At 71.5% G+C, this 53214-nt stretch carries 57 protein-coding genes, 1 pseudogene and 1 riboswitch (1 of these 59 only partly in view); of the genes and pseudogenes, 24 read left to right on the top strand and 34 right to left on the bottom strand.

All coding sequences use genetic code 11. The features are described from left to right. Positions 1-396 carry the 5' end (the start) of a BtrH N-terminal domain-containing protein gene (locus AB0447_RS27070; RefSeq protein ID WP_366479402.1) on the bottom strand. 621 nt of this gene lie to the left of the window's left edge, so 396 of the gene's 1017 nt are visible here — the first part of the coding sequence; the start codon lies at positions 394-396; the stop codon falls past the left edge of the window. A 222-nt stretch (positions 397-618) separates the two neighbouring features. Between AB0447_RS27070 and AB0447_RS27065 the strand changes: the two genes are divergently transcribed. Continuing rightward, a complete protein-coding gene (locus AB0447_RS27065) occupies positions 619-1464 on the top strand; it encodes an alpha/beta hydrolase (RefSeq protein WP_366479401.1) in 846 nt (281 codons plus the stop codon). 44 nt (positions 1465-1508) lie between these two features. Here the strand turns inward: AB0447_RS27065 and AB0447_RS27060 are convergent, their stop codons facing one another. The 4 genes from AB0447_RS27060 to AB0447_RS27045 all read right to left on the bottom strand — a co-directional run bounded on the left by AB0447_RS27060 (position 1509) and on the right by AB0447_RS27045 (position 5154). Then, positions 1509-1745 carry a hypothetical protein gene (locus AB0447_RS27060; RefSeq protein WP_366479399.1) on the bottom strand — a complete coding sequence of 79 codons (237 nt, stop codon included), beginning with the start codon at positions 1743-1745 and terminating at the stop codon, positions 1509-1511. Positions 1746-1888: 143 nt separating this feature from the next. Beyond that, positions 1889-4318, bottom strand: a complete 2430-nt coding sequence (locus AB0447_RS27055; protein ID WP_366479398.1) for a SpoIIE family protein phosphatase — start codon at positions 4316-4318, stop codon at positions 1889-1891. A gap of 55 nt (positions 4319-4373) precedes the next feature. Then, positions 4374-4886 (bottom strand): DUF5709 domain-containing protein, encoded by a 513-nt coding sequence (locus tag AB0447_RS27050; protein WP_366479397.1) that lies wholly within the window; start codon positions 4884-4886, stop codon positions 4374-4376. 28 nt (positions 4887-4914) lie between these two features. Continuing rightward, entirely contained in the window at positions 4915-5154 is a 240-nt protein-coding gene (locus tag AB0447_RS27045; RefSeq protein WP_366479396.1) for a DUF6480 family protein, read from the bottom strand. A gap of 195 nt (positions 5155-5349) precedes the next feature. Between AB0447_RS27045 and AB0447_RS27040 the strand changes: the two genes are divergently transcribed. Together AB0447_RS27040 and AB0447_RS27035 are read left to right on the top strand one after the other, a co-directional pair. Beyond that, positions 5350-5763 carry a CBS domain-containing protein gene (locus tag AB0447_RS27040; protein WP_366479395.1) on the top strand — a complete coding sequence of 138 codons (414 nt, stop codon included), beginning with the start codon at positions 5350-5352 and terminating at the stop codon, positions 5761-5763. Between the two features lie 111 nt (positions 5764-5874). After that, entirely contained in the window at positions 5875-7341 is a 1467-nt protein-coding gene (locus AB0447_RS27035) for an ornithine decarboxylase (protein ID WP_366479394.1), read from the top strand. 152 nt (positions 7342-7493) lie between these two features. On the opposite strand, the pseudogene AB0447_RS27030 reads toward AB0447_RS27035, so the two are convergent. Both AB0447_RS27030 and AB0447_RS27025 read right to left on the bottom strand, forming a co-directional pair. Continuing rightward, a pseudogene (locus tag AB0447_RS27030) lies at positions 7494-7604 on the bottom strand (IS982 family transposase); the annotation flags it as partial. A 266-nt stretch (positions 7605-7870) separates the two neighbouring features. Continuing rightward, on the bottom strand, positions 7871-8851 hold the full coding sequence (locus AB0447_RS27025; protein ID WP_366479393.1) for a YncE family protein: 981 nt from the start codon (positions 8849-8851) through the stop codon (positions 7871-7873). A gap of 497 nt (positions 8852-9348) precedes the next feature. On the opposite strand from AB0447_RS27025, the gene AB0447_RS27020 reads away from it, so the two are divergent. Further along, the gene (locus AB0447_RS27020; RefSeq protein WP_366479392.1) at positions 9349-9783 is read left to right on the top strand and encodes a transposase; all 435 of its coding nucleotides are present in this window, start codon (positions 9349-9351) and stop codon (positions 9781-9783) included. On the opposite strand, the gene AB0447_RS27015 is transcribed toward AB0447_RS27020, so the two are convergent. Next, positions 9780-10016, bottom strand: coding sequence for a hypothetical protein (locus AB0447_RS27015; RefSeq protein WP_366479391.1), 237 nt, complete (start codon positions 10014-10016; stop codon positions 9780-9782). The genes AB0447_RS27020 and AB0447_RS27015 overlap by 4 nt on opposite strands. 79 nt (positions 10017-10095) lie before the next feature. Then, a complete protein-coding gene (locus AB0447_RS27010; RefSeq protein ID WP_366479390.1) occupies positions 10096-10677 on the bottom strand; it encodes a hemerythrin domain-containing protein in 582 nt (193 codons plus the stop codon). A gap of 174 nt (positions 10678-10851) precedes the next feature. Between AB0447_RS27010 and AB0447_RS27005 the strand changes: the two genes are divergently transcribed. After that, positions 10852-11694 (top strand): alpha/beta fold hydrolase, encoded by an 843-nt coding sequence (locus AB0447_RS27005; protein ID WP_366479389.1) that lies wholly within the window; start codon positions 10852-10854, stop codon positions 11692-11694. A 133-nt stretch (positions 11695-11827) separates the two neighbouring features. On the opposite strand, the gene AB0447_RS27000 is transcribed toward AB0447_RS27005, so the two are convergent. Beyond that, positions 11828-12628 (bottom strand): SDR family NAD(P)-dependent oxidoreductase, encoded by an 801-nt coding sequence (locus AB0447_RS27000; protein ID WP_366479387.1) that lies wholly within the window; start codon positions 12626-12628, stop codon positions 11828-11830. A gap of 206 nt (positions 12629-12834) precedes the next feature. Continuing rightward, complete coding sequence (locus AB0447_RS26995) at positions 12835-13110, bottom strand: isoamylase early set domain-containing protein (RefSeq protein WP_366479386.1); 276 nt, start codon at positions 13108-13110, stop codon at positions 12835-12837. A gap of 394 nt (positions 13111-13504) precedes the next feature. Here AB0447_RS26995 and AB0447_RS26990 point away from each other — a divergent pair, with 394 nt between their 5' ends. Together AB0447_RS26990 and AB0447_RS26985 are read left to right on the top strand one after the other, a co-directional pair. Beyond that, a complete protein-coding gene (locus AB0447_RS26990; protein WP_366479385.1) occupies positions 13505-13828 on the top strand; it encodes a plasmid stabilization protein in 324 nt (107 codons plus the stop codon). Positions 13829-13878: 50 nt separating this feature from the next. Further along, positions 13879-14268, top strand: a complete 390-nt coding sequence (locus tag AB0447_RS26985; protein WP_366479384.1) for a hypothetical protein — start codon at positions 13879-13881, stop codon at positions 14266-14268. Between the two features lie 30 nt (positions 14269-14298). Here the strand turns inward: AB0447_RS26985 and AB0447_RS26980 are convergent, their stop codons facing one another. Beyond that, entirely contained in the window at positions 14299-14982 is a 684-nt protein-coding gene (locus AB0447_RS26980; protein WP_366479383.1) for a UdgX family uracil-DNA binding protein, read from the bottom strand. A gap of 238 nt (positions 14983-15220) precedes the next feature. Between AB0447_RS26980 and AB0447_RS26975 the strand changes: the two genes are divergently transcribed. The 3 genes from AB0447_RS26975 (at position 15221) to AB0447_RS26965 (ending at position 17045) form a co-directional block, all read left to right on the top strand. Beyond that, complete coding sequence (locus AB0447_RS26975) at positions 15221-15799, top strand: DinB family protein (RefSeq protein WP_366479382.1); 579 nt, start codon at positions 15221-15223, stop codon at positions 15797-15799. A gap of 102 nt (positions 15800-15901) precedes the next feature. After that, positions 15902-16558 (top strand): DUF5701 family protein, encoded by a 657-nt coding sequence (locus tag AB0447_RS26970; RefSeq protein ID WP_366479381.1) that lies wholly within the window; start codon positions 15902-15904, stop codon positions 16556-16558. Between the two features lie 124 nt (positions 16559-16682). Next, entirely contained in the window at positions 16683-17045 is a 363-nt protein-coding gene (locus AB0447_RS26965; RefSeq protein WP_366479380.1) for a hypothetical protein, read from the top strand. Between the two features lie 137 nt (positions 17046-17182). Here the strand turns inward: AB0447_RS26965 and AB0447_RS26960 are convergent, their stop codons facing one another. The 6 genes from AB0447_RS26960 to AB0447_RS26935 are packed head-to-tail and all read right to left on the bottom strand — an operon-like array spanning position 17183 to position 23491. Then, positions 17183-18094, bottom strand: coding sequence for an SDR family oxidoreductase (locus AB0447_RS26960; protein ID WP_366479379.1), 912 nt, complete (start codon positions 18092-18094; stop codon positions 17183-17185). Beyond that, on the bottom strand, positions 18084-18782 hold the full coding sequence (locus tag AB0447_RS26955) for a helix-turn-helix domain-containing protein (protein WP_366479378.1): 699 nt from the start codon (positions 18780-18782) through the stop codon (positions 18084-18086). The genes AB0447_RS26960 and AB0447_RS26955 overlap by 11 nt, the downstream gene beginning before the upstream one ends. Before the next feature lie 24 nt (positions 18783-18806). After that, on the bottom strand, positions 18807-19271 hold the full coding sequence (locus tag AB0447_RS26950) for a VOC family protein (protein WP_366479377.1): 465 nt from the start codon (positions 19269-19271) through the stop codon (positions 18807-18809). Then, a complete protein-coding gene (locus tag AB0447_RS26945) occupies positions 19268-19855 on the bottom strand; it encodes a DinB family protein (protein WP_366479376.1) in 588 nt (195 codons plus the stop codon). Before AB0447_RS26945 ends, AB0447_RS26950 begins: the two co-directional genes overlap by 4 nt. 49 nt (positions 19856-19904) lie before the next feature. After that, positions 19905-21620, bottom strand: a complete 1716-nt coding sequence (locus tag AB0447_RS26940; RefSeq protein WP_366479375.1) for an ABC transporter ATP-binding protein — start codon at positions 21618-21620, stop codon at positions 19905-19907. Next, positions 21617-23491, bottom strand: coding sequence for an ABC transporter ATP-binding protein (locus AB0447_RS26935; protein WP_366479374.1), 1875 nt, complete (start codon positions 23489-23491; stop codon positions 21617-21619). The genes AB0447_RS26940 and AB0447_RS26935 overlap by 4 nt, the downstream gene beginning before the upstream one ends. Before the next feature lie 165 nt (positions 23492-23656). On the opposite strand from AB0447_RS26935, the gene AB0447_RS26930 reads away from it, so the two are divergent. Next, the gene (locus AB0447_RS26930) at positions 23657-24337 is read left to right on the top strand and encodes a TetR/AcrR family transcriptional regulator (protein WP_366479373.1); all 681 of its coding nucleotides are present in this window, start codon (positions 23657-23659) and stop codon (positions 24335-24337) included. Between the two features lie 123 nt (positions 24338-24460). On the opposite strand, the gene AB0447_RS26925 is transcribed toward AB0447_RS26930, so the two are convergent. Beyond that, positions 24461-25195, bottom strand: a complete 735-nt coding sequence (locus tag AB0447_RS26925) for an SOS response-associated peptidase (protein WP_366479372.1) — start codon at positions 25193-25195, stop codon at positions 24461-24463. A gap of 254 nt (positions 25196-25449) precedes the next feature. Between AB0447_RS26925 and AB0447_RS26920 the strand changes: the two genes are divergently transcribed. Next, positions 25450-26190 (top strand): class I SAM-dependent methyltransferase, encoded by a 741-nt coding sequence (locus AB0447_RS26920; protein WP_366479434.1) that lies wholly within the window; start codon positions 25450-25452, stop codon positions 26188-26190. Between the two features lie 127 nt (positions 26191-26317). Here the strand turns inward: AB0447_RS26920 and AB0447_RS26915 are convergent, their stop codons facing one another. Further along, positions 26318-27868, bottom strand: coding sequence for an alpha/beta hydrolase (locus AB0447_RS26915; protein WP_366479433.1), 1551 nt, complete (start codon positions 27866-27868; stop codon positions 26318-26320). 449 nt (positions 27869-28317) lie between these two features. Here AB0447_RS26915 and thpR point away from each other — a divergent pair, with 449 nt between their 5' ends. Continuing rightward, positions 28318-28902, top strand: coding sequence for an RNA 2',3'-cyclic phosphodiesterase (gene thpR, locus AB0447_RS26910; protein WP_366479371.1), 585 nt, complete (start codon positions 28318-28320; stop codon positions 28900-28902). Between the two features lie 113 nt (positions 28903-29015). Next, positions 29016-29633, top strand: a complete 618-nt coding sequence (locus AB0447_RS26905) for a GNAT family N-acetyltransferase (protein ID WP_366479370.1) — start codon at positions 29016-29018, stop codon at positions 29631-29633. 146 nt (positions 29634-29779) lie between these two features. Here the strand turns inward: AB0447_RS26905 and AB0447_RS26900 are convergent, their stop codons facing one another. The 6 genes from AB0447_RS26900 to AB0447_RS26875 all read right to left on the bottom strand — a co-directional run bounded on the left by AB0447_RS26900 (position 29780) and on the right by AB0447_RS26875 (position 37853). Continuing rightward, the gene (locus tag AB0447_RS26900; RefSeq protein WP_366479368.1) at positions 29780-30421 is read right to left on the bottom strand and encodes a class I SAM-dependent methyltransferase; all 642 of its coding nucleotides are present in this window, start codon (positions 30419-30421) and stop codon (positions 29780-29782) included. 62 nt (positions 30422-30483) lie between these two features. Beyond that, positions 30484-30849, bottom strand: a complete 366-nt coding sequence (locus tag AB0447_RS26895) for an isomerase (protein ID WP_366479367.1) — start codon at positions 30847-30849, stop codon at positions 30484-30486. An 89-nt stretch (positions 30850-30938) separates the two neighbouring features. Then, a complete protein-coding gene (locus AB0447_RS26890) occupies positions 30939-34337 on the bottom strand; it encodes a hypothetical protein (protein WP_366479366.1) in 3399 nt (1132 codons plus the stop codon). 188 nt (positions 34338-34525) lie between these two features. Further along, the gene (locus AB0447_RS26885; RefSeq protein ID WP_366479365.1) at positions 34526-35956 is read right to left on the bottom strand and encodes an amidohydrolase family protein; all 1431 of its coding nucleotides are present in this window, start codon (positions 35954-35956) and stop codon (positions 34526-34528) included. Between the two features lie 232 nt (positions 35957-36188). After that, positions 36189-37241, bottom strand: a complete 1053-nt coding sequence (locus AB0447_RS26880; RefSeq protein ID WP_366479364.1) for a serine hydrolase domain-containing protein — start codon at positions 37239-37241, stop codon at positions 36189-36191. A 108-nt stretch (positions 37242-37349) separates the two neighbouring features. Then, positions 37350-37853 (bottom strand): hypothetical protein, encoded by a 504-nt coding sequence (locus AB0447_RS26875; RefSeq protein ID WP_366479363.1) that lies wholly within the window; start codon positions 37851-37853, stop codon positions 37350-37352. Positions 37854-37934: 81 nt separating this feature from the next. Next, a riboswitch (guanidine-III (ykkC-III) riboswitch) is annotated at positions 37935-37995 on the top strand. A gap of 77 nt (positions 37996-38072) precedes the next feature. Here AB0447_RS26875 and AB0447_RS26870 point away from each other — a divergent pair. Together AB0447_RS26870 and AB0447_RS26865 are read left to right on the top strand one after the other, a co-directional pair. Beyond that, a complete protein-coding gene (locus tag AB0447_RS26870; RefSeq protein WP_366479362.1) occupies positions 38073-38516 on the top strand; it encodes an Ohr family peroxiredoxin in 444 nt (147 codons plus the stop codon). Positions 38517-38581: 65 nt separating this feature from the next. Beyond that, positions 38582-38920, top strand: a complete 339-nt coding sequence (locus tag AB0447_RS26865) for a hypothetical protein (RefSeq protein WP_366479361.1) — start codon at positions 38582-38584, stop codon at positions 38918-38920. Between the two features lie 42 nt (positions 38921-38962). On the opposite strand, the gene AB0447_RS26860 is transcribed toward AB0447_RS26865, so the two are convergent. Next, the gene (locus AB0447_RS26860; RefSeq protein WP_366479360.1) at positions 38963-40321 is read right to left on the bottom strand and encodes a helix-turn-helix transcriptional regulator; all 1359 of its coding nucleotides are present in this window, start codon (positions 40319-40321) and stop codon (positions 38963-38965) included. A 138-nt stretch (positions 40322-40459) separates the two neighbouring features. On the opposite strand from AB0447_RS26860, the gene AB0447_RS26855 reads away from it, so the two are divergent. Together AB0447_RS26855 and AB0447_RS26850 are read left to right on the top strand one after the other, a co-directional pair. Continuing rightward, complete coding sequence (locus tag AB0447_RS26855) at positions 40460-41824, top strand: M64 family metallopeptidase (protein ID WP_366479359.1); 1365 nt, start codon at positions 40460-40462, stop codon at positions 41822-41824. Between the two features lie 229 nt (positions 41825-42053). Continuing rightward, positions 42054-42695, top strand: a complete 642-nt coding sequence (locus AB0447_RS26850; RefSeq protein ID WP_366479358.1) for a DUF4232 domain-containing protein — start codon at positions 42054-42056, stop codon at positions 42693-42695. A gap of 21 nt (positions 42696-42716) precedes the next feature. Here AB0447_RS26850 and AB0447_RS26845 read toward each other — a convergent pair whose 3' ends face one another. Beyond that, on the bottom strand, positions 42717-43076 hold the full coding sequence (locus tag AB0447_RS26845) for a DUF6223 family protein (protein WP_366479357.1): 360 nt from the start codon (positions 43074-43076) through the stop codon (positions 42717-42719). A 246-nt stretch (positions 43077-43322) separates the two neighbouring features. On the opposite strand from AB0447_RS26845, the gene AB0447_RS26840 reads away from it, so the two are divergent. From AB0447_RS26840 to AB0447_RS26820, 5 genes are all read left to right on the top strand, one after another. Next, positions 43323-44456 (top strand): histidine kinase, encoded by a 1134-nt coding sequence (locus AB0447_RS26840; RefSeq protein ID WP_366479356.1) that lies wholly within the window; start codon positions 43323-43325, stop codon positions 44454-44456. Then, the gene (locus AB0447_RS26835) at positions 44453-45124 is read left to right on the top strand and encodes a response regulator transcription factor (protein ID WP_366479355.1); all 672 of its coding nucleotides are present in this window, start codon (positions 44453-44455) and stop codon (positions 45122-45124) included. Before AB0447_RS26840 ends, AB0447_RS26835 begins: the two co-directional genes overlap by 4 nt. A gap of 134 nt (positions 45125-45258) precedes the next feature. Further along, positions 45259-45993, top strand: a complete 735-nt coding sequence (locus tag AB0447_RS26830; RefSeq protein ID WP_366479354.1) for a WHG domain-containing protein — start codon at positions 45259-45261, stop codon at positions 45991-45993. Positions 45994-46324: 331 nt separating this feature from the next. Further along, complete coding sequence (locus tag AB0447_RS26825) at positions 46325-46765, top strand: helix-turn-helix domain-containing protein (RefSeq protein ID WP_366479353.1); 441 nt, start codon at positions 46325-46327, stop codon at positions 46763-46765. Beyond that, positions 46762-47334 carry a toxin gene (locus AB0447_RS26820; RefSeq protein WP_366479352.1) on the top strand — a complete coding sequence of 191 codons (573 nt, stop codon included), beginning with the start codon at positions 46762-46764 and terminating at the stop codon, positions 47332-47334. The genes AB0447_RS26825 and AB0447_RS26820 overlap by 4 nt, the downstream gene beginning before the upstream one ends. 192 nt (positions 47335-47526) lie before the next feature. Here the strand turns inward: AB0447_RS26820 and AB0447_RS26815 are convergent, their stop codons facing one another. After that, positions 47527-48468: an NAD-dependent epimerase/dehydratase family protein gene (locus AB0447_RS26815; RefSeq protein WP_366479351.1), complete on the bottom strand. Its 942-nt coding sequence runs from the start codon at positions 48466-48468 to the stop codon at positions 47527-47529. 427 nt (positions 48469-48895) lie between these two features. Here AB0447_RS26815 and AB0447_RS26810 point away from each other — a divergent pair, with 427 nt between their 5' ends. Further along, positions 48896-49246, top strand: coding sequence for a hypothetical protein (locus AB0447_RS26810; protein ID WP_366479350.1), 351 nt, complete (start codon positions 48896-48898; stop codon positions 49244-49246). 31 nt (positions 49247-49277) lie between these two features. Here the strand turns inward: AB0447_RS26810 and AB0447_RS26805 are convergent, their stop codons facing one another. The 5 genes from AB0447_RS26805 to AB0447_RS26785 form a co-directional block, all read right to left on the bottom strand. Continuing rightward, complete coding sequence (locus AB0447_RS26805) at positions 49278-49718, bottom strand: GNAT family N-acetyltransferase (protein ID WP_366479348.1); 441 nt, start codon at positions 49716-49718, stop codon at positions 49278-49280. A gap of 237 nt (positions 49719-49955) precedes the next feature. Continuing rightward, entirely contained in the window at positions 49956-50267 is a 312-nt protein-coding gene (locus AB0447_RS26800) for an NIPSNAP family protein (RefSeq protein WP_366479347.1), read from the bottom strand. A 70-nt stretch (positions 50268-50337) separates the two neighbouring features. Continuing rightward, entirely contained in the window at positions 50338-50952 is a 615-nt protein-coding gene (locus AB0447_RS26795; RefSeq protein ID WP_366479346.1) for an NAD(P)H-dependent oxidoreductase, read from the bottom strand. A 164-nt stretch (positions 50953-51116) separates the two neighbouring features. Further along, the gene (locus AB0447_RS26790; protein WP_366479345.1) at positions 51117-52271 is read right to left on the bottom strand and encodes an oxygenase MpaB family protein; all 1155 of its coding nucleotides are present in this window, start codon (positions 52269-52271) and stop codon (positions 51117-51119) included. A gap of 334 nt (positions 52272-52605) precedes the next feature. Beyond that, positions 52606-53010, bottom strand: coding sequence for a RidA family protein (locus tag AB0447_RS26785; RefSeq protein ID WP_366479344.1), 405 nt, complete (start codon positions 53008-53010; stop codon positions 52606-52608). Between the last annotated feature and the right edge of the window lie 204 nt (positions 53011-53214).

The following is a 53214-nucleotide window of genomic DNA, read 5'->3' as shown; positions in this document are numbered from 1 at the left end:
GATGACGACGGTGTAGGCGTCGGTGCCCGTCATCTCGGCGTCCGGGTCGGCCTCGTGCCAGGGCAGGGAGGAGCGGTCGACCACGCAGAAGGCGGGCTGCCCCTCGTCGAGCGCGGCACGGACCCTGCCCCAGCGGGGCTTCATCGCGCGGGTGGCTTCGTACGGAATCCCCAGGCGGCCGAGCGCGACCTGCACCCAGGGCTCCGGGTGGGCCTGCGCGACGATCGTGACGATGGGCAGCCGGCCCTCGTACTCGAAGACGAAGTACATGAAGCCGATCCCCCCGGCCAGGCCGGCAACCAGCTCCTCGTCGTGGACGCTGCCCAGAGCATGCCGGATCAGGGAGGCCTCGCGGTGGCGTCCGGTGCCGAAGTCTTCGTACACGAGCACAGTCATGCGGTCACCCTATCCGCGGAAGCGGCGGGAACTGCGCGGCCTCCGTCAGCCGCTCCGCCGCTCCGCCGTCCACGCACACACGGGCGACGCGGCAGCGGACCGGTTGCCAAATGATCTTGACGACGGGTAGGTTTCTGCCACTTGATCTCCATCGGTGGGCGTTCGACGCTCCGCACCGCTTCAACTCCACGATGACATCGCACACTTGTTGGGATCACAACCATGCCTACTCTTACTGCGCCTGACGGCACCGAGCTTGCCTACCGTGTCCTCGGGGACGGCACCGGCGCCCCGGTGGTCTGCCTGCCGGGCGGACCGATGCGGGATTCCGTCTACCTCGGCGACCTCGGTGGACTCGCCGCGCGCCGCCGGCTGATCGTGGCCGACCAGCGGGGCGCCGGACTGTCCGCGACGCCGGAGGACCCCGCCTCCTACCGCTGCGACCGCCTGGTCGGCGATGTCGAGGCGCTGCGCGAACACCTCGGCCTCGACCGCATGGACCTGCTCGCGCACTCCGCCGCCGCCAACCTGGCGGTGCGGTACGCGGAGCAGTACCCGCACCGCGTCGGCCGACTCGCCCTCATCACGCCCGGCACCGACGCCGTCGGTCTGACCGTCACCGGTGAGGACCGGCGCGAGGTCGGGCGGCTCCGCAAGGGCGAGCCCTGGTACGCGGCGGCGTCGGCGGCCTTCGACGCCATCGACGCCGGCGAAGCCGCGGCCGAGGACTGGGTGACCATCGCACCGTTCCTCTACGGCCGTTGGAACGAGACGGCGCAGGCCCACCGGGCGGCCGAGGGGACGCAGTGGAACTCGGCGGCGGCCGAAGTCTTCGGATCCGAGGGAGCCTTCGACCCGGGTGCCACCCGGGCGAGGATCTCCACGCTCGACACGCGGGTCCTGGTCCTCGCCGGGGAGTTCGACCTGGCCTCGCCCCCGCACGTACTGGCCCGCTTCGCCGACCTGTTCCCGCGCGCCGAGTTCGTCGTGCAATCCGGCGCGGGCCACTACCCGTGGCTGGATGACGCGGACCGGTTCGTGTCGACCACCGTGGGGTTCCTGAACTGACAGCTCGCGCACCCGGTCCGCGTCGCGGCGATCAGGCCGGTTGCTCAGTCGCCGTGAGGGCTCTCCCACACCGTACGGTCCTTGCGGGGGTTGTCCGGGTCCTGCGGCCGGTCGAGACGGCTCGCCTCGTCCGTGTCCGCGGCCGGGGTGACCTGATCCTTCTCGTGCCGGGCCTGCTTGGCCCGGCCCGGCCCGGACCGCGCCGCGGGGGCCTTGCGGTGCTGCGCGTCGTCGCCGCGGTCGTCCCGCGGCACCCCGCCGACTCCACCCTGTTGCTTCATGGCGACCTCCCGTTACGTTCCTGCTGCCCTCCCGCGCTTGGCGGCTGCCCGGGAGAGCGGGAGCAAAACGCGGCCGGTATTCGGCCGATCCGCTGCGGCTGCGGCTGCGGCTGCTGGAGAGCGGCTGCCGGAACGGCGGCGGCTCAGGGCAGATGGAGGGCCAGCACACAGGTGTCGTCCCGGCGCTGGGTACGGGGCAGGAGCCGGGAGAGCATGTGCGGCAGGCTCTCCGGGGTCGGGCCCGCGAAGGCGGTGCGTGCGGCCTGGGCGAGGCGGTGCATGCCCTTGTCGAGGTGTTCGCTGGGCTTCTCGACGAGGCCGTCGGTGTAGAAGATGAGGTGGTCTCCGGCGCGCAGGTCGTAGTGCGCCTCGGTGTAGTGAGGCTCCCGGGTCGCCCCGAGGAGGATGCCTTCCGGCGGGGTCAGGAAGTCCGCGGCGCCGTCGCGGACGAGCAGCGGCGGCGGGTGGCCGGCCTGTACCCAGGAGAGCCGGTGACCGGCCGGGTCGTAGCGGGCGAGGATCAGGGTGGCGGTGCCGTTCTGGCTGTCGGCGGTGTGCAGGAGAAGGGTGTTGAGCCGGCGCAGTGCCTCCGTGAGGGGCGAGCCGGTGACCACCATGCCCTTGGCGGTGAAGCGGAGCTGGGCCATGGTTGCGACCGCGTCCAGCCCGTGTCCGGCCACGTCGCCGACGACGAACAGCGCGTGCCCGCCCGGAAGTTCGATGGCGCTGTACCAGTCGCCGCCGACGTTGATGCCGCCCTCCGACGGGAGGTAGGCGACCTCGACGTCCAGGCCCGCCAGGCGCAGGGACTGCTCGGAGATCGGCAGGAGGGCGTGCTGGAGCCGGCGGGCGAGTTGGCGTTCGGCCTCGAGCAGGCCCTGTTGGACGACGAGGGCCCGTTCGCTCTCGACGAGTTCGAGCTCGGCCTGCCGCTGGGCGGTGAGGTTCTGGAAGAACCCGTGGACCTCGACGGGATCGCCCTGGGCGTCGGTGTCGGCCTCGGCGAGCATGCGGATGTGGCGGACGCCCTCGCCCGTGACGACGCGGAAGGTGTGGTCGATGGGCTCGCCGTCGCCGAGCAGCCGCCGGACCGCTGCGGCCGTCGCCGGCAGGTCGTCGTGCAGCAGGTGGAGGGGCAGTTCGTCCAGTGGCAGGGGGCCGGCCGCCGGGTCGCGGTGGAAGATGCCGTAGACCTCCTCGGACCATACGACGGTGCCGGCGACGAGGTCCCAGTCGGCCCAGCCGAGCTTGCCCAGGCGCTGCAGCACGGCCAGCCGGTGTGCCTGCCGGGATTCGCCGTCGTGCCCCGTCGGCCCGGTCCACCCGGTCCGCCCGGTGCGCCCGGTCCAGGAGGCGATGAGGCGGCCGTGCCAGGGGACGGCGCGGACCGCACAGGTCGAGGTGTCGGGGAGGCCGGAGTCGGCCTCCCGGCTGGTGAAGAGCTCGCCTTCGTACGTGGTGCCGGTGGCCAGCGCGTCCATGCAGCCCTGCCACAGGGGCGTACCGACGACGTGGGGGAAGGTTTCCAGGACCCGGAGTCCGACGAGCTCCTTGCCGCGTCGGCCGGCCGGGTCCACGGTGTCCGGGGCTGCCGCCTCCACCCGGAAGTCCTCGATGACTCCGTCGTTGCGGACGGGTGTCAGGAGTACGGCGGATCCCGGCAGGGCGGCGAAGAGGTCCGCGACCAGGTCGCTGTCCGGGTCGGCGGCCCGGCCGGCCCCGGGGCCCGCGCCGTCCAGGGCCGCCGTGCACAGCCGTACGGCCTCCTGCAGCAGCTGCCGGGTGGCGGCGGGGAAGGGCCCCGGCCGGTTGCACAGCAGGCCCACGGCCATGCCGGCGGCCGGCGCCGCCGGTACGGGGAACCAGGCTCTGGAGGGCCATCGGTCCGAGGGTTCACCGATGAGCGCGTACCGGCCGGCGTCCTTCCCCGAATCCTCGAGCCAGACGGGCCTGCCGGTGGCGATCGCCTCCGCCGGGGCGATGCGGGCGGCGGGGGGTACGTGGCGCCACTGCGCCGACAGCAGGGGGTCGAGGCCGGCGTCGGCCCGCAGGTCGAGGCCGGCCTCCGCGGCGCTCTGGTAGATCAGGACCGCGTCGACGTCAGCCGGGCCGTGCAGGTGCTTGCGGAGGCAGGTGGCCACGGTCGGCGCGGAGTGCGCCTGGGCCAGGTCGGCGGCGAGGCCGGCCAGGACTTCTTCGGCCGGACGGAAGCGGTCGTTCTGGCCGGGGCGGCGGGCGAGGTGCCGGCGGCGGCCGGAGACCGGACCGGCGGATTCCTCCGTGGCTGCGGGAGGGCTCGTGGCGGGCAGGCCGCGCGGGCTCACGCCCAGTACGGCCTCGCATTCCTCCGTGAGGGGGCGGTCGTGCCGTTCGGCCCGGCGGATCAGTTCCTGGTGCGCGTCAGCCTCCGACAGCCCCAGGGAGGCCATCAGGACGCCCTTGGCCCGCTCCAGGACGGCTGCGCCGGCGGCCGCGCCCTCGAGCTGGGCGACGTGGTCCCGCAGACGGGAGACGACCTGGGTGAGGGCCGACACGTCGGGGGCCTCTTCGGCCCCGTCTCGCGCACTGCTCATGGTTCGAGCATGGCACGAGACCGCCGCGCCAGCGCCGGGTGCGGCGGGCAGCGCGTCAGGACTCGGTCTGGTCCTCGTCCATCACGTGGACGGCCGCTTCCTCTGCCGATGCCGCGCCTCCGTCGATCCCGGTGTCGTGGGCCAGTACGGAGATGTGGCGGACCGGGGCTTCCTCATCGGTCGCGGTCAGTCGGCCCGCGCGGGCCCGGCCCGCGGTGGGGCTGTCGCCCTCGGGGTCACGGGTGATGTCCTCGCCGTCGGTGTCCTCGGGCAGGTCGTCCAGGTCCGAGGCCGGTCCCGCTTCGACATCTCTCGGGGCGTCCGGGTCCGGTTCGGGTTCCTCCTGGGCGAGCCGCTGGTCGAGCGTTTCACCTGCGTGCTGTTCGCCGGCGGTGGTGCCGTAGCGGGTGGCCGCCAGCGGCCGGTCGGGCGGCGAGTAACCGGTGTCCATGGTTTCGTCGAGCCCCGGTTCGCCGAGGGCGTTCTGCATGTCGGGCTGCGACTCGGCGGGTTCCGCTTCTTCCTGGGGTTGGTAGACGTCGTTGCCGCGGGCTTCGGACGTGCTCATGGTGGCCGCCTCCTTTCCGGGTTCCCGCTCAGCCGGCGAGCAGGATGGCGTAGACGAGGAAGAACAGTGCGACGACCACGGCCAGGGCCACGATGGCGATCAGCGGGCCCTTGGCCCACCCCCGGCTGAGCGGGCGTTCGGGGCCGGCCCCGGTGGCCGTGCTCGACTCGGCGGGTGGGGTCTCACCGGGCGGCACGCCGCCGCCGGGTTCCAGACCAGGGGTGACCCGGGGGTCCGGGTCGGGATTGCTTGGTGTGTATCCGTTCATACCGGGCGGCTCCCCCGTCCCGGGCCCGCCATGCGTCGGGCTCACCGGTTTCTGCGCAGCCCGGGACGTGTTCCTCAGGCCTTCGCCCACCGGTGCGATCACCCGGACGCGCAGATGTGTGCACGCATCGGGGCGGGGCAGGCGCGAAACAGACCGGCCAACGGCAACCGAGAAGGAACCGAGGAGAGGACGATCATGACAAAAGCACGCGACATCATGACTCCGGACGCCACGTGCATCGGGGCCCAGGAGACGGTCCTGGAGGCGGCCCGGAAGATGAAGGAGCTCGGCGTCGGAGCCCTGCCGATCTGCGGAACGGACAACAAGCTCAAGGGGATGCTCACCGACCGCGACATCGTCGTCAAGGTGCTCGGAGAGGGCAAGGACCCTGCCGAGACCAAGGCGGGCGACCTGGCCCAGGGCGAAGCGGTCACGATCGGGGCCGACGACTCGGTCGAGGAGATCCTGCACACGATGAGCGAGCACCAGGTGCGCCGCCTGCCCGTGATCGACGGACACACCCTCGTCGGCATCGTCGCCCAGGCCGACGTGGCCCGCGCCCTGCCGGACCCCAAGGTCGGAGAGCTGCTCGAAGCCCTGTCCGTCTGACAAAGCGGTGGGCCGGCCCCCTCCGGGGACCGGCCCCTCCGGGCTTCGGCCTTGGCGCGCGACGTCGAAACGCCCGCGTTTGTCGGATCGCACATCGGGCAAGCGGGCGGCATGGACCAGTCGAAGACACCGGTACTGGACGCCCTCGCCGCCTACCACCGGAGCGGCCAGACCCCCTTCACACCCCCGGGCCACAAACAGGGCAGAGGCGCCGACCCCCGGGTGCGGGCAGTTCTCGGAGACGCCGTCTTCTCTGCGGACGTCCTGGCCACCAGCGGTCTCGACGACAGGACTTCCTCGCACCGGGTGATCGAGGAGGCGCAGGCCTTGATGGCGGAGGCCGTCGGGGCGGACCATGCCTTCTTCTCCACGTGCGGGAGCTCGCTGTCGGTGAAGTCCGCGATGCTGTCGGTGGCAGGCCCGCACGAGAAGCTGCTCGTCGGGCGGGACGCCCACAAGTCGGTGGTGTCGGGGCTGATCCTCTCCGGGATCCGCCCGGTCTGGGTGGATCCGCAGTGGGACGCGGAACGGCACCTGGCCCATCCCCCAGGCCCGGAGGCCTTCGCAACCGCCTTCGACCGGCATCCCGATGCCCGCGGCGCGCTGGTGACCACCCCCACCCCCTACGGCACGTGCTCGGACCTGGCGGCCATCGCACGGATCTGTCACGACCGGGGCAAACCCCTGATCGTCGACGAGGCATGGGGAGCCCACCTGCCCTTCCACCCGGATCTGCCCGCCTGGGCGATGGACGCGGGAGCGGACATCTGCGTCACGTCGGTCCACAAGATGGGCTCGGGCCTGGAACAGGGCTCCGTCTTCCACCTGCAGGGTGACCTGGTCCGGCCGGAAGTCCTCCGCAGCAGGGAGGACCTGCTGGGAACCACCAGTCCCTCGGTCCTGGTCTACGCCGCTCTCGACGGCTGGCGTCGGCAGATGGTCGAACAGGGGCGCGCCCTCTACGATCACGCGCTCGCGCTCGTCGCAGGCGTACGGGAGCGCATCGAAGGCATCGAAGGCATGCACGTCCACGGCACAGCGGACTTCTGCGGGCCGGGCGGGGCAGCCGACATGGACCCCCTTCAGGTCATCGTCGACATCACCGGCCTCGGCACCACCGGCTACCGGGCTGCCGACTGGCTGCGGCACCACCACCGAATCAACCTCCACCTCTCCGACCACCGGCGCGTCAGCGCCCAGTTCACCCATTCCGATGATGCGGAGACGGCGGACGCGCTGCTGGCCGGCCTGCGCGATCTGGCCGCCCGCTCGCGCGAGGTGCGTACCGCTCGGCAGGTGGACGTCCCCGATCCGTCTCGGCTCCGCCCGGACCAGGCGGAGCTGCCGCGCGACGCGTTCTTCGGCCGTACGGAGCAGGTTCCCCTGGCGGAGGCGGCCGGACGGATCACGGCGGAGATGCTGACCCCCTACCCGCCGGGGATACCGGTGGCCGTGCCGGGCGAGCGCCTCAGCCGTGACGTCCTGGACTACCTCCGCTCGGGGGTGGAGGCGGGGATGGTCGTGCCGGACGCCGTGGATACGGAGGTCACCGGCGTACGCGTCCTCGTGGAGGAGTGACGGGTACGCCGGTGCCGGCGGGGACGGTCGGGTCGCGGCGGAGTGGCGCGGCGAAGGCCCCGGAGCCTGGCCGGCCGGCCTTCCGGGGCGGCGCGCCTTCCGGGGCGGCCGCGGAGGACCGTGGCCTAGACGAGTATTCCGAAGTGCTCGGGTCAGTGGTCGTAGGCGATCAGTGAGCGGGTGGTGGGTGTTCCCGTCTGCCGGTTGTGCCAGATGGCCGCGGTCAGGGTGAGGATGCGTTGGCCGACGCGGGCCAGTACCCCAGCGGAAGTGGCCCGGCAGGCGGGGCACGGCACAGTCCCGCGGTGCTCTGGAAGTTCTACGCGAAGATCCTTCAGGGCCGGCAGCACGCGTCGAACCAGCTGATCGACCGGGCCCTGCGGACACCTCAGCCTGCGGGTTGTTCCCCGCCGGGCGCTGCTTGATCGGGCACGCAGGCGGCACGGGTGGCCTTCTCCCGCGCTCCTGGAGCATCGGCGCCTTGTCTTGTGCTGCTGGAAGCGATTCGGCCTGGATTTTGCTGCGGCTATCAGAAGGCAGCGACCCCCTGCGGTTGGGCCCCGACGGTGACGCTTGTGACTGCGTTGTTGGTGGTGTCGATCACCGACACGTCATTGGAGAGGAAGTTGGTCACGTAGGCGCGGTCGCGGGGCGGGTCCACCGCCACCCCGAACGGGAGGTCTCCGACGATGATGCGCGGCAGGATCTCCGTGTTGTTGCTGGTGTCGATCACCGACACGGTGTCGTCGGCGGAGTTGGCCACGTAGGCGCGGTCAATGGACGGGTCCACCGCCACCCCGAGCGGCTCGCTACCGACGGGGATGCGGGGCAGGATCTCTGTGTTGTTGCTGGTGTTGATCACCGACACGTTGTTGTCGCCCAAGTTGGTCACGTAGGCGCGGGCACTGGACGGGTCCACCGCCACTCCCTCCGGGTCGTCGCCGACGGGGATAGGCGATCCGACCACCCGGTTGCTCCTGGTGTTGATCACTGTGACGTTGTCGTCGCTCGCGTTGGTCACGTAGGCGCGGTTGCGGGGCGGGTCCACCGCCACCGCGCTAGGGCTGCCGCCGACGGGGATGGGCAAGCCGATCACCCGGTTGTTTCTGGTGTTGATGACCGACACGGTGCGGTCGACGAAGTTGACCACGTAGGCGCGGGCACGGGTCGAGTCCACCGCCACCGAGGCCGGGTTGGTGCCGACGTTGATGCGGGGCAAGATCTCTGTGTTGTTGCTGGTGTTGATGACAGACACGGTGTTCTCGGCGCCGTTGGTCACGTAGGCGCGGGCACGGGGCGGGTCCACCGCCACCCCGATCGGGTTGTCGCCGACGGGAATGGTGGCGGTGACGGTGTTGGTGTTGGAGTCGATCACCGACACGTTGTCGTTGCCGGAGTTGGCCACGTAGGCGGTGTGGGAGCACTGCGGGTCTGGGTGCTCGTCTGCCGAGGCGTGCGGGGTGACGCCGGGCAGCAGTGCGGTGCACAGTGCGGCCAGGGCCCCAACCACCCGTGCCCGTCGACAGTGACGCGCCCGCCTCGATCTCTGATTCCTGCGTCGCTCGGGGACATGGGTGCACTCGTCCCGGCTGGTGTGCATGCGCATCTCCTGACAGGGGTGCCGCGTCTCGTGTTCCAGCTGACCGGGTATGGCTGCCGGACTGTGCGCGCCTGTAGGTGATCCAGTAGCAGAATCCTTAAGTCGGTTTTGTTCCTCGCCAAGGAGGCTCGTCCGAACGAATTGCCCATGTCACCGGTTCGGCTGGTCAGAGATTAGGTCGGACGAGCTGCGCCGCGCCCTCTATGGCTGGGCCTTCCGGGCGGTCAAGGACCAGGACAACGTCCTGCGGGCCCGCCGCGAAGTGGAGGAGCCGCCCGAGGACATCGCCAGGGCTCTGGCCTGGATCGCGGACGTCCGGCTACAACAAGCGCCTGCGCGCAGCGAACACACTGATCAGCAGGTCCATCCGCACCCTGGCCCGGGACACCGACCTGTGGCACGACGACGTGTGGGTCGTCGACTCCACCCCGGTGGAATGCGCCCGCTCCCGGCCTACCGTCAAACGCTCCGAACTGGCCGGCTGGGCCGGCTACGGCTACTGCCCCTCGCACTCACGGTTCTTCTGGAGCCTGCAGCTGCACCTGGTCTGCACACCCGGCGGCCTGCCCATCGCCAGGGCCCTGGCCAACCCCAAAGTCGACGAACGTGAAGTCCTCGCCGACATGCTCACGGGCGACCGGGACCTGCTGGCCACGCACCCCGGGCAGACGATCGTCGGTGACAAAAGCTACGTCTCCAAACACCTCGACGCCTTCATGACCGGGCACGGCCTGGCCCTTCTGCGGCCCAGCTACCGCAACCGCACACCCCGGCCGGGCGAACACCTGCTCAAGCCGATCCGGCAGCTGATCGAGTCGGTCAACGACACCCTACTCGTCTAGGCCGGGGGATCGTCTCCTTGCGGAGGGCGCCGGATCTGTTCCTCCCGGCCGATTCCGGGGCGCTGCCGCTTGGCGGAATGGGCTCCGGCGTCACCCGGATCCGTGTCTCCCGTGCGGCCGACGACGGCCTCGTCCGCGGCCTGCCGGGCCTCGCGGTCTCCGCTCTCACCTACGGCCTGCGACGGCGGGGTGGGGGTGCGGTGGTGCGGGTGCTTGCTCTTGTGCTTGCTCATGTTGCGCTCCCTCCAGGGCGCCCCGGTCGGCGGTCCACGGCGACGGGGCGGGCTTGCCGGCACGGCAGGTGACGACGGCTCAGGCCGCGTTGTGCCCGGTCTCGTCGTCCTTCCCGCGTCCCGTGAGGAAGTCGCGGGCACGGTCGACCAGGCCGATACCGGGGCCCAGCAGCTTGTTGGCGGGCGGCGTGGACGGCGCGCCCGGGTGCGGCCGCGTCGGGGCCAGCTTCTTCGCCCGGCGGGTCTTGTCGCCCAGTTCGTCGAGCACCTCCTGCGGGCAGGCCCGGCGCAGTGCGGGGAAGAGGTTCTCCTCCTCGTCGCGGATGTGGGCGAGCACCTCGGTCTCCAGCGCGCGTACGGTCGCCGTGAATTCGACGCCCGAGGCGTCGAGGTCTTCCAGGTCCTTGAGCATCTTCTCGGCCCGTCCGTGGTCGGCGATCTCCCGGTCGGCGACCTCGTCACCGCCGTCCAGGTGCTCGCGAACCGCCGGATAGAGGTACTGCTCTTCGGCGACCGAGTGCCGGACCAGCTCGATGGTCAGCTTGTCGGCGATGTTCCGGCGCTCCTCCCCGGCCGAGGCCTTGCCCAGCTCCTGGAAGTACTCCTTGACCTCGTCGTGGTCCGTGGTCAGCTCCGCGATGACGTCTCCGCCGTGTCCCATGGCCGTGCTCCTTTCCTCGTGCCCGCCCGGCAGGGCTTGCCGGGACGCTCTCCGGCGCGCCTGCCCCGTCCGTCCGCCGCCATGCGGACGCTCCTTCGGCCCGCCTGCCGTTACGGCACCGCATGTACGAGCAGTGCGAGAGTGGACCGAGGGGGTTCGGAGGAGGGCGCCACGGTGGAACAGGCGGATTCAGCAGCCCGGCCGGAGGGGCCCCATGCCGTCAGGGAAGGCCACTTCCACCACCGCGGGGCACGGCTGGTCTTCGACGATGCGGGTGAGGGGCCGCTGGCCGTGTACGCGCACGGCGGCTTCGTCAGCCAGGCCGTCGAGGACCGGATGGGCCTCTTCGACTGGGCGCCGGTCCTGGACGCGGGGCGACGCCTGGTCCGCTACGACGCGCGGGCGCACGGAAGGTCCACCGGCGGCCCCTCGGCCGCCGACTACACCTACCCGTCGCTCGCCGACGACCTGCTGGCCCTGCTCGACCATCTGGGTGCCGCCGGGGCCGTCGACGCCATGGGGGCCTCGATGGGGTGCGGCAGCGTGCTGCACGCGGCGGTACGGGTGCCCGAGCGGTTCTCCCGGCTGGTGCTGCTCATCCCCCCGACGGCGTGGGCGACGAGACAGGCGTACGCGCGGGCCAACCGGGAGGCGGCCGAGACGCTCATCCGGGAGGGGCTGGACGCCTGGCTCGCCGGGAGGAGGCGGCAGCAGCCCCCCGCGGTGGTGTCCGACGTTCCCGCGTTCGCGCCGACGCCGCCGGAGCGGATCCTGCCGTCCATCCTGCGCGGTCTGGCCCGGTCCGACCTGCCCTCGCCCGCAGAGATCGCGGGGCTGCGCATGCCGGCTTTGATCCTGGCCTGGCCGGACGACCCCGGTCACCCGCTGTCCACCGCCCGGGCGCTGGCCGACGCACTGCCCGGGGCGGAGCTGCACGTGTCGGGGACCCGTGCTGACGTCCGTACCTGGGGGGAGCGCATCGCGGAGTTCCTGGTCGCCCCGCCCGGACGGGGGTAGCCGCCGTCCGACCTGCTCGGGTCCTCGGACCGACCACGGGCGACCGACCTCAGCCGGCTGGCCTCAGGCGACTGGCCTCGGGCGACTGGCCTCGGGCGACTGGCCTCGGGCGACCGACCTCAGGCGATTGGCCTCAGAGGTGGCTTCTGCTGCCGCCCGGTTCGGCCATCCGACGGTGCAGGGCCGCCTTCGCGCCCTGGGGCAGGGCATGCCCGGCCAGCTCCTGGGCGCGGGTGTGCAGCGAGCCCGCCACCAACTGGGCGCGGCCGGACGCCATGGCCCCGTACGCCTGCCGCGCCACCAGGGCGGGGTCGTCCTTCCGCGACCGGCCGAGCCGCGTGCTGAGCAGGCCGGCCCGTACGAAGAATCGGGTGTCCGTGGGCCCCGGCATCAGCACGGTGACCGTGACGCCCGTGCCGCGGAGTTCGGTGTGCAGGGCCAGGCCGAAGGAGCGCAGGAACGCCTTGGAGGCGTTGTAGACCGCGTGGTACGGCCCCGGCATCTCCGCCGCGACGGAAGAGGTGATGAGGAGCCGCCCCGCACCCTGGGCGGTCAGGTCCTCCAGCAGCAGCCGGGACAGGTGGACCGTCGAGCTGATGTTGAGATCGATCACGCGGGCCAGGTCGGCGGGGTCGGTGTCCAGGAACGCGCCGCCGCGGCCGATCCCGGCGTTGAGGACCACGGCGCTCAAGGGCCGTTGCAGGGACCGAACCTCCCGGACGAGGGTTTCGGCACCGGTGAGGGTGGCCAGGTCCGCCTGGACCGCCCGAACCTCCGCCCCGTGGGTCTCCAACCGGTCGGCCGCCTCATGGACCGCGTCCTCGTCGGCGGCGATGAGCAGATCGTGGCCGTGGACGGCGAACTCCCGGGCCAGCTCGAAGCCGATCCCGCTGGAGGCGCCGGTGACCACGGCCAGCGGACGCAAGGCGTTCATACGCGGCGCCTACCCCGGCCGCGGCCGCCTACGCACCGGGCCGGGAGCCGCGAGCCGCGAGCCGCGAGCCGCGAGCCGGCTGAAGCGGATCACACGGACCGGGCGGCGGGTGGCGGGCAGCCGCATCAAGGCATCGGAGGGCGTCCGTGCCGTCCCTCCGGTCCCGGGCGCACACGGCTGCGCCCGGGACGGGAGGGGGGTGGATCTCAGGTGTGCACGCGGCTGTTGGCGCCGTCGTGACTGTCGGCGTGCTCGTCGTCGAACCAGTGGTCGCCGGCGGCGAGGTAGCGGAAGGAGTGCGTCCCGCGGCCGGTCAGTTGGACGGTGACGGCTCGGCGGCCGTCCTTGCGAGGAGCCAGGACGTGCACGCCCGGCTGCCAGTCGTTGAAGTCGCCGACGACGCTGACCGGGCCGGGAGGCGTATCCGCCGGGAGGACGAAGGTGATCTCGGTGCCGTGCTTGCGCTGTTTGCGTTCGAGCAAGGTGGAGCTCCTGTCGAAATGAACGCGGACGTCTCCGCACGGGGACGGTGGGGCGAGGGCCCCGGAGGCGCGCCGTTACGTGCGGGCGGTCGGTGGCAGGAATGAGCGCGTCCACTGTGACACCGGGGCGGCGGCCGGGGCGGCGTGGCGCGGATTTGTGGCGCTCCGTTTCACCCGTACGCCGAACCGGGCCGCCGGTGCACGAGTGTGGCGCTCCGGGCGCCTCGAGGCCTTGCCGGAGCCGTGTTCGTGCCGTGTTCGGCGCCGTGTTCGGGGTGGCCGAGCCGGTCCGGCCGGAGTACGCCGACGGTGCCAGGTGGCGGATCCGGCGTGCGGGAACCGACGCGTGCTCGCAGCATGGCGGTGAACCCTCCCCCGATGAAGGAGATCCGTGATGCCCCGAGGTTCCAGCGGAAAGCGCGAACGCCAGTACGAGCACATCAAGGAGTCCGGCGAGAAACGCGGCATGTCCGAAGGGCGTGCCGAGGAGATGGCCGCCCGCACCGTGAACAAGGAGCGGGCCCGCTCGGGCGAGGCGAAATCGACGAGCCGCAGCTCCACCCAGGGCCGCTCCTCCTCGCAGCGCGGAGGCCAGCGGTCCGGCGGCGGCTCGTCCGGCCCCACCCGCGACGAGCTGTACGAGGAAGCGAAGAAGCGCGGTATCGAGGGCCGCTCCACGATGAACAAGCAGCAGCTGAAAAATGCCCTCGGCCACTGACCGGCGTCGCCCCGGCGCTCACTCGGGGCGGACGAGGAAGGCGGGACGCGATGACCAGTGACGCCGGCCCGCCGCGGGAGTCTTCGGATTCGGCGGAAGTGGTGGTCCTGGCCACCCAGTGCTCCGAGGAAGCCGCCCGCGTCCTTCTGGACGTACTCGAACGGGCCTTCCCGGCTTCCTCGGCCAAGGAGCCGGCCCGCGAGCCGGGGCCGCACGGGAATGCCAGCGTGTGGTCCACGACGGTGAACGCCGCGGGCCCGCCCCGGACGACAGGGGCCGCCGTTCGCCTGGAAGGTACCGTCCGGGTCGGTCTGCAAGGCGGCCCCCGCGCGGTGGACCGGGTCCTGGCCGCCCTCACGGACGCCTTCGTCGTCGACGGGAGGGGAACCGCGGCAGGAGACCAGGAGAAGGACGTCGACCTGCTGATCCGCTCCGCATGACTCGATGAGGTCTATGGCCCGATGAGGCGGTTATTCCAGCGCGGTGGCGGCCACGGACAGGTCCGCGACCAGGCCCCGGAAGGCCGCCTCCCGGTCGTCGGCCCGCAGGACGGCCGACGGATGGACCGTCGCCAGCAGCTGTCCGTGCCCCGCGCCCGGCTCCCCGCCGTCCAGCGCGGGCATCGGAAGCAGAACGCCCCGCTGCTCCCCCACCCGGAACGACGACCCGAGCAGCGCCTTGCCTGCCGTACCCCCCAACACCACCAGCACTTCGGGGGCGACCAGCCGCAGCTCCTCCGCGAGCCAGGGCCGGCAGGCGGTCATCTCCCGCAGGCTCGGCGCCTTGTGGATGCGGCGCTTGCCGTGCGGGGCGGCCGTGAACTTGAAGTGTTTGACCGCGTTGGTGAGGTAGGTGTCCTCGTCACCGAGCCCGGCCTCGTCGAGCGCCCTGCGCAGCAGCTGTCCCGCAGGGCCCACGAACGGTTCGCCCTGCCGGTCCTCCTGGTCGCCCGGCTGCTCTCCGACCAGCATCAGCCGCGCGCGGGCCGGCCCCTTGCCGAAGACGGTCTGGGTGGCGTCCTGGAACAGCGGACAGCCCCTGCAGTCGGCCGCCGCCCGCCGCAGACCCGTCAGGCCGCCCCGGGAGGGCAGATAGGGGCTCGCGTCGTACTCCTGCCCGGCGGCGGCCCGGCCGGCGCTCGCGCTCGTGTCCATGGCCACCACCTCCGTACCGTCCGCCGGGGCCTGGGGCTTTGGACTTTGGTCCGCCCTGCGTTCGTGACCGCAGGGCGGCAGTCGGCTTCTGCCCTGCGAGCACGAACCCAAACGGGGCGGGCCGACGCCCCGGGCGAGACCCATCCGCCCGGGCGCCACCGGCCCGTGACCGCCGCGAGCGGACGCGGATGATCAATATTCGGTGGCGGGCGGTGTTGATGGGCGCGAGGCTGCGCGCATGGACTCAGGTGAACGCATCAACGAACAAGCGGTGACCCGGTGGACGCAGTCGACCATCCACCGCGACATGTGGGTCGATCCGGACAACGACCCGCGCGAGTCCGATGCCGAGGCCGGCGGTGAACGCGGCGCGCTGCTCGACGGCCTGCGTCGCCACCGCCTCACCCTGGAAATGAAATGCGCGGGCCTGGACGCCGAACAGATGGCCCTGCGTTCCGTACCACCGTCCACGATGTCCCTGCTCGGGCTCGTGCGGCACATGGCCGAGGACGAACGGCACTTTCGCCGGCTGGCCGGCGAGGACTCGCCCAGGATCTACCGCACCGCCGAAGACCGCGACGGCGACTGGAACGGCGCGACCGCCGACCCGGCGGTCGTGGAGGACGCCTGGCGCCAGTGGCGGGCCGAGATGGAACTGACCGACCGGTTCATAGCCGGGTTCGCCGACCTCGGCACCCCACCCGGTGGGGACGCGCAGCTTCGCGAGATCCTGGTGATGCAGATCGCGGAGTACGCGCGGCACTCCGGCCACGCCGACCTCCTTCGCGAGCGGATCGACGGCCGAGTAGGCCAATGACCGCGGCTTCGTCTGCCGAGGTGCCGCCGCACCGGGAACGTTCCGGCAGGCCGCTTGGTTGAGCCCAGGTCCATTGCTCCAAGCCGCGAACCGAGGAGTACGTTGCCCGACATCTCATCCACCGCCACCGTCCCCTCTCTCCCGCCGCTCGCCGCCCAGGCGGAACGCCTGATCGAGCTCGGGGTGCATGAGCTGGCGGGTGTACCCGCCGACGAGCTGCGCGCTTTCGCCGAGACTGCCGGGCAGGGAGACGACGACGCCCTGCTCGCCGTCCACCCGGACCGCGCCCCCGCCTCCGCCCTCGCACCGCTGCTCCGCCACGAGGGCAAGGCCGGCTTCGTCGTCACCGACATGCCCGACGTCGACGGCTTCGCCCCGTACACCGTCGAGCTGCCCGACGCCCCCCTCTACGTCGTCACCGGCCTCGACCGCGGCGACCACATGGCCAACTGGAGCCCGGACGAGGCACTGCCCGCCCTCACCAAGGAGGACCGCACCCCGCTGCTGCTCGCCGAAGGCATCCACTGGGTGCTCCAGCAGCCGGCGGTCCTCGAACGCAACCACTGCTTCATGACCATCGGCTCCCGGCTGCGCAAGTCGAACGGCACCCTGGACGCCCGCACCCCGGCGATCTGGATCAGCAACGGCACGGGGCGGGACGGCCGCGAGCGCCGCAACGCCCCGAAGGTCGGCTGGTGCTGGTGGGGCAACCGGCACACCTGGCTGGGCTTCGGCTCCGCGACGGGCCGCAGCCACTAGGGGCGTTGCAGGAGGCTCGACTCGGGGGTATTTGCGGAAGATCGTATTCAGCCGTGCCGGAGCCCGTGGGCCCCTACGATCACTTGCGGGCTACACGAAATCGCCACCGCCACGGAGGGGAACCATGTCAGGAATTTCACGGCGCTCACTGCTGGGGTACTCGGGAACGGCCGCGGCAGGAGCGGCGCTCGCCTCCGCCGGCTCGGCCCACGCGGCGGACGCCGGGGCCACCGGAGCCGACGCAACGCAGGGAACCCAGGCCGCGCCCACGTTCCCCGCCGGGACCCAGTTCAAAGGCAGAACCGCCCTCCCCGGCGGCGAAGGCGAACTGGTGATCACCTTCAGCGTATCGACCATGGACGCCCCCGCCACGCACAACGTACCGCCCATCGACATAGCCAACGCCCTGACCAAGCTGGCCGAGGCCCGCGGCTGGTCGCCCATCACCTTCTACGGCACGCCCGCGCCGGCCCCGCTCACCCCCTGACCACCCGCCGGGGCGGACGGACCCATGCCGGCCGCCCCGGCGCATCGTCAGGGGGATGGTCGGTGGCGTAGTCCTCGGACAGGTCGCCGACGAAGTCCCGCTCACCGTCGCCGCGAAGGCTCAGGAGAACCGCTGTGTCACAGGGGATCTCCGAGGGGTCCGTACTTCTCTTCCAGGTTCTTGGCCCAGTGGGCGGCGAAGTCCGGTCGTGTGCCGTCGACGTCGGTGAACCCGTACTCCCGGTACAGGCCCCAGGTGGCCAGTGCCCGGCCGGACTTGGCCATGATGTGGGGGTCGGCGGCCAGCGCGGCGACGGCCCGGCCCAGGTAGGCCGGGGTCTCGGAGTGAGCGAAGTCGGGGTCCTGGGCCGCGCCGTCGCGCCAGTTGGCCTCGGTGACACCGAACTGCTCCAGCATGGCCTCCGAGCGCAGAAAGCCGGGCGTGATCGCCACGGCCGCGACGCCGTGCGGCTTCAGCTCGGCCGCCTGCGCGACGGCGAGACGGATCACGGCGGACTTCGCCAGGTCGTAGAAGAACGAGCCGCGGTAGCGGGCGGTGTTGCCGTCGGTGACCTCCACGACCAGGCCGCTCCTGCGGGCCACCATCAGCGGCAGCGCGAACCGGCTGGTGATCACATGGGTCTCCACCGCCTGCCGCATCAGCCGGAGCCCGGTCTCCAGGTCCTGCTCCCACAGCGGGTGCTCCCAGTCGGTCAGCGGGTCTCCGCCCCACACGGAGTTGACCAGGACGTCGAGCCGGCCGTCCTGTTCCGCGGCGATCCGGTCCACCAGGGCCCGGACCTCCTCGGGACGGCTGTGGTCCGTGCGGACGGCAATGCCGAGGCCGCCGGCGGCGGTGACCTTCTCGGCGGTCTCCTCGATGGTCTCCGGGCGGTCCAGGCCGGAGTGTCCGGCAGCGCTGCTGCGGCCGGTCACGTACACCGTCGCACCGGCGGCGCCGAGCTCGACCGCGATGCCCCGTCCGCCGCCCCGGGTGCCGCCGGCGACCAAGGCCACCTTCCCGGCCAGCGGGCGTACGTCAGTCGTCATGATTCCTCCGGGTCGCGGATGTGGCGGGGTGGGGTGCGACGTGCGGGGACAGCACGGTGTCGAGCTCCTGCCGGAGCCGCTGTTCGAGGGTGCCTCGGCGTTCGAGGGCCCAGGTCAGACCCGCACCGGCAGTGATCGCCTGCACGGTGCCGGCCAGCGCCGCGACATCCGTCCCGGCGCGAAGCTCGCCGGCAGCGGCCGCCTCCGCCAGAAGTTCCTCGATCGCCCGTTTCTGGGCCTGGTGAACGGCCAGGGCACGCTCGTAGAGCTGCGGATCGGCCAGGTCCATGCACAAGAACGCCAGGTGGTTGGCATAGCTTTCCGGCGTGGCCATCGCAGCCGCCGATTCCGCTGTCAGCGCCGCCAGGGCCCCGAGTGCCGATCCGTGCGACCGGCGGACCCGCCCGGCCAGCTCGCTCGCCTCCCGTGCGGACAGATCGGCGAGTGCCAGGAGCAGACCGTGTTTGGACCCGAACCGCTGTACCAGGGTGCCCGGCACCAGCCCCACCTCACGCGCCACGGCAGCCAATGTGAGCCCACCAGGACCCACCCGGCCCATGACCTCGGCCGCCGCGCGCAGGATCACCGCATCCTCGACGCCTCGGGGACGTGCCAACTCCACCACCCCCTCGTTAATGAATGCCTGTTCATTTATTAAACCGCCCCTCTCCCCCGGAGCCAAGCTCACGCGACTACAGCGGAGCCGCATCCGTCAGCCCAAGCAGAACTCGTTGCCCTCGGGATCGGTCATCACGATGAAGCCGGTGTCCATCGGGGGAGCGGGCTCGAAGCGACGTACCCGCGTCGCTCCCAGCGCGAGGAGCCGGGTGCACTCGGCCTCCAGCGCCGCCATCCGCTCCTCCTCCCCCTCCAGTCCGGGACCCACACGGACGTCGAGGTGGACGCGGTTCTTGGCGACCTTCTCCTCCGGCACCTGCTGGAAGAACACCCGTGGTCCTTGCCCGTCCGGGTCCTCGATGGCCGACCGCGAGTTGCGCTCTTCCTGCGGTACGCCGATCCGCGCCAGGAAGTCGTCCCACGCGGCACGCGGGTCGGCGCCCTCTGGCAGATCGACTCCGGGCGGAGCGGGGTGGACGTAACCCAGTACGTCGCGCCAGAAGGACGACAGTGCCCACGGGTCGTGGGCGTCGAAGGTGACCTGGAAGTGGCGGCTCATGGGGTCGCTCCGTTCGTCGCGCGTTTCGTGTGCAGGTAGAGGTCGCGCAGCAGGCATACCTCGGACAGGTGGTGGATCAGCTCGCGGTGGATGTGCAGTACCAGGTCGGCCATGGGCAGTTCGGGGTAGGGCTCCTTCGCGCCGACCGGGACCCGGAGCCCGGCCTCGCCGAGGCCTCGCAGCCCGGCCTGCCAGACGTCGAGCTGGGCCTGGAGCTGGTCGAGTGCGGCGGCCGCGCTGCCGGCGTACTCCCAGCTCTCGTACGACGCGGCGGGCGCGCCGAAGTGCGCCGCGTTGCGCGCGGCGAGTACGCCGACGATGACGTGACCCAGTCGCCAGGCGATCGTGGTGAAGGGTGCGGGGACCGGCTCGGGGAAGGCGTAGTCGATCGTGAAGTCCCCGCCACCGACCTGCACGGGCGCCGTCGAGGTGCCGCGAGGCCGCACGCTCCAGGCCTCGGGCACCGGCGACCAGAAGTACTCCTCGTCGGTGAGGCCCTCGAGCCGGGCTCTGAGCTGATGGTTCCAGTGGAACTCCCACTGCTCGCGCAGCGTCCTGTTCCAGTCGAATACGCCTCCAGTCATGGAGCCACCCTGACACCATTTACGGACGGATCCGGCGATCCGTGCCGAGTTATTCGCTCGCTGCCGGTGTCAGGGAAATGTTCCGGAATTCGGCGTAGCGGCCGCCGCGGCGCAGCAGTGCGTCGTGGCTGCCTTCCTCCACGATCCGGCCGGCGTCCAGGAAGACGACGCGATCGGCGCGTCGGACGGTCCGCATGCGATGCGCGACCATCACCACCGTCCGGCCGGCCATCAGGCGCTCGATGCCCTCGTGGACGGCTGCCTCGTTCACCGGGTCCAGTGCGGAGGTCACCTCGTCCAGCAGCACGATGGGCGCATCCTTGAGCAGCGCTCGCGCGATCGAGACGCGCTGGCGTTCACCGCCCGACAGCAGTGCGCCGCCCTCCCCCACATGCGCCGACCATCCGCCGGGCAGTCGCTCGATCACCTCGTCCAATCGCGCCGCCGTCGCTGCCGCCCGTACCTCGGCCTCGTCGGCGTCGGGGCGGCCGAGCCGCACGTTCTCCTCGATCGTGCCGTCGAAGAGATAGACGTCCTGGAAGACGATGGCGAATTGAGCCATCAGCACGTCCGAGTCGATCGCGCGTACGTCCACGCCCCCCACACGTACCGCGCCCGCGTCCACGTCGTAGAACCGCGCGAGCAACTGCAGCAGTGTGCTCTTGCCGGAACCCGACGGTCCTACAACGGCAAGCCGCTGTCCTTCCGGCAAGGACAACGACAGGTTGTCGATGACCGTGCGGTCGCCGTGCCGGAAGGTGACGGACTCGAACTCCAGGTCATGGCGGACCGGCTGGACCGGTTCGGGAGCCTCCGGCAGCGGCTCGGTGCTCAATACCGCGTCGAGTCTCGCCAGCTCGTAGCGTGCGCCGCGGATCTGGCCACCGATGTCCGCCAGCGACAGCAGCGGATCCGCGCAGCGGGCGGCCAGCACCAGGATCGCCAGGACCTCCGCCGCGCCGATGTTCCCGCCGAGCGCGAGGTAGGCGCCCAGGGCCAGCACAACGGTGAACGTCGTCTGTACCGCAAGCGTCAAACCCACCACGCCGGGCAGCGCCGACAGCGTGGAACGGCGGGACGTGCGCTGGACTTCCCGTAGCGAGTCGTCGAGCACCCGGAAGCGTTCGACGGTCCGGCCGCCGGCGCGCAGCACCGGCTGGGCCTGGAGGTATTCGATGACCCGCCCGGTGGCCTCGTGGTCGCGTTCGTGGCGTTCCGCGTCGGTGGCGGCCATCGAGCGGCCCGTCCGGATCTGGATCGCCGCCACGATCGGTACGGCGGCCAACGCGGCCAGGCCCATCTGCCAGTTGTAGGCGAGCATGACGGCAACGATCGTCAGGGGGGTCACGCAGGCGGAGATGAACGGTGCCAGCAGATGCGCGATCACGCTCATCGCCTGGAGGACGCCGCGGCTGGCCAGGACGGACACTTCCCCGAGGCGGCCAGCGTCGTACCAGCCGATGGGCAGTCGGGCCAGATGATCGCCGAGACGGTGGTACGTGCCGCGCAACAGCGTGGTTCCGGCCCGGAATCCGGACCGGTCGCTGACGTAACGCAGTGCCGCGTAGACCCCGACCGCGGCCCCGAAGGCGATCAGCCAGGGCCAGGCGTCTTCGGGCGTACTCCCGAACAGTGCCCGCAGCACGGGAACCAGCAGTGCGTAGGACAGACCCTCGACCACCGCGGTGGTCGTCATCAGGGTCACGGTACGGCGCACCGGCCGGGCGTATTCGTGGCCCAGCACGCGCAGCAGCATTCGGATCATCGGGGCTCGCCTCCTTGCGGTACGTCTCCGTGGGTTTCGGTCCGGTCGGCGATCACCGATCGTTGGGATTGCCAGAACGCGGCGAACTTTCCGTTCCGCGCCAGCAGTTCGGCCGGATTGCCGCGCTCGACGATGGACCCGTTGTCCAGCATCACGACGGTGTCGGCGTCGGCGATCGTCTCCAGGCGGTGGGCGATGACCAGGATCGTCCGGTCACCTTCCAGCGTCGCCAGTGCCCGGCGCACCGCCTGTTCGGTCTGCGGGTCCGCGAAAGCGGTCGCCTCGTCGAGCACGAGAACGGGCGCGTGGGCGAGCAGGGCGCGGGCGAGCGCGATCCGCTGCGCCTCGCCACCCGACAGGCCGGCGTCTGCACCGATCACCGACTCGTATCCGCGGGGCAGCTCGAGGATCCGGTCGTGGATGTTCGCCAGCCGGGCGGCGCGCACCACGTCGTCGAGGTCGGCGTGCGGTACCGCCAGCGCGATGTTGTCCGCGACCGAGGCGCGCAGCAGGCGGACGTCCTGGAAGACGAAGGAGACCGTCCGGTAGAGCTCGCGGCTGCCGAGCTCGCGCAGGTCGACACCGCCCAGGGTCACCGAACCGTGGGTCGGGTCGAAGAACCGCGGCAACAGCTGGACCAGCGTGGACTTTCCGCTTCCCGACGGCCCGACGAGCGCGGTGGTCGTCCCCGGTTCGAGTACCAGGTCGACGCCGCGCAGGACCTCGTGATCGGCTTCGTAGCCGAATCGAACGCCACGCAGTTCCACCCGGTGGCCCTGTGGTGCGACCGGGTGCGCGGGCTCCGGCAGCGGCCGCACCGCGAGCACCTCCCGGATCCGGCCGACCGCGCGCCGGGCGGCCTGCATGTCGTCGAAGCCGTGGCCGAGGGCCGCCACGGGAGCGGTCAGGCCCAGTCCGAGCAGCAGGAAGGGCAGCAGGTCGGCCGGTGCCATGCCGCCGGTGGTGATCAGGGCCGTACCGCCGATCAGGACGACCAACAGCACGAACGGCGGCGACAGCGCCACCTGCATCCCGGCGGCGATCCCGGCGAGACCGCGCACCATCCGGAAGAAGCTGCCGACGAAATCGTCCACCGCCGTGAGGAACCTGCGGTGGGCGCGCCCGGATCCGCCGAACGCCTTGACCACCGAGATGCCCTGGACGAACTCGACGACGGAACTCGAGATCCGTCCCATGGCGGCGTCGAACTCCTCCTGCTCGCGCAGCCGGGTCGGGGTCATCATCAGGGGGACCAGCGCCACTGCCAGCACGACCGGTATCAGCGTGATCAGTGTGAGCCGCCAGTCGATGGTGAACAGGTAGATCAGCGACGCCAGCGGAACCACGAAGGCGGAGACGAGCTCGCCGGGGGTGTGGGCGATGAACGGGTGCACGGCGCTGACGTCCTCCCCCACCACCTTTGCCAGCTCGCCGGTCCGGCGCCGGGAGAACCAGCCGATCGGTACGCGCCCCAGCTGCACGGCCAGTTGTCGGCGGAACGTCAGTTGCACCTGGCCGTCGACGACGTGCCCGATTCCTGACGACGCGGCCGTGAACAGCAGTCGGAGGAACAAGCCGGCCGCACCCGCGATCACGACGATCCGGACATGACCGTGGTCGATGGGGCCGGGCGCCAGCAGAGTGCGCCCCAGTTCGACGACGGCCAGCAGCGGCATCAGACCCGCGAGGGCTCCGATGACCTGCAGGATCACAACGGCGGCGAAACTCAGGTAATAGGGGCGCAGCAGCCCCGCCAGGTTCTGTCCTGCCGGGTTCTGTCCCGGTCCCGCCAGGTTATGTCCCGCCGCGGAACCGGCATCGGGTTGCGGTGTGGACTGCTCCCTCGCCTTGGCGAGGTCGGTGGTGGTCATGGTCCTCCTGTCGCGGCGCAGTCGTCATCACGAACTCCCTTGCCGGCGCTGCCGTTTAACTTTTCGAACACGTTCCGAAAGTAGCATGAGGCAGGCCGCCGTGAACACGAAGGCCGAACCCGCACCCGTTTCGAGGCGGAGGACGGCGGGCGGCATGATGGGACGATGTCCCGAGCGCCCGCACCGCACGGCCGCACCGGCCGGCCACCCCTGACCTCCCGCGCGCAGATCCTGGTGGCCGCCCGTCGGCTCATCGACCAGGACGGCTGGGAGAAGCTGACGATCCGCCGCCTGGCCGCCGAGATCGGCATCGGGGCGACGACCCTGTACCACCACATCCGGAACAAGGACGACCTGCTGCTCCTCCTGCTCAATCGCCACATCCAGCAGATCGAACGCCCCCAACTGCCCAGTGACCCACGGGAGCGCATCGTCACGGCCGCCACCGCGATGCACGACGCCCTCGCGGCCTGGCCATGGGCCGCGGAGGTCCTCTCGGCCGACGGTTTCGTCGGCCTCCTCGACGAATCGGCGATGTGGATGGTCGAAGCCATCGTGGCCGGGGCCGGCGACCACGGATGCACAACCGAGCAGAGCGTCGACGTCTTCCGCAGCATCTGGTACTTCACCGTCGGCGAGGTCCTCGTCCGCGCACACTCCGCCCGCCGACGGGACGAAGGCCGGCCCTTCGCCTACCGCGACGACCTGGACCCGTCCCAGGTGCCGCACCTGGCCGCCATCGGCGTCCAGTGGGCCGCGCTGGCCGCACGGGACATCTACCCCCAGGGACTCCGCACGTTCGTCGACGGGCTGCTCGCACGAGCCACCGACCGCGGCGTCGGCTGAGCGCCGGCTGTCAGGGGCGGGCGTCGGCTGTCAGGGGCGGGCGCCGGTGCGCGGCGTACCCGTACGCAACGCACCCGTACGCGACGTACCCGTACCGCATGGCCCGACGCCGCCGGCCGGGCCCTACGCGGTGGCGGGGTCCAGGAGGTGGGGGCCGTTGTTGCGGACGCTGTTGACGGCCGTGGACACCGGCGTGACCGCGAGGCGGCCCCCGGCGGGTGTGTGGAGGAGGGCGCGGAGGTGGTCGGTGGCGTGGTGGGCGGGGTCGAGCCAGGTGTCGTAGTCGCCGGGATCGAGGGCCAGGGGCATGCGGGGGTGGATCCGGCCGGCTGCGTCGGTGGCCTCGGTGGTGATGATCGTGGCCGTCGTCAGCCACGCCGCCGGGTCGTCGTCGTCCTTCACGGATGGATCGCGCCAGAACTCGTACAGGCCGGCCATCGCCATCACGTCCTGGTCCTCGGGGCGGATGAAGTACGGCTGCTTGTACGCCTTCCCCTCGGCGCTGGCAGGCACCGCGACCCATTCGTAGAAGCCGTCCGCCGGCAGCAGGCACCGCCGCCGGGTGAACGCTTTTCGGTAGGCCGGCTTCTCGTGCACGGTCTCCACCCGGGCGTTGATCATCCGCGACCCCACCGACGGGTCCTTCGCCCAGGACGGCACCAGCCCCCAGCGCACCGGCCGCAGCCGCCGGGCCACCTCCCCCGTGTCACGGTCGGCCCGCTCCAGGACCGCCCACACGTCATCGGTCGGGGCCACGTTCCACGAGGGCCCCAACACCTCCCGGCCGGGATCCAGGCGCGCGTCGAACCGGCCCGCGAGATCCTCGGGGGCCCGGGATGAGGCATAACGGCCGCACATGACTCCCACTCTCCCACTTCACCCCACCTGCCGGGTGGAACACCGACCACATGAATACCGCGGCGGACTCTCGAGCCCCTCGGGGCCGCGCAGGCCGCCTGTACAGGAGGCCGGGACCACGTCCGGATCTTTGTGGGTTCTGCCAGTACGAAGGTCCGTCCGGGTCCGTAGAGACTGCCAGCCAGAGGCCGCAGCGTGTCCCGGAGACGGAGAGCCGAGGCCGGAACATGACCACACACGGGGAGGGCAGCACCATGAGCGTGCAGCAGTACGACGAGATCGGTGAGGCGTACGAGGGCTTCAAGGCCCTGCCGTTGGAGCAGTACGCAGTGATACCCGGCTTCCTGGCCATGGTCGGGGACGTGCGCGGCAAGTCGGTCCTCGACCTGGCCTCCGGTACCGGCTTCTACAGCAGGGAGTTCAAGCGGCGCGGCGCCACGGACGTGCTCGGAGTCGACATCTCCGGTGAAATGATCGCCGTGGCCCAGGCGTTGGAGGAGCGCGATCCGCTGGGTGTGCGCTACGAGGTGGGCGATGCGTCCGAACTGCGGCCCCTCGAGCAGCGTTTCGACGTCGCCGTGGCAGTTCAGCTGCTCAACTACGCGGAGGACATCGCCACCACGGAGCGGATGTGCCGCAACGTGCACCGGAGCATGGAGCCGGGCGGCGAGTTCTTCCTGCTCAACCAGTCGCCCGACTACCGCTTCGACGGGCCCACTCCGGAAAAGTACGGCTTTCGCACGGAGCTGACCGGCGAGGAGGCCGAGACCGGACCCCGAGTCCGGACCACGGCGCTGCTCGACCCGCCGATCTCGTTCGTCGCCAACCGCCCGCGCCGCGAGGTCTACGAGAACTGTCTGCGTGCGGCCGGATTCAGCGAGGTGACCTGGGTCCCGCTGACGGTGACCGACGCCGGCCTGAGCACGTTCGGTGCGGACTTCTGGGCGGACTTCTACGCCAACCCCCCGCTGGAGATGCTGCGCTGCCGCGCCTGACGACCGACGGGACATGCCGGCTGCCCGGCCTGCCCGACCCGCGGCGGCCGGAGTCTCATCTGCGCTTCCGCGCTTGACCCGGCCCACCTGGCGGGCAGCGACGGGATCGTGTCCGTCAAGGACGTCCTCAGGGCACGATCTCGAACTTCGGCGCCTTGAGGCCGGAGAGGCATCCGGTCTTCGGAGCGGTCGGATCGTCGAAGAAGGAGACGGCGATCTCCTGGGCGCACTTCGACGTGGCGAACACCACGTGCGGCTCGTAGGGGACCGTGACGACCTTGGCCTTGCTCAGCGTACGGGCGACGTACGGCCCGTTGTCCGCCCCGGTCTGCGAGTCGAAGCTGCCCGACAGGGCGAGGGTGGGCACGTCTCCGCGCGTGACGTCCCGGATCGAGCGGGGCGCTGCGGGGACGTTCCAGACGTCGCAGTCCGGGCGGAGGAACGTGAGCTGCGGGGCCTGGGCCTGCACCGAGCGGGGGAACGACGGGAACGTTTCCTGTCCGCCCCGGAGCGCCTCTTCCTGGCTTTCGTACGGCGTCCACTCGCTGCAGAAGACGCCGTAGACGAGACCGTGCGCGACCCTGCCCATGGCCTGGGGGCTGAGCTTGCCGCCCGCCCACTGCCGGGCGATCCGCTGCGGCTTGCCGTTGGCCAGCTCGTCGATGGCGGCGGGTACCTGGGGCGCCACATGGGTGGCGGAGGTCATCCAGTTCACCAGGGCTCCGCCGTCCAGCACGACCTTCACCGGCTTGTCGTTGCCGGGGAGCGTGACGGTGGTGGTGACCGGCTTGGCTTCGAGGTCGCTCACGAGCTTGTCGAAGGTGGCCGACAGGTTGGGGTAGCGCTTGTTGCACGCCGGCTGGTCCGCGCAGGCCTTGAACAGGCCGTCGAAGCCCTGCCGGGCGCTGCTCCAGGTCAGGGCCGACCCGCCCTTGGACGGCGGCAGTATGCCGTCGAGGCCCACCGAGCGGAGCCCGTCGGCGTGCAGGCGCATGTAGACCAGTGCCAGGTGGGTGCCGTAGGAGATGGCGTACAGGTTCCACTGCTCGATGCCGAGCGCGGTGCGCAGGTCCTCGTAGTCGGCGGCGCTCTCGATGTCGTTGTAGGCGCCGAGGTCGATCCCGCGGCCCGCCAGCTGGTCGCGGCAGGCCTTCGTGGCCTCGACGTGCAGGCGCTCGGTGGACGGAGCGTCGTAGACGAGTCCGACCGCGCGTGCGTTGAACCGGTCGATGTTGGGGCAGAGGAGCGTCGGGTCGGCCGAATACGTACCGCGCTGGGACATGAGGATCACGTCACGGTCGCGGTTCAGGCCGCCGTCGATCGCCATCTTGGCCTCCCCCACCGCGTCGTCTCCGGGTCCGCCCGCGAGCCACACGATGGGGTCGGGTTTCGGTGTGTCGGACGCGGCGGGCACGATCGCGACACCGAGTTTGATCGTTTTGCTGCTTGGTTTGGCGCGGTTCTCGGGCACGGTGAGCGTTCCGCAGCGGGCCCCTTCGAGCGCCTCGACCGGTTCCGGCGTCTTCGGGCAGGGGCCCGGTTCGAAGCCGACCTCGCCCACCGTCCGGGCGACCGTGCCGATCGGCGCCACGGAGCTGGTGCCGGTGCCGGTGCCGGTGCGGGACTGCGCCTGGGCGGGCGCTGTGAGCAGGCCGGTGACGAGGAGGCCGGTCGCCATGCCGGCCGACGTGGCCAGGAGTCGTCGTGCGGTGCGCCGACGACGGGGTGCTGGGTGGAGAGTCATCTGCCCTCCCGGTCATTTCGGGATGATCGTGAACGGTTCGGGCTCGAGATCGTCCACGCAACGGGTACCCAGTGGCCGATTCCGGGGATCTGCACGGCGGTCGAGCCGGACAGCTCACGGACTACGTCCCGCGCCCAACTCGCCCCGGCCATGTGATCCGTTCCTCTGGCGGCATCCATGGCTGCCCAGCCGGACACCGCCGCAGCGGTTTGGGCGTATTGCACCTTATGTGAGGATACCGGGTGGTATATAGGCGTGCACGCGGACACCGGATCGCCGCCCGAGCCCCGAGCCGCCCCCCGAGCCTGGAGAACATGCCTACTACACCCGGGCACGGAACAGAAAGATGACTTGACCATCCGAGGCACGGTACGAAGTCCTTTGTGAACGAACAGATCCAGAACCCGACCGTCCGTGTGTTCATCGCCCTCGCCCCGCCCGACGATGCGAAGGAGGAGCTGGCACACGAGCTGGAGCCCGCCTATCACGCGTACCCGCGCATGCGGTGGAACCGCATCCAGGACTGGCACATCACCCTGGCGTTCCTCGGCGAGCTCCCGGTCACGGCCGTTCCACTGCTGCGGCAGCCGCTCGCGGACCTCGCGGCGATACGCCGGCCCGTCCAGCTGGCAATGCACGGCGGCGGGCACTTCGACGAACGGGTGCTGTGGAGCGGGATCCAAGGGGACCTGGAAGGGCTGCACCTGCTCGCCTCCGAGGTGCGCACCCTGGTCAAGGAGTGCGGTATCGCCTTTGAAGACCGGCCGTTGCGCCCCCATCTGACGCTGGCCCGGTCCCCTCGGAACGATCCGTCCTGCGTGGTAGAGGCCGCCGCCGGGCTCGCCGAGTTCACCGGCCGCCGATGGCACTCCGAACGCCTCCACCTGGTCGGCAGCAACGTGGGCCGCGGCCCGGGGCCGATCCGCTACCGGGACATCGAAGCCTGGCCCTTCGGCGGCGGGGACTGAAGACCCCGGCGCTCGCTGCGGGTACGGGTGCCCGAGCGGCCCCGGGGGCGTCTCATCGGCCTCGTGCGCGCCCGGGGCCCCCGGTCCGCCTGCCGAAGATCATCTGGTGCAGAATGACCCGTATGTCGATAACGAACACTCCGAAAACGGCAACGATCGACGACGCTTCACTGATCGGCCGCACCCTGGCCCGCGCTTTCGACGACGACCCGATGATGCGCTGGTTCTTCCCCGACGACGCCAACCGCGAGGCGGGGCTGGGCCGCTACTTCGCCACGATCTTCAGCCGGCAGTACGTCCACCACGGCGTCTGCGAGCACACCGCGGCGGCGGCTGCCTTCTGGGTGCCGCCGGGCGCACAGGACAAGGCCGTTCCCGACGCGGCGACCGTCGAGGAGCTCGTGGAGATCCTGGGCGACCGGGCTCCGCTGTTCCGGCAGGCCGCGGCGGCGGCCGCCGAGCACGGGCCCCAGGAGCCGCACTGGTACCTGGCCGTGGTCGGCGCAGACCCGGCCGCCCAGGGCCAGGGCCACGGAGCCGCCCTCCTCCGCTCGGGCCTCGCCAAGGCCGACGCGGCTGGCCTGCCGGCCTACCTGGAATCCTCCAAGCCGTCGAACCTCCCCTTCTACGAGCACTTCGGCTTCACGGTGCTCGGCGAGGTCCAACTCCCGGGCGGCGGACCGACCCTGTGGTCGATGCGCCGCGAGCCGCGCCGCCCGGCCGACGCCTGAGGCTCTTCCCCGCCCCCGTGAAGGACCAAGATCCATCTGGTGGGCGAAGTGGGTTGCGGCCTCCGGCCCCTGCTGGTCACGCCCGACCGGCAGGGCGCCGGGCGCCGCCCCCCATCCGATTCCGGCTGACCCGCATGACCTCCGAGTCACTTGCCTGCGCGCATCAGCAGATGACCTCGTCGGAACCGTTCTTCCCCCTGCGGCTCGCGCAGCATCCGGCCGACTTCGACGAAGCCGGCCTCGCCGGCCAGCCCGGCGAGGTCGTCGATCGGCCACCGGTAGGCGGTCAGCACTTTGTGGTCGAACGGCGTGACCGGTTCGCCCTCCGACTCGAAGAAGCCGATCAAGAGGTGGCCGCCAGGCGCCAGTACCCGCCGGAACTCGGCGAAGTACGAGGGCATGTTCCGTGGTGGCGTGTGGATGACGGAGTACCAGGACACGATGCCGTTCAGCTTGCCGTCGGCCAGGTCCAGGGCGTCCATGGAACCGACCTCGAACCTCAGGTCCGGGTATGCCTCGCGGGCGAGATCGATCATCACCGGCGACAGGTCGATCCCGAAGACCTCCAGCCCCAGGTCCCGCAGGTGCGCGGTCACCCATCCGGGGCCGCATCCCAGCTCGGCGACCGGTCCGGCACCGGTGGTGAGCACGAGCTCGGAGAACGCAGCGAACACCGCACGATCCAGCGGAAGGGCGTCGAGCGCGTTGCGGACGAGTTCGGCATAGCGGACGGCAACGGCGTCGTAGGCATCCGTTGCCTCGCGGAGGTACGAGGAAGTCTCGGTCACAGGTGAGGAACCTAGTCGTTGCTCATCGCGCCGGCGTGGGTTGTCGATGCCCACATCCCACGTCACCGGCTCGTGCTGACGTCCTTGCGGTACGCCGCGCCCAGCTCGGTCACGTCCACGGAGCCGTGCACAACGAGGCCGGCGGCACCGGCCGTGTGTTCGCGGAGCAGTTCGAGCGCGGCCCGGCTCAGCTCCGCCTTGATCTCCTCGGTACGACCCGGCAGAAGAGCCAGTTCCACGTGGACGAGGGCATGTTCGGGTGCCCCGTCGGCGACGAAGGTCTCCTCGACGGGGCGGAACCGCGTCTTGCACGTCTCCAGCGGGGTGCTGACCACGTCGGCGGTCAACAGGTGCAGTGCCGACGCGAAGCCGCGGCGGTCGAAGGTGTCGGACAGTGACGCGGAATAGTCGACGGTGATCTGTGGCATCGGGCGCTCCGGGTTCGTGGTTCTGCGGACGGGCGTTCGGCGCCCGCCCGTGTCGTGTCATCGGCCGGGCCGCCAGGGACGGCCCGAGTTCAGTCGGCGGTGAGGTCGATGGCGTACGCCGCCTCGCAGACCTCCGCGTCCCGGTGGCGGCGCAGGGCGCGGACGGCGGTCTTCCAAGGGGTCGGCCAGCTCAGGCCGGGGCCGAGGGCGGCCGTGAGGGCCGCCGCGAACAGGCCGTCGGCCTGGCCGCCGCCGGACAGGGCGCGTACGGCCGCCAGCGCCTGGTCCGGGTGCGGCACCGCGCTGGAGCCGTAGCGGTGCCGCTGGTACAGCTGTTCGGCGCAGCGGCCGGCCAGCGTGGGGCGGTCCGCGACGGCAGCGGTCAGCTCGCGGCAGGCCGCGGTCAGTTCGTGCTCCGGTGCGGCCGGATCGACGGCCTCGACGAGCAGGGAGGCGCGCAGGCCGGTCAGTCGCGGGTCGACGGCCAACTGCCGGGCGAGCGGGGCGCACAGCCGGCGGGGCACCCTCACCATGGACGAGCCGAGGAGGCGCTCCAGTCGGTGGCGGGCGGGCAGGTCGGGTCCTTCGTGGTCGCCGTTCTCCGGTTCGGCGTCGGTCATGGCCGTCAGCAGCCGGGCGACGGTTGCGTGGAGGACGCTGGTGGGGGCTGCTCCGCCCGCGGGGTGGGGCTCGTCCGATCCGGCGATGTCCAGCAGGGCCTTGCCGGCGGACTCCCATCCGAGCGGGGAGGCCAGGTCGGTGACGATGTCCGCGAGCGTCTCGGTGACGGTGGGCGTGTACGTGGCCCAGTCCGCCAGGACCCAGAACACGCTCTGGGTCGTGAAATCGTCGGCGGTGGCGAGCAGGCCGGTGATCAGCCGGCCGTAGCGGGGCCGGTGGGCGGCGGCCACCTCGGCCGGGCCTCGCAGCACGACGCCCCGGGCGCCTTCCGGGCCGTCGGCGACGGCGGACTCCAGCAGGGACCAGGCCTCTTCGGCGGGGAGCAGGGCCGGAGCCAGGGCGACGGCCGCAGTCCGCAGGTCCGGGTGCGCGACGGCGCCGAGGGCCGCCCGCGCGAGGAGCCGCGCGGCGTCGGCCGGCGGGAGGTGGCGGGCGGCGAGCCGCGCCGCCGACTTGCGGACGGTGACCTTCACCCCGCTCTCCCGGGTCAGCAACTCGCGCAGCAGTGCGGTCAGGGCGTCCGGGCGGGCCCGGAGCGCCACCTGGTCGGCGAACGCCCAGAGGGCGGCGGCTTCGTCCTCGCCGGCCCCGTCGTGGAGGAGCCGCAGGGCGGCGTCCGGGCCCTCGACGACGGCAGCGGTCATCAGCGCGGCGGCGTTCACCCCCGGCTCGTCGGCGGCGCCGTACCGCCGGACGAGGTCGTACCCGTACCCCGGGACCGTGGCCGCCTCTCGGAGCAGCGCGGCACGTTCGTCCAGGGATCGGCCGGGGTCGGCGAGGGCCGTTTCGGTCAGGCGTACGGCGGCCCGCTGCTGGCGCGGAAGCCACCGGTCCGCGTGGTGGAAGCGGGGCAGGGCGCGGGGCGTGCCGGGGGTCGGGAAGCGGCCGGTGGGCAGCGGGTCGGCCAGGGCGTGGTCCAGCAGGTCGGTGCGGTCGGCGGCGAGCACGTCGAGGACGGGGGCGAGTCCTGCCGCGGAGGGCTCCCGCTCCAGGAGTACGGCGACGCGATCGGCGCGGGTCGCCGGGTCGGCCAGCCACGCGGCGGCCAGGTCGGCGAACGTACCGTCGGGGCAGCCGAGGAGGGCTTCGGCGAGGCGGTCCTGGAGCTCGGGGATCCGGTGCGCACGGTTGCCGAATGCCTCGACCAGGGCGAGCAGCGGGGCGTGGTCGCCTCGCCCGGCCGCGGTGTCCAGCCAGGGTCGTACGGCCTCGAGCACGGCGCGTTCCCGGCCGTGGCGCAGTGCACGGTCCAGCCGGGCGGGTGCGACCGAGCCGGTGTGGGCGGTGAGCGCCTCCATCAGATGCACGGCGAGGCCGAGCAGCTCCTCGTCGGCGGAAGTGTTGAGGAGGGTGAGGGCGAGGGTGTGGACGGCGGTCCGGGTGGCGGCCGAGCAGTCGCGGGCGCGCAGGGCGTCCAGGCAGAGCCGTTGCAGGTCCTCGCGGCCGGCCCGGCCCGCGGGTCCGGTGAGGGCCGCCGCGAACAGGGGCGCGGGCAGGGCGGCGAAGGCCTCCAGGGCGGACCTGCGGACCGGGTCGCGTTCGTTGCGCAGCCGGCCCGCGGCCAGGTCCAGGACTTCCGCCGGTTCCGCCGGGGCTGCCGCGTACGCGGCGTTGCCTATCAGGTGCTGCCAGGCGGCCGCGCGGTCGTCCGCGTCTCCGGACCCGGCCGCGGCGAGGAGTTCGGGCCGGGCTTCCGCCGGCGGGAGCAGGGCGAGGGTGGACCACAGCTCGAAGGCGGCCCATCGTTCGGTGCGGGCCTGGGCGACCTGGGCCCGGGCCCTGGCGTGCCGTTCGGGCGGTGGCAGCAGCGCCAGTACGGCGTCGGAGGCGGCCGACGGGTCGGCGTGCCGGCCGGCGGCGGCGACCGCGTCGTGGAAGGCCGCCCGGCCTGCCGGCGGCACGGCCCGCAGCATGGTGAGGAACGCGCCCCGCCGGTACCAGCGGGCGGCGAGCCGGTGCAGGGACGGCGGTCCGGCCGCGACCAGCCGGCGTAGCACGGCCGGGGCCGGGGTGCGCTCCCAGCGGGAGCTGTGCCGGTCGGGGTCGGCGAGCCAGCGGCACGTCCGCTCGGCGTCGGCGTCGACCAGGTGGCCGAGCCGGTCGTGCAGGGGATCGGGCAGGTCGCCGGGCCCGTACTTTTCGAGGAGGTCGAGTACCCGGGCCGGGGCGGCCGGCAGGGCTGCCGCGATCCCGTTGGCGTGATGCGGCCACCAGCCGCTGTGCAGCGTGCGGGGCAGTGCGGCGAGGTCGCGTTCGGCCTGGTCGAGTACGGCTGCCGGGTGGCGGCGGGCCAGGAGGCTCCAGCCCTCGAACGCGACGGCACCGGAGAGCTCGGGCAGCATCCGGGCGGTGAACTCGGGGGAACAGCCCGGCAGCAGCAGGGCCGCGTCCCGGTCGCCGCGTTCGGTGCGCAGTCGCACCAGCAGTCGCTCGGCCAGATCGGGGCGGCTGCCGTCGCGAAGCAGCCGGGCCAGGTCGGCGCGGACCACGGCGGGGGCGTGGTCGTAGGCGGCTTCGATGGCCCGGTCGGGTACGGCCGAACTGCGGGCGCCGCGCAGTGCGTAGCGGCGGACGACCGGGTCGGGGTCGGCCAGGCGGGCTGCCAGGTGGCCGGTGTCCGCGCCGGCCAGGGCGGCGAGTGCGGCGAGCCGCCGTTCGTACGGGCCGAGCCGGTCGAGTGCGGTGAGCAGCGGCCGGAGTTCACCGCGGGCGGCCAACCGGTGGGCGGTGACGGCGGTGTGCCGGAGCCGGGCTGCGTGCGGGAGGGAGTCGAGTGCGGAGAGCAGCTCTTCGACGGTGGTGATCATCAGGGTGGATTGTCACAGACACCTGTCCACGGTCCTACCGATTATCGGTGTGGTCGCCGACCGCTCCGCCGGGCTCACGGAACAACGGCCCCGCCATGCCGGGTGGGACGCGGTGGGATCCGGGCCGCCACCCGGCCGCAGACGCCAGCCTGTGGTTCGGCCCGGGCCACCGCGTCGCCGGACCGGCCTCAGCCGGCCGTGCGCAGTCGGGTGGCGGCTGTTTCGGCTTCTCGTACGACGCAGGTGGTGTCCACGTCGACGAGGCGGCCGTCGATCTTGAGCGGTCGGCCGTCGACGAAGACGGAGTGGACGTTCTCGGGGCGTCCGTTGAAGACGATCTGGCCGATCCAGTCGAACCGCGGTGCGAAGTTGAGGGCGGCCGGGTCGAGGACGACGACGTCGGCCCGCTTGCCGGGGGTCAGCGAACCCACCCGGTCGGCGACACCGATGGCCTCGGCGCCGCCCAGCGTGGCCATCCGCAGGACGTCGTGCACCTGTGGGAAGACCCCGGCGTCCGTCGAGCGGGCGCGCTGCAGGCCGATGGCCGCCTTCATCAGCGCGTAAAAGTCCGAGGTGTCGTTGGTACCGCCGTCCAGGCCGAGCCCGATCTTGACACCTCGCTGTCTGAAGGCGGACAGCCGCATGATGCCGGAGGCCAGCCGCATGTTGCTCAGCGGGCAGTGGGCCGCGCGTGCGTCGTGGTCGGCGACGGCGGCGATTTCGTCGTCGGTGAGGTGGATCGCGTGGTTGATCAGCAGTTGTGGGCCCAGGGCTCCGATGTCGGTGAGGACGCCGATGGGGTCGTCGGCGCGCTGCTCGGGGCGTTCCAGGACGTGGGAGTTGAGCATGACGCCCAGGTCCTGGGCGGCTTCCCAGTGTGCGCGGTTGAGGTGCTGGACGGCCCGTGCCGCGTGTGTGGCGACCTGGAAGGAGGCGAGCGGCACCGGGTCCACGAGTTCCTTCTTCACCTTCGTGACCAGAGCCGCGTCGGGCTTGGGCGGGAACATCGCGTAGGTGAACCGCACGCCGGTGCCGGCCAGGGCCCGCACATAGCTCTCGATGAGGTCGTACGAGAAGATGTCGACCCAGTCGACGAGCGTGGTCACGCCCGACTGGACGGCGTCCAAGGCGGCGAGGCGGACGAAGCTGTGCACGGCGGCGGGCGTCAGCCGGTTCCGCTGGGGACCGGTGCACCCCGCGAACCAGGCGAACAGGTCACGGTCGGTGCAGCCCCCGCGGATCGAGGCCTGCCACAGATGGGTGTGGGTGTCGACGAAGCCCGGCATGACCAGCTTGCCCGACGCCTCCATCACCCAGGTGCCGGGCGGCACTTGGAGGCCGGTGCCGACGGCGGCGATGGTGCCGTTCCGCATCAGGACGTCTGCGTTCGCGACGGCGCCGAGGGGGCCGTCCCCGACGGCGGGATCCATGGTGAGCGCCAGGGAAGCCCCTCGGAGCAGGATCGTCCCGGCGGCCGGGACGAGCGGGTGGGCCGGGCGGCTGCGGGGCGTGGTGCGAGCGGTGGCGCCGAGCAGGAGCGGAGCGGCGGCGGCCAAACCGAGACCGGTGAGGAGGTCACGGCGGGTGGGGGCCGACGAAGGCGTGGGGCCTGGCTGCATGGCGTGGTACCTCCCGAGGGGACATTACGGAAGGCCCGCCTGGGCGACGCTGTGACCGGGCGTCAGGCAGAGGCGGGAGATTACACGCATCATTCCCAGCGAACGGCGGTTCGATAGGCGCCGGCGGAAAACATTTTCCGCCGGCGCGACGGACGCCGCTCCGGCAGGCCGAAGCGATGAGCGAACAGGCCCGGGTGACCGCCGCCTACGACGGGCATCAACGGCCGGACGGTCAGACCGGGTTGGAGACGTGCTGCGTCTGGAGCGTGCGCAGGAGGGCGGAGGCGGGGCCGTCCACCGGGTGCTGGCTGTTCGCGAGGGCGATGACGCCCAGTTGCTTCTCCGGGTCGAAGGCCACGAAGGAGGAGAAGCCTCCGGTGCCCCCGTTGTGCCAGATCTGCAGGTGGGCGCCCTGCCGGGGATGGAGACGGTGGGCCATCCAGCCCAGGTGCACCCAGGCGAAGGGGCTCTTGCGGTGCTCGACGGTACGGCTCAGGCGAATCGCCTCGGCGAGCCCGGCGGGACCGCCGTCCAGCTGGGCGCGGACGAAGCCGGCCAGGTCCGTCGCGGTCGACCGCAGCCCGCCCGCACCGGCCAGGTCGGCGAGGTGCCAGGGTGACGTGGGCTTCCCGCGCCGGCTGTGTCCCTGAGCGAGACGCCCCGAGCGTGTGCCGTCCACGGTCACCACGGTGTCGGTCATCCCCAACGGGGCACAGATCTCCCGGGTGATGAGGGTCTCGTAGTCCGTGCCGGCCCGGCGGGCGAGGCCCAGACCCAGCAGCCCGGCTCCGAGGTTGGAGTACCGGAACCGCTTCCCCGGCTCGGCCCCCAGACGCGTCCCGGCCAGCCCGGACAGGAGTACGTCGGTGGTGCAGTCCGCGTACGGATCCGGCTTCGAGGGGTGCAGCAGCGCCTGGAGGAGCATCCCCTTCGGCAGCCGCGGCAGGCCGGAGGTGTGGGTGGCCAGGTGCCGCAGGGCGATGCGGCTGCTGCCCCGTGACGGTACGGCCGCTCCGTCGGGCAGCAGAGCGGTCAGCGGCTCGTCCAGGTCCGCCGTTCCGCCCACTGCCAGTCGCGCCAGGGCCAGCGCGGTGAACGGCTTGGTCACCGACCCGATCTCGAACAGGGTGTCGGGGCCGGGCACCACACTGCGGTCCCCGCCGGTGCCGCCGGCCCCCCTGATCTCCACCGAATCCCCCGCCACGGCGGCCACCACCACGCCGACGCGATCTTCGGCCAGCCGGTCGGCGGTCTGCTGGGCAAGGGTGCCGAGTTCTTGATCCATGACCGAATCATGACGGGGCCGTTCCGGCGATCGGTGCGCCCTGATGATGATTTTCCGCCGGTGGCACTCCGACTCCAGCAGTACGGACCGAGCCCGCCCCGGCCTGCGTCAGCGGCCGCCGCCGCGGTGATCGTAGACCGTGAGGGACAGTGCCAACATCGCGGCCTGGGCGCGTTCCGCATCCAGTCCCTGGTCCACGGCTTCCAGGGCTTCGGCCGCCGAAACCAGCACGGCACGGGGCAGGCCCTCGTAGGCGGAGACTCGGTAGGCGAGGGTGCGGCGGGCGTCCCGTTCCTCTTCGGTCACCCCGTCGGGGGTGAGGGGGAACACAGCCGCCTGGTACGTCGCGATGCTCACGAGGACCGCGTCGGCGATCCCCTGCGCGTACCCGTCGACCGGGGGCACGGTGCGGTCGGGCCGGAAGAAGGCCAGCACCGGGCGGCGGGAGAGGAAGGAGCCGATCCCGGCGCCCAGACCGGCCGCGGCCCCGGCCACCAGGGCCGTCATCCTGCCGCCCAGGAGGAAGCCGAAGCAGGCTCCGCCGACCGCCCCGCACGTCACCAGCGCGAAGGTGATCATGAGGTGGATGCGGGTGGCGATCGAAGACGTCATGCCCAGCAGTATGCACAGCGCACTCCGATGACTTCCGGCCACTGCCGGGGGCCGTGGCCGGATCTGCTGCTACAGTGGGCCGCGGTCGGCCTGCCGGCCCCGGACGAGACGCGCCGTACCCGGTTACGCACGACGACGCGCACGAGCCTCTCCAGAGGGGCCGTAGCGGTCTGCACCATCCCTGGTAGGCCGTGTCGCCGAGCGGATGGACCAGTACGTATGACCGTGCAGCTGACCCGAACCCTCTACACCACCTCCGCACACGCCAGCGGGGGCCGTACGGGCACGGTGTCCACGGACGACGGCCGACTGAATCTCGAGCTGGCCCCGCCGCGGAAGAAGACGCCGACGGCCACCAACCCGGAGCAGCTGTTCGCCGCGGGCTACGCCGCCTGCTTCACCTCCGCCCTCGCCGAGGTCGCCGGTGAGTTCGGTATCGATACGGCCGCTGCGCAGGTCACCTGCGAGGTCCGGCTCGGCACCACCGATACGCCGGCGGGCTATGGGCTGGCCGTGACGCTCACGGTCGCGGTCCCCGCCCTGACGGCAACCGAGCTGGAGCCGCTGCTGCACCGGGCAGACGCCACATGCCCCTATTCCCAGGCGGTCAGGGGCAACATCCCCCTGACGCTGGTGGCTGTCGACGGCACCACGGCGCAGTGACGGGGATGGCGCCGCCGGCCCGCGGCGCGTGGCTGCGGCGCGGGATCAGCCGCAACGGGGGCCCGATGCTGGCAGAGCAGGAGGCCGTCTGGTTGCAGGCCGGCCATCACTATGCGGACAGCCGGGGATTCGCGGGCTTCACCTCCTTCGACGGCCGGGAGGTCCGCTTCCACCACGAGGTCGGCGAACCCGGCGAGGACGTGGGCAGCCTTCGCCGGGACGGCGAGAACCTGGTCGAATCCGGCGCGAACCCCGACGGCACCACTTTCGTGGAGATCTGGACGCCGCTGCCGGACGGCCTCGGCCAGACCGGCTCCTGGACGGCCGCCGGATGCCAGGTCGTACGGGTCGGTCCGCACCTGGTGTACGTGGACGCCGGAACGAGCGCCTACCTGCGGATGTAGCCCAAGCGCAGGCGGGGGCACCGGCGTGTTGCAGGCAGGGCCCTACCGCCGGTGCGGACCGAAGGGGTCCGGGCCCAAGGTGGTGGTCGGGGCGGGGCCCAGGGTGGTGGTGCCGATGGCGGCGCGGTGACCCAGGCCCGTGCGGTAGGCGTCGAGGGCGGCTTCGGTCCGGCCCGCGCGGCGCAGCAGGTCGCCCAGGAGTCGGCACAGGTCGGCGAGGTCGCCGGTCGCGCCGCTGCGTTCCAGCAGGGCCAGGGCGCGTACGTAGTGCTCCTCCGCCCCTTCGGTGTCGCCGCGCTCCTCGGCCATGAGGCCGAGCAGCCGGTGGGCCCCGCCGGCGTGCACGGCGCCGTGGTGGTCGTCCAGATCCAGCAGGGCCGACAGCAGCTCGGCGGCCTCCTGGTGGCGGCCCAGGCGGCGCAGGACGTCGGCCAGCTCGACCTCCACCTGTGCGGTGTAGAGGGTGGCGCGCCGGGCCGCGAGCATGCCGCGGGCCGTACGCAACTCCTCTTCCGCGGCCTGGAGTTCGCCGCTCTGTGCCTTGACGTAACCGCGCATCCAGTGGCAGTGCGCGAGGTCGGTCGCCAGGCGTAGCTGCCGGTACATGGACTGGGCTTTGGCGAGGGACGCGTCGGCGTCGGCCGTGCGCCCTTCCGCGAGGAAGGTCCGGGCCACCTGGCGGTGCATACCGGCCACCAGCGCGGGGTCGGTGACCTGCGGGGCCAGGGCGAGGGCCGTTTCGGCGGCGTGGGCGGCGCGGGCGTGCGCGCCCATGTCGATGTACGGGCTGATGACGGCCGCGTACAGCATCACCAGCGCCTCGGGGTCGGCGAGGCCGCGGGCGCCGAGTTCGTCGATGGCCGATTCGAGCAGGTAGCAGGCATAGCGGAGTTCCCCGGCCAGGAGGTGGGCGACGGCACGGCCGCGGATGGCGCGGGCGCGGCGGGGCAGCGGCTCGCACGCCAGCAGCGCCTCGGCCGATGCGAAGTGCCCGCGGGCTGCTGCGAGTTCGCCGGCCTCCAGGGCGCAGTCGCCGAGGCCGAGCAGGGCCTCGGCCTGTTCGACGGGCAGGTCGAGGCGTTCGGCCTCGGTGAGCAGGCGGCGGTAGTGGCCGGCGGCTTCGTCGGCCGCACCGGTGGCCAGGGTCTGCTGAGCGTCGGTCAGGGCGAGCCGGAGTTCGGTGGCCAGGTGGGGTGGACGGCCGGTGGCGAGCTCCTCGTACGTGATGCCGAGGCGGGGGGCGAGGAAGCGCAGCGCCGTTTCGGAGGGGCGCACCCGGCCGGATTCAAGGGTGGAGATGTATGCCGCGGTGTAGGAGGGCTCGGCCAGCTGTCGCTGCGTCAGGCCGCCTTCCTTGCGCAGCTGTTGCACCCGTCGACCGATCTCGGCCGGTTCGTCCATGGGAACCCCCTGGTCTTTCAACTCCCCAAACATTCAAGGGCACACGATCATTGCGCATCCCCCGGGCACGCCCTAGTTTAAGCGGCCGGTTCAGTTCGTTTATCTGCTTGCTTAATGTCCGTGTCGGGAGAGGATCCCATGCGCTCGACCCTGCGCAGTTCCCTGTTGGCGGTGGGGGTGGCCGCTGCCACCGTCGCCGCGCTGGCCGCCGTACCCGGTACCGCGTCCGCCGGCCCGCCGCCGGCGGCCGATCCGCGACCGCACCCCCTGGTGGAGGTGGAGATACCCGGGCCCGAGGACGGGGTGACCGCCGGATCGGGACACACCCTCGTGCCCGCCCGGGGCCAGGACGCACCCGCCGGTCGCCTGTCCGCCGCGGAGCAGCAGGCGGACGGCGAGGTCGCCAAGGTGATCGACAACGGCCCCTCCCCCGACCGGCTCGACGTCGTCGTGGTCGGCGACGGCTACACGGCGGACGAACTGGCGCAGTTCCACGCCGATGCGCGGACGAAGTGGGCCGAGATCGCGGCCGTGGAGCCGTACGCGACGTACCCGGGCCTGTTCAACGTGTGGACGGTCGACGCGGTCTCCCGGGAGTCCGGTGTGACCGGCGACCCGGCCCGCGACACCGTGCGGGACACCGCTCTGGGGTCGTACTTCTGGTGCGGGGACATCGAGCGGCTGCTCTGCGTCGACCAGGAGAAGGTCGACGCGTACGTGGCGCGGGTACCCGACGCCGATCTGGTGCTGGTCCTCTCCAACAGCACGAAGTACGGCGGGGCCGGCTACAACGAGCCGAGCGAGAGCCTCGGTTACGACGGCATCGCCACGGCATCGGCCCGCAACGAGAAGTCCGGTCAGGTCGCCGTCCACGAGACGGGCCACTCCCTGGGCCGGCTGGCCGACGAGTACTTCTACCCGGGCCTGCCGGACTACGAGCGGTACACCGGTCGCGAGCCGGCCGAGTCGAACGTGTCCGGCCTCGACGCGGCCGCCATGGCCGCCCGCCGGGAGAAGTGGCACCGCTGGCTGGGCGAACCGTCCCCCGACGGCGGCACGGTCGGCGCATACGAGGGCGGCGGCTACTACGTGACCGGGCTGTACCGGCCCACGGACGGCTCGCTGATGCGCGTCCTGGACCGGCCGTTCAACCTGCCCGGCGTCGAGGCCATGATCGCCGGCTTCTACCGCCACGCGCGGCCGGTCACCGCGCTCACGCCCACCGGGCAGACGCTGCGCGGCCACCACGCGGCGACGATCGCCCTGCCAAGGCTGACCGGGAAGGCCGCGCAGCGGCTCACCGTCCGCTGGTACCTGGACGGGCGGGAGCTGCGGTCCTTCGCGGGCCGGACGCGGGTGCGGGTCGCCGAGCTGGGTCTGCCCCTGCTCGACTTCCGGACGCACCGGCTGTCCGTACGGGTCGAGGACCGCACTCCGTCGGTGCGGGACCCGGAGATCGCCCGCACGTTGAAGTCCACGGTGGAGTGGAAGGTCCGCCTTTAGCGGGTGCGCGTGCGATGCACGTTCCATGCACAAGACGCATGGAACGATGCGACGGATGCGACGGATGCGACGGATGCGACGGATGCGGCGAGCCTGACCGCCGGAGGTGAGGCTCGCCGGCAACCGTGGTGGAGTCGGGAAGACGCCGTCACCAAGCTGTGAAGCTTCTGCGGGACGCTGGTGCTCAGCCCGGCGCACTCCGCGCCTCTCCATTCGGGGGTACACCGCCATGAGCACCGTACGCAGAGCCGCCATCGTCCTCGCCGCGGTATCCGCACTGGCCCTGACTGCCTGTGGGCCCACCGAAGACGACGCTTCGAGCGGGGCCGAGACGCCGACCGCGAGCCCGGCGAAGTCCGCGACACCGTCGAAGCCGGCGAAGCCGTCTGCGCCGTCGGCGTCCCCGGGCAAGGGTTCGTCCGGCGGCGGTGGCGGCTCGTCGCCCGACCCCGACTACGACGTCTTCCCGTGCAGCACGTACGACGTGAAGTTCACCGCAACCCTGGCCGAACCCACGACCAGCAGCTACCTGCTGAAGATCACCAACAAGGGAACCAAAGCCTGCAGGGCACTGGGCCATCCGGTCGTGACCTTCGGCGATCTGGACGGGCAGGCCACGGAGCGGGGTGAGGCCCCCGGCATCGAGGACGCCATCAGGCTCGATCCGGGCGAGTCGGCTTACGCCGGGCTGATGGGCGGCACCAAGGACGGCAAGGGGAAGTCCGTCGACTCGATCGCGATGACCATGAACACCGAGTCGGATCTGGAGCAGACACCCCTCAAGGCACCGACCCCCGGCCTGTACGTCTCGCCCGACAAGAATTCCGTGACCGCGTGGGTGGGCAACGCGGAGGACGCGCTCAGTTTGTAGACCGGCCCCGGGGCGGGTGGGTCAGCCGGTCGGCACCGTGCGGCGGGAGCGGGACCGCGCCAGCCCGCCGAGGACCGGGCCGATCAGCCCCACCACCATGGCCACGATGGCACCGGCCCGCCCGTTGCCCGTGCCGAAACCACCGGTGGAGGTGGCCAGATGCAGCCCGGCGAGGACCATGCCGATCAGCCCCGCCGCCATGGCCACCAGGGCGCCGGCCCGCCCGGAGCCGGTGCCGATGCGGCCGGCGGAGCGGGCCAGAGCCAGCCCACCGAGGACCGCGCCGATCAGCCCCACCACCGCGGCCACGACGGCACCGGTTCGCCCGTCGCCGATGACACCACCGGTGGCGGCCAACATCAGGGCTCCTGAAGAGCTCATGTCCCTCTCCCCTTCCGTACGTCTGTCTTTGCGCTGCTGTCTTTGCGCTGCTTTGGGTCTCGTCCGATCCTGACCGCCCGGGGCCCCTCGGGTCGTCCCGCAGACGGAGGCACTCGGCGCTGCCGCCGGTGGCGTCCCCGGATGCTGCGGATGCCGCAGGCGCCGCGAAGGTACTGCGTGCGCGGTAGGCGGCCTCTCCTCCACGAGCCGGATTCGCCCGCGACCGCGTCCGGCTAGGGTGCGCGCATGAGTAGAAGACGGTCCTGGTCCGCTGTGCGGGCCGGTGTCACAGACTGGGCGATCGCCGTCTGCCTGGCGGCGACGCTGCTGGTCACCGGACTGTCCGGGCAGCACTCCGCCACGGACCTCGACCTGCTCGGCTACGCGCTGCTGGTGGCCGGCGGCCTGGCGCTGGCCGCGCGCCGTCGGGCTCCGGTGCCCGTGCTGGCCGTCACCGGGCTGTGCGCGGTGGGTTACCAGGCGGCCGGCTTCGACGTGCCCGCCGTCGCGTACCTGTTCGCGGTGTACGCAGCCGTACGGGCGGGACACCGCACCCTCACGATCGCGGCGAGCGTAGCCATGCTGGCCGCCCTCCCGCTCGCGGCCCTGGCCTCGGGCCTGCACGACACTGGCGAGGCGTTCGCGCAGGCCCGAGGCGCCCTCGAGCTGGCCTGGCTGGTCGCGGCCGGCGCCGCGGGGGAAGCGCTGCGGCAGGCCGAGCGGCGGGCGGACGAAGCCGAGCGCACGCGGGAGGAGACCGCGCGGCGCCGCGCCGACGAGGAGCGGCTGCACATCGCGCGGGAACTGCACGATTCGCTCACCCATCAGATCTCGATCATCAAGGTGCAGGCCGAAGTCGCCGTCCACGTGGCCCGCAGGCGTGGCGAACAGGTGCCGGAGGCCCTGCTGGCGATCCAGGCGGCCGGACGTGAGGCGACCCGGGAGCTGCGCGCGACCCTGGAGGCGCTGCGCGACGACGACACGGCCCCGCCGCGCGGGCTCGACCACGTCGCGGAACTGGTGGAACGGGCCCGTGCGATCGGCCTGGACGCGACGCTGACGGTCGAGGGCCGCGCGCACGGGGTGCCGGCCGCGGTGGACCGTACCGCCTACCGGATCGTTCAGGAGTCGCTCACCAACATCGCCCGGCATGCCTCCGCCACCACGGCATCGGTCCGGATCGACTGCCGTCCGGACGCCCTCGCGATCCGCATCGACGACGACGGCAAGGCCACACCGGACACCGCCCCGGTGCCCGGCGTCGGGCTGCTCGGGATGCGCGAACGCGTCACCGCGCTCGGTGGTCGGCTGCGGGCGGAGCCGCGCGGCGAGGGTGGTTTCACCGTCCAGGCCGAACTCCCTGTGGAGCAGTCGTCATGATCCGTGTCCTGCTGGTCGACGACCAGCCGCTCATTCGCAGTGGATTCCGCGCGCTGCTCGATCTCGAAGACGACATCGAGGTGGTGGCGGAAGCCGGCGACGGGATGGAGGCCCTTGCCCTGGCCGAGGAACACCTGCCCGACATTGCGCTCATCGACATCCAGATGCCGGTCGTCGACGGCATCGAGGCGACCCGGCGCATCGCCGCGGACCCGGCCCTGGCCGGAGTACACGTCGTCATCCTGACCAACTACGGCTTCGACGAACACGTCTTCAACGCGCTGCGCGCCGGCGCAGCCGGCTTCCTCGTCAAGGACATCGTGCCGGAAGACTTCCTCCACGCCGTACGCGTCGCCGCGCGGGGCGATGCCCTGCTCGCACCGTCGATCACCCGCAAGCTGATCGACCGGTACGTCGCCCAGCCGCTCCCCACCCACACCGGCAAGGGGCTGACCGGGCTGACGGAGCTGACCAACCGCGAACGCGAGGCCGTCGCCCTGGTCGCGCAGGGCCTGTCCAACGACGAGATCGCCGACCGCATGGTGATCAGCTCACTCACCGCAAAAACCCACATCAACCGGGCCATGACCAAGCTCCACGCCCGCGACCGTGCCCAACTGGTGGTCCTCGCGTACGAATCCGGCCTGGTGACCCCGCGCAACCGCTGACCTCGACGGCCTTGGCTTTACCGGGACCACTCCGCACTGCGTGCGACTCGCCGATGGGCCGGATCGCGGCGGTTTCCGGCGGGGTCGGGGCAATGGGCCCCGAGGAAGCGGTGGCTGACAGGTACGGTTTGGCCATGGATGTTTCCGGAACGCGTGCTACTGATGAGAACACCAGGCCGCCGGCGGTCATCAAGGCCACGGCGCGCCAACTGCTCGTGAAAGTGGGCGCCGGAGGGCTGTCCCCGGAGGCCGTTGCAGGGGACAGCGGTCTTGCCGTTGCCGAGGTGGAGGCGGTCTTTCCGCATCGGGACGACCTGCTGACCGCGCTGGTCATCGATGCCTACAACGAGTCCGCCGCCGCGATGGAGCGGGCCGATGAGGCCGCCAGGGCTGCCGGTGCGTCGGCGGGCGGGCGGCTTCTCGCGGTGACTCGCGCCCTGCGAAAGTGGTCCTTCGACAACTCCGGCGAATTCACGCTGATCTACGGCTCGCCCGTACCGGGCTACCACGCCCCGCAGGAGACCGTACCGCCCGCCTCGCGGACCCCCGCGGTGCTGGCCGGCATCGTGCGCTCCGCGCTGGAGAACGGTGAGCTCACCCCGCCCCGGCGGGCGGTGCCCGGGCCGCCGCTGCTGCGGCCGGAGGCCGTGGAGCTTTTCGGCGGGCTGCCGCCGGCTCCGTTCTCGGACGTCATCGAGCGCGGCATCGTGCTGTGGAGCAGCCTGATCGGGCTCCTGGTGTTCCAGGTCTTCAGCCGTACCCACGACAGTGTCCGGGACGAGTCCGCGTACTTCGACTTCGCCGTCGCGGTGGCGGCCGAAGGCATCGGACTGGTGGTTCCTTTGGACGACGGCGCCCACACCACCTAGATCCGATCAGGCCGTGAGCACCACCAGAACCGCCTGTTTCGACCTCGGCGTCTGGACGGTCGCCGCTTCCGTCTTCAGCGCGGCGGGCATCGTCGGGCCGAGCGGTGTGTCCTGCCCGGGTCGGCCCCCGTGCCCCCGTGGGCCGGCCCGGGCAGGGCCGATGCGGCCGGCAGCCAACTCGGCTACCCCCGTAAGCAAAGTTAGTTAGCTGGCAGCTATCGACGAGGTCCACGGTGGCCGACTCTCGGCAGATTGTCAACTGTCAGCTAATCTGCGAAACTGGTGGATAGCTGAGGGCAATGCCGAGGAGGTGGAGGAAGGGAGATTCACAGTGTCCGAGACTGACGACCGACCCATGCTGGCAGTGCGCCTGGACAACCTCTTCAAGACGGTCCGTCCCAAGGGCAGGCACTGGACCAATGCGGAGGTGGCGGAGGAGCTGAAGCGGGTCAACCCCGAACTGAAGGCCGGCGCCGTGTACCTGTCGCAGCTGCGGACGGGCAAACGCTCCAATCCTTCACCGGACCTCCTGGCCGCCCTGGCCCGGTTCTTCGGCGTCTCGGTTGCCTACTTCTTCGACGACGACGTCGCCGAGTCGGTGCTCAGCCAGGTCGCCGCCATTGAGGCGCTGCGCCAGGCCGGGGTCCGCTCCGTGGCGATGCGTGCGGCCGGGATGAAGAAGGAAAACCTTCAGGCCATCACGGCCATCATGGACCAGTACCGGCAGATGCAGGGCCTTCCGCCCGTCAACGACCCTACGGAGCCGGAGTGAGGATACCCGGGAAAGGGCGGTCCGCCGACCAGGACCGCCGCAGCCAGCTCAAGAGGCTCCGGAAGGACGGCGCGCGGCGGATCGCCGAGCTGAACCTTCCCGAGGGCGCTGATGTGGCCGAACTGTGCCGCTACCTCGGTGAGATCCGGAACCGCCCCATCACGCTGGTCGCGATGCAGATGCCCGCGTCGCAGCCGTGCGGGATGTGGGTGGCCGCACGCGACGAAGACCTCATCTTCTACGACGCCAACACCACCAGCGCGCATCAGGAGCACATCATCTTGCATGAGCTGGGCCACATCATCTGCTGCCACCGCGGGGCCGGCTGGCTGGACGAGGCGAGCGCCCGCCTCCTCTTCCCCAACCTCGACCCCGACCTCGTACGGGACATGCTCCTGCGGGCAACCTACGACGACGTACAGGAGCAGGAAGCGGAAGTCATCGCCTACCTGCTCTCCCAGCGGATGGGCAGCAGCGAGGAACGGCACGGCGGCCCGGCCGCAGGCTCGGAAGGCGGGACACCGGGAAAGAACGCCACGCTCAGCCGGATCGAGCGGACCCTGTTCTGACCGTGCCGGCTGTTCCAGGTTCCGGCCGTTCCGAGTTGCGGCTGTTCTGGGGTGTGCAGCTCATCGCCGGCGGAAAGTTCGCCCACCGTACCGATGCTGTGCGCCTCATCGACCATCCCGGATCACCGCATGGACACGATCGGCCGGCCGTCAGCGCTCGCATCGGCCAGGGGCCGCAGCACCAGCACGACGTCACCCGGTGGCGGTCAGGCGCTCACGCCACCAGTCCACCGTCGCCTTGACCTGCTCATCGACAGGGGTGGCCCGTACCGCGAATTCGGCTTCATAAGCACTGGAATCGGCCACGAACGGACGGTCGAACTGATAGCGGATCTCCTTCAGTTCGCGGAGCAGCGGCGAGAACACCGACGCCACGGCCAGCACCGCCGGCGGCAGCCCCCGCACCGCAACAGGCCCCGTACCCGACCGGGCGGCAAGAAGGCCGACCATGTCCCGGGTGGACCGGGCGCGCTCCGTCGGGACGTGCCAGGCGCGCCCCCAGGCCCGTTCCTCGCCCGCGACCTCGACCAGCGCCCTGGCCACATCGGGCAGATAGCTCCAGCTGTGCGGGGCATCCGGATCGCCGAGCGTGGAGACCGGCTTGCCGCGCAGCAGCCGCGGTATGACCCGCGCGGCCAGGTGCCCGCCGTCGGTCACGCCGGGCCCGAAGTAGTCCGAGGCCCGTACCTCGACCGCCTTGATGCGCCCCTGTTCATGCAGTTTCCGCGCCTCTTCCCAAATGGCGGCGCGTACCCGCCCCTTGGGGCCGGTCGCTGCGAGCGGCAGCGCCTCGGTCATGGGACCGTCCACCGGGCCGTAACCGTAGAGGTTGCCCAGCATCACCAGGACGGCCCCGGTCGCCTCTGCCGCCGCAGAGACCGACGAAGCGAGCGGCGGCCATTCAGCAACCCATCGTTGGTAGGGCGGTGCGGCGCAGTTGTAGATCGCAACCGCGCCCCGCGCGGCCTCGATCAGTCTCCTGCCGTCCGTCGCGTCCAGCACGACGTGCTCGATGCCGGGCTCCGCGCAGCGGCCCGACTTGGTGACGACCCGTACCGAATGCCCCTTCTCGACCAGCAGCCGAGCAGTGGTTGCCCCAGCGGGCCCGAACCCAATAACAACATGAAAACTCACCAGCGAACACTAACGCGGGCGCCTGTTGGCCTATTCACAGACAAGCCACCGGCATACCGCGCAAAGCCGAAAGCAATCTCCCCAACAGCCTCACGGAAGCCCCGCCCTTTGCAGCTCCGCCCGGGCTGAGGGCGGCGATCCCACCGTCGCCGAGATCACCGAAGGGGATGCTGTGATGATCGCAGTGCAAGGCCGACCGGAGAAGAGCCCGGAAAGTTGGCGGAAATGAGGATGGGGTTCCGGACAATGGCCCCGGCATCGCAACAAGCACAGCACCGGCGCCGCGCCCGGCCCACCTCGCACAGGACCGGACCGTGCCGTGCCGTGCCGCGTTCACTCGATCGGCCGAGCAGCGGAAGCCGCGGGCGCCCTGCCGGGGCAGGCTGTGGACAAGGACCGCCACCATCGCACAGACGAGGACCGGGTCATGTCCCACAGCCGGCGCATCCACACCCTCACGGGAGCCGTAGCACTGCTCCTGACCGCCACCGCCTGCTCGGGCCTGGGCCGGACCACCGTCGGCATGCTCAGCTTCCGCGGCCACGACTCGCCGGCCGAGGTGAGCTATACGAGCACCCCGGTCAAGGGCTGCCACAAGATCACCCTTCCGCACGGAGCCACTCACGTCGAGAACAACACCCTCGTCGACATCGTCCTGTACCGGACGGAGAACTGTGAGAAGGCCGACCGGGACGACGGTATCTACGTCGGTACGACCCTCTCGAACGTGACGGCGCCCGACAGCCTGCCCTGGCGCAGCTTCAGCGTCGTCCACTGATGCCGGAGCAGGACGGACGGGGCCGCTGCTATCACGCCTCGGGCTTCAACGACTTGGCGAAGTGGAAGGCGACGATGTCGAGGCGCTCGCGCAGGTAGAAGCGGTGGGCGTCGGTGCGGTGGGTGCCCGAGTCGAGGTCGAGCTCGTAGCAGCCGGCGTCGCGGGCGTGGGCCTCCAGGTGGGCGAGGAGCTGATGGCCGACGCCGGTGGAGCGGGCGGACTCGGAGGTCACCAGATCGTCGACGTAGAGCTGACGGAGGGTGCTGGTGTTGTCGACGATCCGCCAGCCGGCCGCGCCGACGCAGGTGCCGTCGTCCGCGTAGGCGGCCGTGAAGCGCAGGCCTTGGACGTGGCCGCGCTCGTACACCTCGTGGAAGAGTTCCGGGGTGAGGTGGGGACGCAGTTCGCGCAGGACCGGGAGGAGTTCGGTGTCCAGGCGGGGGTCGCCGGGTTCGAGGTCGATGATCTTCATGGGGGGACGATATCCATAGGCACGCGCCGCCGCACCGGCCGCACACGCGCACGCGCACGCCCCGCGCAGCACGGCCCGCCGCGGGAGGAGTCCGCCGTCCCTGAGGTGGAGCGAGGAAACACCGGTGTGTGGCCCGGCCTTCCCGCCCTTCGCCCGCAGCCGGACGCCACCCCGCCCCCCGTCCCCGCACAGCCCGGGCCCCGGCCCGGGTCTCACACCTGACCCGTGGCGCTGCGCTCAGGACAGAGCGTCGAGCGGCCGCAGGAAGCGGCGCTCGTACCGTTTGATGCAACCGGTACGGCGAGCCAGGTCGAAGGCGTCCTGGCAGTCCGGGTCGGACATGCTGTCCGTGCGGTACTGCTCGTACGCTGCGAAGCTGGGGAAGGAGAACAGGGCGTACGCGATGTCGCTGTCGCCCTCACTCGGCAGGAAGTAGCCGTGATGGGTCCCGCCGAAGCGGTTGACGAGCTTGACCCAGCGGCGCCCGTACTCCTCGAAGTCCTCGAGCTTGTCGGCGTCTATCTCGTATTTCAGATGGATGGTGATCACATCTGCATACTGCCGTGCCGGTCCGCTTCCTCCAAGGGCCGGCTACCGGAGCCGGGGCGGAGCTCGTCGGCTACCGCTCCCCCGTCTCCTCGTACGGGAACCGGGCGAGCGGGGTCTCACCGTGGAAGAACGTCTTGGCGCGGACCATGGCCCGCTCGTCGTTCCTCACCTGACCGGGCCGCGAGCCGTTGCCGAACAGCACCCCGCCGAACCGCATCCGCATGTACGCCGCCGTGTGGTTGAGGGCGGTCGTCAGGCCCTCGGCGACCACCTCCTCGTCGTCCGCCATGACCGTCACGCCCCACAGGGTCCGGCCGGCCATCCGCTCCTTGAAGTCGGAGCCGGACGCCGAGAGCCAGCCCGACCAGTAGTCGAGGTAGCGCTTGGTGTGGGCGGAGAGGGTGTACCAGTACAGCGGCGAGGCGATGACGATGTCGGTGGCCTCCAGGGTGGCCCGGCGCAGTATCTCTTCGTTCTCGCCGGCCGGCCAGGAGTCGGTCTCGTGCCGCCCGTCCTGGAAATCGGGCAGCGGCAGCTCGGCCAGGTCCACCCAGCGCTGCGGGACGTCGGCGGGAAGCTGTTCGGCGGCCGCGCGGGCGAGGATCTCGGTGTTGCCGTCCGGGCGGGAGCTGCCGAGGACGAAGAGGAACGAGCGGTCCGCGCCGGGGGGCGTCTCGGTGGTCATGTCTGCTCCGGTTCTCGGGCCCCCGGGCGCGGGGGAATCGGGTGCGTTCCACACCACCAACCCCTTTGCCCCCGGGGGTTATTCCGCCCGAGACGGCCGGGCGGGGCTCCCCGTTCCCCGACGTGGGAGTGTCGTGGGAGTGGAGAGCCCCGCCCGTGCGCTGGTCAGCGGTTGTCGTGGAGCTCCTGGTGCATCTGCGGCTGGTCGTCCTGGTCGTGGGTCAGTGCGAACTTCTGGACCTCGTTGTATCCCTTGGAGGCGATGCCCAGGATGTCCTTGTACGGGTTGACGCCCACGGTCTTCTTGGCGCCGCCGCCCAGGAGGCCTCCGCCCACCCCGCTGACGAGGCCGTGGCCGGCGGCCAGGGGCTCGGCGGCCGCGCCGAGGACGCTCTTGGGGAGGCCGGCCATGTCGGCGTACTTGTCGGAGAGCGCGTGGCGCACCATCGCGAAGAAGGCGTCGTGCACGCCCGGCGGGTAGAACTTCTTGTAGAAGTCGACGGCCTGCTTGGTCATGAAGACGCCGTCGTCGGTCTTCTTCCACTCCTTGTCCCGCTCCTGGTTCCAGAGCGCCGCGACCTGTTCGGCGTCCTTGGGCAGGAGCCACTTCTCGGGGGTGCCGAGGTAGTGGTTGACGTAGTGCCAGGCACACATGAACCCGCGCGCGTCGTCCTTCGAGACGTCGACGCCCAGGCGCGCCATGGCCTGGAGGATCTGGGTGGAGAAGACGCAGGCGGCGCCGGTGGTGTACTTCTGGGAGACCGGCTCGCCCCACTTGGCGTAGTCCCACTGCCCGCTCTTCTTGTGCAGCTGCCGCACGGAGGCGTGCACCAGGCGCACCTTGGTGACGTTCGCGGCGAGCGTGCCGTCCCGCATGGCGTTTTCGTTGCCCATGTCGATGAAGAGGCGGGAGGACTGCGAGAGGCGCCGCCCGGGTCCTTGGACGCCGCCGAGGCGGCCGGTGGAGCGGAGGGTGAACGCGCCGGTCGGGGAGAGGTAGGTGCCGATGAGGCCGACCGTGCCCTGGAGCATGGACACTTCGCCGTGGTGGTGGGCGAAGAAGCCCTCCGCGGCCTTGACGTCCGCCTCCGACCAGTCCGGCGGCGGGGCAGCGGCCTCCTTGAGGAACTCGGCCAGCCGCGGGGGCAGCTGAGACAGGTCCTGACCCGGCTTGAGTGTGTTGATGGTGCGGAACAGGGCGTTGACCCCGTCGATCTCCTTGCTGTCGATCAGGCTGGACACGAGGTCGTCGGCCTTCGGGTCACCGACCTTGCTCGCCGCTTCCAGTTCCGCGGCGATCGTCGCTGTCGTCAGTCCCACAGAGGACTCCCATCAGGGGCGCAGGGGGTTTCGCCGCCACAGGCACACGCGTCGGCCGGCACCTGCCGGCAGCGGCCCGGCTCGGACCGCCGGGCAAGGAAAAGCCTGTGGCTGCCGCGGCGCCTCGGGGAACTCCCTCCGGCGAAGGGATCGTTTCCCCCTCACCTGAATGGCCGCCAACCGGCCTCGGGCCCCGCCGGTCAGCCGGGGAAAGCCGCCGACCTGCTGGAATGTTCATCTTCCTGCGCCGCTCACCCAGCCGGGTCCAACCGGGTCCAGCCGGGTCCAGCCGGGTCCAGCCGGGTCACGTCGATACGACGGCACCGGCCACGGATCAGTGCGAGTCTGCGTCGAGCACTGCGTCGACCTCGACTTCGACCAGCCAGTCGGCTTCGATGAAGCGGGAGACTTCGACGAACGTGCAGACGGGACGGACAGCGGCAAACCGCTCGCCGTGCGCTCGTGCGGCCTCCTTCCACTGCGTCACGTCGGTCAGCATGATCCGGGTGCGCACCACGTCCTCGACCGACGCCCCCGCCTCCTGCAGTGCGCGCTCGGCGATGTCCAGACAGCGCACCGTCTGCCCGTAGACGCTGCCGGGCGCGACGGTGGATCCGTCGTCCCCGATGGGGGCCGTGCCGGCGACGGCAACGTAACCACCGACCCGCACGGCGCGAGAAAAGCCGATCTGCGGCTCCAGCGGGGACCCCGAACTGACGATCTGTCGTCCGTGCTTCATGCCGCCATGCTGTCAGAACCGCTGTTGGGCAGTGAAGCGGCGGGGGATCGAGTTGCGCCGGTGACGCCGATGCCCGCACCTCCCCGCTCCCCCGATGACCACCGCGGCGGCCGGCGACGGTGGTGCCGTGCAGCTCCGCCTCCGCCCGGATCGAGCCCTGCCCCGGCGACCGTGCGGTCCAACCCCGAGATCGCCGCGGAGCTG

The organism is Streptomyces sp. NPDC051211 (genome assembly GCF_040689505.1).
Lineage (GTDB): Bacteria > Actinomycetota > Actinomycetes > Streptomycetales > Streptomycetaceae > Streptomyces.
Note: the sequence above shows the minus strand (reverse complement) of the source record. Positions and strands in the feature narration are given on the sequence as shown.

What these genes read in the sequence shown, in the direction of transcription:
- AB0447_RS26975 (WP_366479382.1), top strand. Translation starts at nt 15,221, where the DNA reads ATGGACTCAGGTGAACGCATCAACGAACAAGCGGTGACCCGGTGGACG.
- AB0447_RS26885 (WP_366479365.1), bottom strand. Translation starts at nt 35,956, where the DNA reads ATGCAGCCAGGCCCCACGCCTTCGTCGGCCCCCACCCGCCGTGACCTC.
- AB0447_RS26875 (WP_366479363.1), bottom strand. Translation starts at nt 37,853, where the DNA reads ATGACGTCTTCGATCGCCACCCGCATCCACCTCATGATCACCTTCGCG.
- AB0447_RS27015 (WP_366479391.1), bottom strand. Translation starts at nt 10,016, where the DNA reads ATGAGCAAGCACAAGAGCAAGCACCCGCACCACCGCACCCCCACCCCG.
- AB0447_RS27035 (WP_366479394.1), top strand. Translation starts at nt 5,875, where the DNA reads ATGGACCAGTCGAAGACACCGGTACTGGACGCCCTCGCCGCCTACCAC.
- AB0447_RS27010 (WP_366479390.1), bottom strand. Translation starts at nt 10,677, where the DNA reads ATGGGACACGGCGGAGACGTCATCGCGGAGCTGACCACGGACCACGAC.
- AB0447_RS27060 (WP_366479399.1), bottom strand. Translation starts at nt 1,745, where the DNA reads ATGAAGCAACAGGGTGGAGTCGGCGGGGTGCCGCGGGACGACCGCGGC.
- AB0447_RS26980 (WP_366479383.1), bottom strand. Translation starts at nt 14,982, where the DNA reads ATGGACACGAGCGCGAGCGCCGGCCGGGCCGCCGCCGGGCAGGAGTAC.
- AB0447_RS26850 (WP_366479358.1), top strand. Translation starts at nt 42,054, where the DNA reads ATGAGCACCGTACGCAGAGCCGCCATCGTCCTCGCCGCGGTATCCGCA.
- AB0447_RS26935 (WP_366479374.1), bottom strand. Translation starts at nt 23,491, where the DNA reads ATGACCACCACCGACCTCGCCAAGGCGAGGGAGCAGTCCACACCGCAA.
- AB0447_RS26890 (WP_366479366.1), bottom strand. Translation starts at nt 34,337, where the DNA reads ATGATCACCACCGTCGAAGAGCTGCTCTCCGCACTCGACTCCCTCCCG.
- AB0447_RS27040 (WP_366479395.1), top strand. Translation starts at nt 5,350, where the DNA reads ATGACAAAAGCACGCGACATCATGACTCCGGACGCCACGTGCATCGGG.
- AB0447_RS26860 (WP_366479360.1), bottom strand. Translation starts at nt 40,321, where the DNA reads ATGGACGAACCGGCCGAGATCGGTCGACGGGTGCAACAGCTGCGCAAG.
- AB0447_RS27000 (WP_366479387.1), bottom strand. Translation starts at nt 12,628, where the DNA reads ATGAACGCCTTGCGTCCGCTGGCCGTGGTCACCGGCGCCTCCAGCGGG.
- AB0447_RS26985 (WP_366479384.1), top strand. Translation starts at nt 13,879, where the DNA reads ATGACCAGTGACGCCGGCCCGCCGCGGGAGTCTTCGGATTCGGCGGAA.
- AB0447_RS26845 (WP_366479357.1), bottom strand. Translation starts at nt 43,076, where the DNA reads ATGAGCTCTTCAGGAGCCCTGATGTTGGCCGCCACCGGTGGTGTCATC.
- AB0447_RS26960 (WP_366479379.1), bottom strand. Translation starts at nt 18,094, where the DNA reads ATGACGACTGACGTACGCCCGCTGGCCGGGAAGGTGGCCTTGGTCGCC.
- AB0447_RS26915 (WP_366479433.1), bottom strand. Translation starts at nt 27,868, where the DNA reads ATGGCGACCGGCCTCCTCGTCACCGGCCTGCTCACAGCGCCCGCCCAG.
- AB0447_RS26925 (WP_366479372.1), bottom strand. Translation starts at nt 25,195, where the DNA reads ATGTGCGGCCGTTATGCCTCATCCCGGGCCCCCGAGGATCTCGCGGGC.
- AB0447_RS26930 (WP_366479373.1), top strand. Translation starts at nt 23,657, where the DNA reads ATGTCCCGAGCGCCCGCACCGCACGGCCGCACCGGCCGGCCACCCCTG.
- AB0447_RS26880 (WP_366479364.1), bottom strand. Translation starts at nt 37,241, where the DNA reads ATGGATCAAGAACTCGGCACCCTTGCCCAGCAGACCGCCGACCGGCTG.
- AB0447_RS26920 (WP_366479434.1), top strand. Translation starts at nt 25,450, where the DNA reads ATGAGCGTGCAGCAGTACGACGAGATCGGTGAGGCGTACGAGGGCTTC.
- AB0447_RS26810 (WP_366479350.1), top strand. Translation starts at nt 48,896, where the DNA reads ATGTCCCACAGCCGGCGCATCCACACCCTCACGGGAGCCGTAGCACTG.
- AB0447_RS27050 (WP_366479397.1), bottom strand. Translation starts at nt 4,886, where the DNA reads ATGAGCACGTCCGAAGCCCGCGGCAACGACGTCTACCAACCCCAGGAA.
- AB0447_RS26950 (WP_366479377.1), bottom strand. Translation starts at nt 19,271, where the DNA reads ATGAGCCGCCACTTCCAGGTCACCTTCGACGCCCACGACCCGTGGGCA.
- AB0447_RS26905 (WP_366479370.1), top strand. Translation starts at nt 29,016, where the DNA reads ATGACCCGTATGTCGATAACGAACACTCCGAAAACGGCAACGATCGAC.
- AB0447_RS26840 (WP_366479356.1), top strand. Translation starts at nt 43,323, where the DNA reads ATGAGTAGAAGACGGTCCTGGTCCGCTGTGCGGGCCGGTGTCACAGAC.
- AB0447_RS26965 (WP_366479380.1), top strand. Translation starts at nt 16,683, where the DNA reads ATGTCAGGAATTTCACGGCGCTCACTGCTGGGGTACTCGGGAACGGCC.
- AB0447_RS26865 (WP_366479361.1), top strand. Translation starts at nt 38,582, where the DNA reads ATGCTGGCAGAGCAGGAGGCCGTCTGGTTGCAGGCCGGCCATCACTAT.
- AB0447_RS26835 (WP_366479355.1), top strand. Translation starts at nt 44,453, where the DNA reads ATGATCCGTGTCCTGCTGGTCGACGACCAGCCGCTCATTCGCAGTGGA.
- AB0447_RS27065 (WP_366479401.1), top strand. Translation starts at nt 619, where the DNA reads ATGCCTACTCTTACTGCGCCTGACGGCACCGAGCTTGCCTACCGTGTC.
- AB0447_RS26990 (WP_366479385.1), top strand. Translation starts at nt 13,505, where the DNA reads ATGCCCCGAGGTTCCAGCGGAAAGCGCGAACGCCAGTACGAGCACATC.
- AB0447_RS26805 (WP_366479348.1), bottom strand. Translation starts at nt 49,718, where the DNA reads ATGAAGATCATCGACCTCGAACCCGGCGACCCCCGCCTGGACACCGAA.
- AB0447_RS26830 (WP_366479354.1), top strand. Translation starts at nt 45,259, where the DNA reads ATGGATGTTTCCGGAACGCGTGCTACTGATGAGAACACCAGGCCGCCG.
- AB0447_RS26870 (WP_366479362.1), top strand. Translation starts at nt 38,073, where the DNA reads ATGACCGTGCAGCTGACCCGAACCCTCTACACCACCTCCGCACACGCC.
- AB0447_RS26855 (WP_366479359.1), top strand. Translation starts at nt 40,460, where the DNA reads ATGCGCTCGACCCTGCGCAGTTCCCTGTTGGCGGTGGGGGTGGCCGCT.
- AB0447_RS27045 (WP_366479396.1), bottom strand. Translation starts at nt 5,154, where the DNA reads ATGAACGGATACACACCAAGCAATCCCGACCCGGACCCCCGGGTCACC.
- AB0447_RS26795 (WP_366479346.1), bottom strand. Translation starts at nt 50,952, where the DNA reads ATGACCACCGAGACGCCCCCCGGCGCGGACCGCTCGTTCCTCTTCGTC.
- AB0447_RS26895 (WP_366479367.1), bottom strand. Translation starts at nt 30,849, where the DNA reads ATGCCACAGATCACCGTCGACTATTCCGCGTCACTGTCCGACACCTTC.
- AB0447_RS26940 (WP_366479375.1), bottom strand. Translation starts at nt 21,620, where the DNA reads ATGATCCGAATGCTGCTGCGCGTGCTGGGCCACGAATACGCCCGGCCG.
- AB0447_RS26945 (WP_366479376.1), bottom strand. Translation starts at nt 19,855, where the DNA reads ATGACTGGAGGCGTATTCGACTGGAACAGGACGCTGCGCGAGCAGTGG.
- AB0447_RS27055 (WP_366479398.1), bottom strand. Translation starts at nt 4,318, where the DNA reads ATGAGCAGTGCGCGAGACGGGGCCGAAGAGGCCCCCGACGTGTCGGCC.
- AB0447_RS26785 (WP_366479344.1), bottom strand. Translation starts at nt 53,010, where the DNA reads ATGAAGCACGGACGACAGATCGTCAGTTCGGGGTCCCCGCTGGAGCCG.